Origin of the sequence: Cryptosporangium phraense (assembly GCF_006912135.1) — a bacterium.
In the GTDB taxonomy this organism is placed as follows: Bacteria; Actinomycetota; Actinomycetes; order Mycobacteriales; family Cryptosporangiaceae; genus Cryptosporangium; species Cryptosporangium phraense.
The window spans coordinates 1-57,671 of the sequence record NZ_VIRS01000002.1 but is presented as its reverse complement, the minus strand read 5'-3'; the positions used below and the strand labels follow the sequence as shown (position 1 = coordinate 57,671).

The window sequence follows — 57,671 nt, the reverse complement described above, 5'->3', positions numbered from 1 at the left end:
CGGCTCGCGATCGCCCGGGCGCTGCTGCGCGACCCGGCCGTCCTGCTGCTGGATGAGGCCACCTCGGCGCTCGACCCGCGCACCGAGCGGCTGGTCGCCGAGACGCTCGACCAGGTCGCCGGCGGCCGGACGCTGATCGCGGTGACCCACCGGCTCACGTCGATCGTCGACTACGACCAGATCTACGTGCTGGAGAGCGGTCAGGTCGTCGAGCAGGGCAGGCACGACGACCTGGTGGCGCTCGGCGGCATCTACGCCGACCTCTGGGCCGAGCAGAACGGTCTGCCCCGGCCGGCCGACATCTCCGGCCAGATGGTGGATCCGACGCGCGCGCTGGCTCAGGTCCCGATCTTCGCGGGTCTGGACGCCGCTGGGCTGGGCGTCGCGGCGCAGGCGTTGCGGGAGATCCGGCTGGAGCGCGGCGACACGCTGCCGGCCCGCAGTGGGCAGCTCGCGGTCGTGGTGAGCGGGTCGGGGCGGGTGTTCGCGCCGGACCCGGCCGGGCGTCCGGTGCCGGTCGCGGAGCTCGGGCCCGGCCAGGTGTTCGGGCTGGGTGCGCTGCTCGGCGACGACACGGCCGCGCAACTGGTCGCGGACCGGCGGATGGAGCTCGGGATCCTGTCCGAGCAGGCGCTGTACCACCTGGCCACGCAACTACCGTCGGTCGCGGCGGCGCTCACCGCCCGCCGCACGCCGTCGGCACCGCTCGGCGGCGAGCGCCTGTCGTCGATCCGGATGTTGCCCCCGGAGCTCCGGCGGTTGCCCCCGGCGTCGTGACGGGTCGCCTGCTCAGCGGCAGTAGGAACGGAAGCCGGTGTCGTACCCGTCGGTGTAGCCCTGGGGGTAGGTGTCGGTGCGGTCGCTGCGGCCGAGCTCGGGTGAGGGGCCGCAGTGACGCGTCGCGTCCCGGCGGCCCTGCAGGTAGCCGGTGTCGAAACCGCAGGTGTAGGTGCGCTCGGTACAGGTTTTCGCGCTGTGGGTGGCGGGCTGGGTCGCGGTGGCCGGTGCGGCGAACGCGAGGGCGGCGGCCGCACCGACGAGGGCCACGCCACAGATCTTCGACAGCGTCACGATTCTCCTAGCCCGGCACGTTCGCGAGGTAGTAAACGGCCGCGGCCCGGATCCAGTGACGTCCGGGCGAGCCGTACGGGTCGAGCGTGTGGCGGGTCGGGTCAGGCAGGGCCCGGTAGCCGATGATCCACGCGTCGTGGCCGGTCGAGAGCCGGGCCCGCAGCGTGTTCATCATGTAGTCCCCGGCGTCCTGCCTGCTCAGCGGACCGACCTCCGCGATGTTGGCTTCCAGGGTCTTCTCGCACATCTTCTCGTCCAGCACGAAGAAGAGGTCGTTGACCGCCAGGCGTACCCGCATGAAACGTCACGATACGGCATTTATTGGGGTATTTGTGAGGGCGAGAGCGCGTCTCGTCGGAGCACCTGCAGCAGCTCCTCGTACGGCCCGACCAGGTAGGCCCGGTCCCCGGCGCCGAACCGCGTGCCGCTGCGGGGCGGATGTTCGAGCTTCCCGGCCGCCCGGCTGATCGCGATCACCCGGGTCCGCGCCGAGAGGTCCTGCATCGCCAGCCCGTCGAGCCCGCCCCCGGTCGCCACCGACAGCGCCGCGATCAGGAACGGCTGGTGCTCGACGTAGAACGTCCCCAGGACGTCGAGACCGAGCGCCGCACCGACGAACCACGGCGCGGCCAGCGCCGCGGTCGACCGGACGTGGCCGAAGCCGAAGCTGCGCTCGACGGTCGTGGCGAGCTGCCGGTCGAAGAGCCGAAGCACGACCGGAACCTCGCTCCACCGCTCGCCGAGCTGGTCGCGGACCACCAGACCGGTCTCGATGTTGACCAGGTCGTCGCTGGTCAGCACCGCGACGGCGCTGGCCGAGGGCAGGTTCACGGTCTGCAGCGTCTGCGGCAGCGTCGCGTCGGCGATCACGACCGGGACCTTGAGCGCCCGGGCCTGCGCCAGGTAGCGGTTGTTCTCGTCCCGGTCGACGACCACGACGTCGCGCCCCTCGGCCAGCAGCCCCTCGACCGTCCGGATCCCGACCGCCCCGAGCCCGACGACGATCACGTGCCCGGACCGCTTCCCGACCTCGCCGCGGCCGAGCGCCTCGGCGATCCGCTTGCTGATCAGCAGGTTCGTGAGCAGCGCGAACGAGATCGCGGCGAGCATCGCGCCGGTGATCATGAACCCGACCGCGTAGGCGCGCAGCCAGTCGTCCTGGGCCGCGAACGAGAAGTCGCCATAGCCGATCGTGCCGACGGTCTCGACCGTGAAGTACAGCGCGTCGAGGAGCGACATGCGGCTGCCGTCGGGTTTGCGGTAGCCGATCAGCAGCATGCAGACCGAGAGCGCCATCAGCGTGATCAGCGCGCTGATCGTGAAGCGGAGCGCGGGGTCGGTCTCGCGGATCATCGTGCGGGCGAGCATGAGTGGGTTGGGCCGGTGCGGGCGCTGGCCGGTGGTTCTGCTGGTGTCGGAGGTCTTCAGACCGCGGTCGGCGAAGTCGCTCCGGGTGCCGAGCGCGGTGATCCGGTCGCCGGCGCGGACGGCGTGGTCCCGTCCCGGGCACACGACGAGCTCCGCGTCTTCTTCCCCGGCTTCCGCCGGGACCACGGCGATCGGGGCCAGGTCTCCGTAGAGCTCCCGGAGGGTCCCGTCCGCGGTCGCAGTGACCTCGGCGGCGAGGAACTCTTCGCCGCCGAGGTCGATCGGGTGCGTGCGCCGCTCGAGGCACGCCTCCACCACCGACGGCGCCGCGAGCGCCGCCACGTCGATCACGCTCCCCGCCCCGGTCACGTCCGCCACCGCGCGGCCGACCGCCGCGTTCGACAGCTCCACCGCCAGTCGGACGTCCGGTCGAAGCTGACGTACCAGGAGCGCCGTCTCGAGCGCGTGCAGATCGTCGGGCTCGACGCACACCACCGCGGTCGCGCCGGGTAGGCCGGCGTCGAGGAGGGTGTCGGTGGCGCGGGAACTCCCGCGCACGAGCGGTATGCCCCAGCCGGAGACGGTCCGGGTCAGGCGCGGGTCGGGGTCGTCGTCGACCACGACGACGGGCACCCCGGCCAGGTGCAACTGTTCCACCGTACGGAGGCCGACGCCGTGCAGGCCGCAGACGATGACGTGCCCCGTTCGCTCCCGCCGTGTGCTCGACATGACCGCAGTGTGCCGCGTGCCGGTTCAGTCCGCGTTTTCGACGCGTTACCGGTATACCGCGCGACCCCGTCGACCAGGGGGTGGACCGCACTGGAATGATGCAGCCCGACCCGAGGAGAACGATGGCGCCGGAACACCCGTCCGCTCCCGGCTCGACGCCGGACGGCCTTCCCGACGAGCCGACCGTAGCGGCCGCGTTAGCGAGAGCCGCCGCGGCGGCGAAGCGTGGGGGGCGCAGATCTCAGGGTGGTTCGGGGGATCCGACGGTTCCGCTCCGGACGGTTCCGACGTTCGGTTCGCCTCTGCCGGAGGGAGATTCGCCGCGGGGCGCGCGCGGAGAGCAGCCGCCGGGTGCGCGCGGCGACCAGCCGCCGGAGGCGCCGTCGCCTCCGGGTCCGGAGGGCTCCCTCCGAGGAACGCCGCCACCGCCGCCGGGGGGTGGGCCGCTAGGGGCCGGGCCGCCGGGAGGCCCGCAGCTGGGGGCTCCGCCGCAGCGCGGAGGGTCACCCCTCGGGGCGGGGCCGCTCGGAGCGGGGCCACTCGGCGGAGCGCCGCTCGGAGCGGGGCCGCTCGGCGGAGCGCCGTACGGAGCGAGGCCGCTCGGCGGATCGCCACTCGGCGGGGCGCCGGTCGGGGGATCGCCGCTCGGCGGAGCGCCGTACGGAGCGAGGCCGCTCGGAGGGTCGCCGCTCGGCGGAGCACCGTTGGGGTCTCCATTCGGAGCGCCGCAGTGGGCAACAGCTCCACGGGGGGCTTCGGGTCCGGGCGCGCCACAGCCACCAACCCACAGCGGGACCGCTGAGGGCGCCGGACTGAATGGGCCAGGTCGGCCGAGTGAGCCTCCCCTCGGGACGCCGCCAGCGGGAATGACCGCTCGAATGCCCTCTCCCCTGGACCCACCCCCGCAGCAAACCCCGGCCCGACCAGCAACCACACCGCTGGCCGCGGCGCCGTCGACGCCTGCGCCACCCAACTCGGCGCTGTCCGAATCCGCGCCTCCCACGTCTGGGGCCATCGCATCGGCTCAGGACAGCGCGGGGGCGTCGAGGGTGGGGGCGGCGCCCCCGGCGTTCTCCCAGGCCCCGGTCTCCGGAGCACCTACCGCCCTGTTCGCGCCCGGAGCCCTCCCTCTGGGCGATGGCCCCACCGCGTTGCCGCCGGTTCCGACCGTCTGGCCCGGAACCGATGCCTACTCCGCCCCCGCGCGCCGAGCGGGCATCCCCGAACCTGAGTCTCCATCGCTCCCGGCCGCGCCCCAGCCCGCTCCCGGCCGCGCGGCCGGAACTGCGCCCGGCGCGCCTACGCCGAGCACCCCGGCGACCGCCGGTCGCACGCCGCCCCCCGGAGGCCCCCCAGCGAGCTCCCCGCCCCCGAGCGCCCCGCCCCCGAGTACCCCGCCATCGAGCTTCCGGGCGCCGGACACAGCAGCCTCGCCATCGAGCATCCGGCCGCCGGGAGCCCCGCCTGCAGGAGCGCCCGTGTCCGGCGCCCCGTCGACCATGCGCATCGGGTCCACCCCCGCAATCGCTGGCCCCAGCGAAGCAACGATCCAGCCCGGTTCAGCGGCTCTTCGCCCGCCGACGCCGCCAGCCGCTTCGGCCGGCCCGTCGGCCACCGGTCGGCCTTCCTCCAACGGTGCGGCTCAGGCCAGTCGCACCAGCCCAGCCGTACCCGCTCGGCCAACGCCCAGTGGTCCGGGCACCCCCGATGCCCCCACTCCGGCCACGCCCAGCATTCCCGTCGCCGCTACTGCGGCCACTCCCGACATCTCCGCCGCAAGCGGGCCCAACGCTCCCGGTCTCGGTGCGTCCAGTTCCGCGCTCACCTCAACCCCGGCTACGCCCAGCGGCCCCGGCGCCTCCGGCCCGCCCGCCCCGAGCGGCACTCGCCCAACGGCCCCAGGCACCTCCGGCACGCCGGCGGCCCCCGGCCCGGCCACTCCAGGCAACCCCGCTTCCACCCCACCCAAACCCCCCACCTCCCGAGACCGAACACCTCCCCCCGCCCCGGCCGCCGTCTTCGGCGCACCCACCTCCCCTCCCGAAACCCTCGACTTCCCCACCCCCACCCCCGACAAGTGGTCCCTCGCCACCCCGAAGAAAAACCGCACCAAACTCCTCCTCCTCGGAGCCGGCGGCGGCGCGGTCCTCGCGATCCTGGCCCTGATCTCCGTCCTCGTCCTCCCCTCCCTCACCGGCAACTCAGCCGACGAGAGCCCCGAGAGCACCCAACGCCCCTCCCCGGCCGCCGCCACCCCCAGCGCCCCGCCGACCTCGGCATCCCCCACACCGAAACCACGGCCCAGCGCCTCGGCCGGCGCCGGCGAGTACAAAGCGCCCTACATCCCGCCCGCCCCGAAGAAGACGACCCCGTCCGACGACGACGAGGACGACTGGGACAACCCACCCTGGAACGACGACGACGGCGACTGGGACAACGACGATCCCCCCTGGTGGGAGGACAACTAAGCCACCGACACCGCCGGCGAGGCCAGCAGGCGAGACACCTCCGCGGCCGGCATCGGGCGCGCGAACAGGAACCCCTGAGCGTGCCCGCACCGCAGGTCACGCAACCGCTCGGCCTGCGACTCCCCCTCGACCCCCTCGGCCACCGGACGCAACCCCAGCGTCTCGGCCAGCCCGAGGATCGCCCTGGTCACCGCCTCGTCGGTCGCGTTCCCGTCCAGGTCACGGACGAACGAGCCGTCGATCTTGATCGCGTCGATCGGCAGCGTCCGCAGGTACGTCAGCGACGAGTACCCGGTCCCGAAGTCGTCCAGCGCGATCCGCACTCCGAGGTCGGCCAGCTCACGCAGGCTCCTGGCCGCCATGGCCAGGTCGGCCACCAGCGCGGTCTCGGTCACCTCCAGCATCAACGCCGACGCCGGCACCGACCCCAGCGCGGCCGTGACCTCGGCCGCCAGCCCGGGATCCACCAGGTGCGCCGCGCAGATGTTCACGCTCACCACGAAATCCGGACGACCCGACCGCCACTCGGAAACTTGGCGGCACGCGGCCCGCAGCGCCACCCCGTCCAGCGCCGGGAGGATGCCCGCGGCCTCGGCCGCCTCCAGGAAGGCCCCCGGCCCGAGCAGCCCCCGAACCGGATGACGCCACCGCAGCAGCGCCTCGACCGCGGTGATCCGCTCCGACTCGAGCTCGACGATCGGCTGGTAGTGCACCTCGAACTCGCCGGCCTCGAGCCCGGCCCGCAGCTCCTCCTCCAACTGCAGCCGGCCGAGCGTCGACCGGGAGAGCTCGGGGTCGGCGACCTGGTACCGGTTCTTCCCGCTCTCCTTGGCCTCGTACAGCGCCAGGTCGGCGTCCCGAAGGAGCAGTTCGGCGGTCGACTCGCCGTCGGCGAGCGCGATCCCGACGCTCGCCCGGACCGCGACCGGCGCGCCCTCGCTGAGCGAGACCGGTTCTCCGACCCGTTGCAGGATGAGGCTCGCCACCGCGATCGCGGCGGACGGCTCCGCGGCCCCGGGCAGCACCACCGCGAACTCGTCGCCGCCGAGGCGCGCGACCGTGTCGGTCGCGCGGACCGCGCCTTTCAGGCGCCCGGCCACCGCGACCAGCAACTGGTCCCCGGCCGCGTGACCGCGGGTGTCGTTCACCGCCTTGAACCCGTCCAGATCGACGAGGAGCAGCGCGGGCCCGGAGCCGTCCGACAATGCCGACGCGAGCCGCTCGCCGAAGAGCGCCCGGTTGGCCAGGCCGGTCAGCGGGTCGTGGAACGCCTGATGGGCCAGGCGGGCGCGGTGGGCGTCGATCTCGCGGTTGAGCGATGCGGTCATCCGCAGCGAGACGAACTGCCTCCCGAGCACGGCGACGACGGCGCTCAGCGCGAGCCAGGCCACCAGCATGTCGATCGAGCCGTCCCGGACCTGGTCACCCATCACCACCACGATCATCCCGGCCAACGGCAGGTACGGCAGCGCGTGCGACGCCAGCGTCGTGCTGTCGCGGTCCCGGACCGGGGCACCGAACGGCAGGCGCGCCGTAGCCCCCAGCACCAGCACCCCGAGCTGCAGCAGCCCGTTCCCCCACAGCCAGCCCGACCCCTGCAGGATCGACGCCAACTGCAGCAACATCGCGATCGCGATCAGCCCCAGCCCGACGGCCAGGCCGGTCAGCGCGGTGACCTGCCGACCCGACCCGTTGGCCAGCAGGATCAGCGCCATCGCGGCGACGACGATCAGCACGATGCACAGCACCATCAGCGTGACGCCGTCCGCGCCGCCGCCGTGCGACGCGTACCAGTCCTTCAGCACGAACAGCCACACCAGCGCGAGCATCGAGAACGCGGCGATCAGCCCGTCGAGTACCAGGCGCAGCTTGCCGAGCGTCGTCGGAGGCGCGACCGGCAGCGTCACCATCGCGGCGACGCCGCAGGCCGCGGGCAGCAGCGAGGCCAGCGCGTAGACGACGGTCTGGGTCTTCTCGGGCACCCCGGCGAGGTCGGCGGCCAGGTTCCAGGCGATCGCACCCAGCCAGAGCGCCGCGGCCGCCGCCCCGAGCCGGCGGGCCGTCCGCAGCCGCCCGGTCGCCTCACGGCTGGCCCGGGTGTACCGGACGAGCATCCACCCGACCACACCCACCAGCACGCCCCGGTCGAACGGGTAGAACCCGGAGCCGAAGCGGGCCGCCGCCCACTCGTAGAGCACGACGCCGACCAGCGTCGCCACCCACCAGCGAGCCTTTCCCGGCATGCGTCCCCCCGCGAACGTGCCTCATCCACCCATCGGCGGGCCGGGCTCGTACTGAAGGGTTATCTCGCCGCGGCCGGTGAGGCAGGATGCAAACCAGGCGACAGTGCCGTCGCGGGTACCCCCGCGACGGAAGGCCGATCCATGGACTTCTCCATTGCGTCCCTCGGTCCCTGCCGGATCGACTCGCCGTTCGCGCCTCTGGTCGAGGCGCGTCGAACGACCGAGGCGTACGTCGACGAAGGCGACCGCGTGCTCTTCGACGACACGATCTCGATGGTCGCCGCCCGCGGACTACCGATCGAGCAGTTACCGAGCTTCGAACCCGGCGGCCCGCGCAGCCGCATCTTCTTCGAGCCGGCCAAGACCCGGGTGGCGATCGTGACCTGCGGCGGGCTGTGCCCCGGGCTCAACGACGTGATCCGCGGGCTCGTGCTGGAGCTGACCGAGCACTACGGCGTCCGCCGGATCGTCGGGATCCGCAACGGCTATCAGGGCTTCATCGCGAGGTACGGCCGGGACGTCGTCGACCTGACGCCGGACGCCGTCGCGGGTATCAACGAGCACGGCGGCACGATCCTCGGCACCTCGCGCGGTGAGCAGGACGCCGGGGAGATCGTCGACTGCCTGGAACGGCTCGGCATCTCCGCGCTGTTCGTCGTCGGCGGCGACGGCACCATGCGCGGGGCGATCAACGTCAGCGCGGAGATCGCGGACCGCGGGCTGAAGATCGCGGTCGTCGGCGTCCCCAAGACGATCGACAACGACATCCCGTACATCAACCAGAGCTTCGGGTTCCAGACCGCGTTCGGCCGGGCCGCGGAGTCGATCCGCACCGCGCACGTCGAGGCCCGGACCGTGCCGAACGGCGTCGGGCTGGTCCGACTGATGGGACGGCACTCCGGGTTCATCGCCTGCTACGCGGCGCTGGCCAAGAACGACGCCGACTTCGTGCTGATCCCCGAGGTGCCGTTCACGCTCGAGGGCGACCGGGGCCTCCTCGCTCACCTGCGCAAACGGGTCGTCGAGCGGGGGCATGCGGTCGTCGTGGTGGCGGAGGGCGCCGGGCAGGAGCTCCTGGAGACGAACGGCACCGACGCGTCGGGGAACCGGAGGCTCGGCGACATCGGCGTCCACCTGCGCCACCGCATCAGCCAGGACTTCGACGAGGCCGGGCTCGAGCTGAACCTGAAGTACATCGACCCGAGCTACACGATCCGCAGCGTGCCCGCGAACCCGTACGACAGCGTCTACTGCCTGCGGCTCGCGCACACCGCCGTACACGCGGCGATGGCCGGGCGCACCGAGATGGTGGTCGGCCGCTGGCACGGCCGGTTCGTCCACGTCCCGATGCGGCTGGCGATCAGCAAGCGCAACCAGGTCGACCCGGAAGGCGACCTCTGGACGTCGGTCCTGGAGGCCACCGGCCAGCCCCCGAACCTGCGCTAGGCGACGGAGTCGGCTCGCGACGTTCTGGTCAACAGCGCGAACTCGGCTGCCGGCAGCGGCGGGCCGTAGGTCGCCAGCGGGGCGCCGCAGTCGCGCAGGCGCGCCCAGGACTCGACTCCGGTCACCACCGCGCGCAGCCCCAGGCTCCGGGCCAGGTCGAGCACCGCCCTGGTCAACGCCGGGTCGCCGGCCAGCGACGGGTGCAGGGTCAGGGTCCGGAACGGCAGCGAGCGCAGCCGACGCAGTTCGGTCGGCCCGGCGCCGAAGTCGGCGATGCCGAGCCCGACGCCCAGATCGGCCAGCCCGCGCAGCGGCGGCTCGACCGCGGTCAGGTCGGCGGCCAGCGCGGCCTCCGGCACGGCCAGCTCCAGAGCGTTCGGAGACAGGCCGTCGAGGCAGGTCAGCACCGCGCCGACGACCGCCGGGTCGGCCACGCAGGCCGCCCCCACAGGCACGGTGACGGTCAGCCGCCCGGCGCGCCAGGTGCGGGCGTCGGCGCAGGCCATCGACAACGTCCGGCGGTCCACCGTGGAGAGCAGGCCGACCGCGACCGCCGCGTCGGCGAAGTCGGCCCGGCCGAGCAGGCCTCGGGTGGGGTGCCGCCAGCGGACCACGGCCTCGGCCCCCACGACCCGTTCGGACGCCGGCTCGACGAGCGGGCGGTACCCGACCTCGAACTCGTCCCGGTCGACCGCTTCGCGCAGCTCCTCCTGCAGCCGGAACTTCTCGAGCGCGCGGTCGGCCAGCTCCCGGTCGGCCACCCGGTAGCGGTTCTTGCCCTCGGACTTCGCCCGGTACAGCGCCAGGTCCGCGTCCCGGAGGACGGCGTCGGGCGACGCTCCGCGCCGGGCGGTCGCGACGCCGACGCTCACCCGCACCCCCACGGTCGCCTCGTCCAACGTCACCGGCCCGGCCACCCGCTCGAGAATCCGCTGCGCGACCACTTCCGCGTCCGAGGAACCCGGCAACAGCACCGCGAACTCGTCGCCGCCCATCCGGGCGACCGTGTCGCCGTTCCCGACCGCGGTCCGCATCCGCCGGGCGACGGTCACCAGCAGCTGATCCCCGGCGGCATGACCCCGCGTGTCGTTCACCGCCTTGAACGCGTCCAGGTCCATCAGCAGGACGGACGGCGTGCCGCCGTCGGCCGACGCGGACGCCAGCCGCTCGGCGAACAGCGCCCGGTTCGCCAGCCCGGTCAACGGGTCGCGAAACGCCTGATAGGCCAGCTGAGCCCGCTGACGGGTCAGCTCGGCGGCCAGCCGCGCGTTCCGCCTCAACGACAGGAACTGCCGGGTCAGCACCGACACCGCCAGCACGAACAGCATCCCGACCAGCACCAGGTTGATCTGCCGCACGAGCAGCTGGTGCACCCCGGCGACCAGCGCCAACGCCAGCAGCACCAGATACGGCAGCGCCTGCGAGAGCGTCGACGGGTAGTCCCACGGCGGCCGCCGGACGAACGTCGGCAGCGGCAGCAGCGCGGCCCGTCCGAGCAGCGCGGTGCCGAGCAGCAGCGCTCCCCCGGCCGCGACCTCCGGCGTCGGGCTACCGGCCAGCGCCGCGAACCCGGCCGCCACCGCCCCGACCGCCATCATCGCGATCCCGGCCGCGAACGACCCGAGCGACGACGGCCCGTTCCGGCTCCCGCCGAGGAAGAGCGGTAACGCCGCCGACAGCAGCACCAGCAACGATCCGGACAGCGTGATCAGCGCCAACGCCCCGGGAGCGTCCACATCGACCCGGGGATCCACGCCGAACAGCGCGACCCAGGCCAGCGAGGCCAGCGACAGCCCCACCGCGACCCCGTCCAGCAGCATCCGGGTCGTCGACGCCCTGGTCAGCCGCAACCCCGGGACGACCAGCAGCGTCACGACCGCGCAGGCCAGTGCGCCCTGGGCGAGCACCGCCAGCACGAACATCCGCACTTCGAGCGTCGTCCCGAGCAGTAGCCCGATCTCGTTGCCGCTCAGCGCGAGCGCCCACAGCGCCAGCGCGACCACGCTCAGCAGCCGCCAGCGCCGCTGCGCGCCGGTCAGTTCCCGGGCCCGGCGGAGAAAGTGGAGCATCGCCCAGACCGTCACGCAGAGTAAGCCGACGCTCTCGACGTGCACCGCTCCGGCAGGCAGCATCACGAGCGCGACCTGGAAGGCCACGCTGCACACCACGGCTCCCGAGAGCCAACCCCGTCGCATTTCTGTGTCCGCCCTCCGCGCCGACCCGACCGGAATGGCTAGAAACGCGACTGTAGGCCTCAGTGGACCCGCGAAACACCCCGTTCACGAACGTATGCGGGCACACACTCCCGTTGTCCTCAGCACTTGCTCGATCACTGTGACGCACATCGCAGCTACGCTACGACGCCGGCGACCGCCGAACCCGCCCGCGCATACACCGGGAACTGGTCGATTTCACACCGAATAGTCGCCCAGCCCGAGCCCGCCGACGCGCCCCAGACCGGCACCCACTCCCCCGGCGGGAACCACACCTCGCGCGTGCCGCCCGGCTCCAGCAGCGGGGCCACCAGCAGGTCCGGCCCGAGCAGGTACTGCAACTCGGCGTCACGGCCGGCCCGGTCACCCGGGTAGGCCAGCACCATCGGCCGCATCATCGGCGACCCGTCGGCCGAGGCCGAGGCGGCCACCGAGACCAGGTACGGCTGCAGCGCCTTGCGGAGCCGGCACGCGGCCACCGCCACCGACCGGGCCGGCTCCGGATACGCGGTCGGCTCGCGCCGGCCGACGCCGTGGAACCGCATGATGGGGCTCAGCGCGCCCCACTGCGCCCAGCGCGCGTACAGCTCCGGTTCCACGTCCGCCTCGACGGCGTCCGGCGTCATCGTCTTACGCAGCTCCAACGCCCGGTCGTAGGACGACGGCGTCCAGTACCCGCCGCTGTCGTGGCTGACGACCGCGAAGCCGGAGAGCGACATCGACAGGCAGGCCCGGAGCGACGACACGAGCCCGGCCCAGGTCGACGGCATGTCGCCGGCCCAGTGCGCCGGGGTGCGCTGCGACCCCGCGGTGCCGGCCCGGAAGATCGGCGCGAAGTCGTCCGGGCGAACCCGGCGCCCGACCTCCCACACGGTCTCGGCGTAGATCAGCCCGTACGAATTGTGGCGGTCCCGGCCTCGTCGCCCGTCGTCGAAGACCGCGTCGGGGGGTACTTCCTCCCCGAAGTCGGACAACAGCGCCGACACGCCTTCCGCGCCGAGCACCTCGGCCAGCCGCCCCTGCCACCACTCCCGGGCCTCCGGATCGGTGAAGTCGACCGGCAGCGTGTCGGGGTTGTCGGCCGCGCCCGCCGGCTCTCCGTCCGGCGTCCGGATCAGGTAGCCCTTCGCCGTCGCCTCGTCCGCGAGTGCCGAGCCCTTGGCCAGGTAGGGGTTGATCCAGACGCTCGTCCGGACGCCCCGCGAAGCCAATTCCGACGTCCATCCGGACGGAAACCGAGTGCGGTTCGGCGCCGAGCTCCAGGCCGCGTCGTCCAGCACCGACTCGGCGAGCCACTCGTCGACGTGCATCACATCGACCGGGCAGTCCGCGGCCCGCAGGTCGTCGGCGACCGCGACCATCTCGGCCGCGGTGAAGTACGACGACCGGCTCATCCAGACGCCGAACGCCCAGTCCGGCAGCGGTCCGGGCCGGCCGGTCAGCTCGGAGTAGCGCCGCAGGATCGTCGGGCCGTCGCCGAGCAGCAGGAACAGGTCGATGCCGGGCCCGTCGACCTCGATCCGGGCCGCCTCGACGTGCTCGGCCCCCAGGTCGGCGTCCACGACTCCGCCGGTGTGCACGAACAGCCCCCACCCGGCGTCCGACCACAGCAGCGGGACGTTGAGGTACGCGCTGTCGCGCCCGGCGTTGCGGTCCTGCTCGGTGTTGCGCAGGTAGCGGTGCCGCCCGCGCAGGTTCGGGCCCTGGTAGCTCTCGCCTCCGCCGTAAACCCGGGCACCCGGGGGTAGGTGCACGGTCTCGACCCAGCCGGCCGGGCGGTCGTCGGTCGCCTCCCTCGCGCCCGCCGCGTACGGCACGGTCGAGGCCGCCGGTTCGGCGAACCGTGCGAACGGGCCGAGACGAAAGTCCTGGCCATCGCGCCAGACGGCGGAAACACCGGGGGCGCGGAGCGCCACCCCGGTGCCCTGGGCGGAGATGTCCACCGGCCGATCGTCGAGATCAGGAAGGAGAATGTCGTCGCAGACGGACGGGTCACCGATCCGGAGCCTCAGCACACCCTCGACGGGTGCGGTCGCGCGGACCGAGACCCGGCGGCCGGAGTCGAGCTCGACCGCCAGGTCCCCACCGGTCAGGACCATCCGCCGGTAGGCATCGAGGGTCACGACTGCGGCGGCTCGTCCTTGCCGGCCTCCTCGAGGCGGTCGGCCTCTTCCTTCGTCTTGTGGACGGCGCCGTCGGCGTGGTCCGGCGGGCCGTAGATCGTGTACAGCACGAGCGGGTTCGGCCCGGTGTTGACGAAGTTGTGCTTGCGTCCGGCCGGGACGACGACCAGGTCACCGGCCGCGATCTTGCGGGTCTGGCCGGAGACGCGGGCCTCGCCGACGCCGCTGACGAACGTGAGGATCTGGTCGTTCTCCTCGTGAACTTCCTCGCCGATCTCGCCGCCCGGCGGGATCGTCATGATGACCAGCTGCGTGTGCTCGCCGGTCCAGAGCACACGACGGAAGTCGGGGCTCTTTTCGGCTTCGGTGGCGATCGTGAAGTGCTCCATGCCGCGCTGGTTTCCCCACCGGGGCCCGGCCTACACAGGATCTCCGTCCAGCGGAAACCGGGCTGGACTTCTCATCGTTGGCCGGTGTGACATGCGGAAACCGACGTCGAAGAAGATGGGGACAAAGATGGGTCTACTAGACAGTGCGGTCTGGGAAGGCAAGATCTACCTCGACGGATGGACCGACGGTGGGGCCGCTCCGGAGGCGTCGGTCGAGCCGGCGACCGGCAAGGAGCTCGGGTTACTCGGGCGGGCCTCGGTCGAGGACGTGCGCCGGGCAGCCGCGTCGGCGGCGGCGGCCCAGAAGGAGTGGGCGGCCCGGCCGTACACCGAGCGGGCGGCCGTGCTGCGCCGGGCCGGCGACCTGTTCCAGCAGCACGCCGAGGAGATCTCGGGCTGGCTGGTCCGCGAGGGCGGGGCGATCCCGGGCCGGGCCGGGTTCGAGATCGAGACCGCGGCTCAGGAGTGCTACGAGGCCGCGGCGCTGGCGTCGACGCCGTTCGGCGAGGTGCTCCGCTCGTCGCAGCCCCGGTTCAGCATGGCCCGGCAGCTGCCGGTGGGGGTCGTCGGCGTGATCGCGCCGTTCAACGTGCCGGTCATCCTGGCGATCCGGGCGGTGGCTCCGGCGCTCGCGCTCGGCAACTCGGTGCTGTTCAAGCCCGACCCGCGGACCGCGGTGTGCGGCGGGGTGTCGATCGTCCGGGTGCTGGAGGAGGCCGGGCTGCCGGCCGGTGTGCTGTCGCTGCTGCCGGGTGGCGTCGACGTGGGCGAGGCCGTGATCACCGACCCGCTGACCCGGGTGATCGCGTTCACCGGATCGACCAGGGCCGGGCGCCGGATCGGCGAGCTGGCCGGTAAGCACCTCAAGCGCGCTCACCTGGAGCTGGGCGGCAACTCGGCGATGATCGTGCTGGACGACGTCGATCCGGCCGAGGTCGTGTCGGCGGCGGCCTGGGGGTCGTTCTTCAACCAGGGTCAGGTCTGCATGACGACCGGACGGCACCTGGTCTCCGACCGCATCGCCGACGAGTACATCGCCGCGCTGGCCGAGCGGGCCGACCACCTGCCGGTCGGTGACCCGGCGACCGAGCAGGTCGCGCTGGGCCCGATCATCGACGTCCGGCAGCGCGACAACATCCACGCCCGGGTCACCGCGAGCGTCGAGCAGGGCGCGCGGCTGGCGGCCGGCGGCACGTACGAGGGGCTGTTCTACCGTCCGACCGTGCTGGCCGACATCCCGACGACCGCGCCGGGCTGGGCCGAGGAGATCTTCGGGCCGGTCGCGCCGGTGCGCCGGTTCTCGACCGTGGACGAGGCGATCGCGCTGGCCGCGGATTCGGAGTACGGGCTGTCGCTGGGGATCATGACCCGGGACGTCGCCCGGGCGCTGGAGATCGCGGCCCAGATTCCGTCCGGGGCCGTGCACATCAACGACCAGACCGTGAACGACGAGGCGACGATCCCGTTCGGCGGGGTCGGCGAGTCGGGTACGGGTTCGCGCCACGGTGGGGCGCGGGCGAACCTCGAGGCGTTCACCGAGACCCAGTGGGTCACGCTGCGATCGACGCCGGCGCAGTACCCGTTCTGAGGTCCGATCTCCGGCGCGGGCGCGACACACGCACCCGCGCCGGAGAAAGGCCGTGCGATCCGGTGGAGATAGCTACTCCCGAGTAAGGATTGTGGCAGGGTGGCCGCGTGAAGGTTGAGCGGCGGCTACTGGCCGGTTGGGGCGCCACCGCCCCGACCGCGGCGGACGTGGTGTCCCCGACCTCGATCGACGAGGTCGCGAAGGCCGTCGGGGACGCCCCGAAACGCGGGGTGCTGCCTCGCGGGCTGGGCCGCAGCTACGGCGACGCGGCCCAGAACGCCGGCGGGCTCGTCGTCGACCTCACCCGCTGCACCGCGGTGCGGTCGTTCGACGTGGAACGGGGCCACATCACGGTCGAGGCCGGGCTGAGCCTGCACACGCTGATGCGCCAGGTGCTGCCGTTCGGGTGGTTCGTCCCGGTCACCCCGGGCACCCGGTACGTCACGGTCGGCGGGGCGGTCGCGGCCGACATCCACGGCAAGAACCACCACGTCGAAGGCTCGTTCGCCCAGCACGTGATCAACCTGGATCTGCTGCTCGCGTCGGGCGAGACCGTCTCGGTCGGCCCCGGGGACGACGTCTTCTGGGCCACCGCGGGCGGGATGGGGCTGACCGGCATCGTGGTGGCGGCCACGATCCGGCTGCTCCCGGTCGAGACCAGCCTGATGTCGGTCGACACCGAGCGGGCCGCGAACGTCGACGCGCTGATCGACCGGCTGGCCGCGACCGACGACGCCTACCGCTACTCGGTCGCCTGGATCGACCTGCTGGCCCGCGGGCCCCGGATGGGCCGGGCGGTGATCACCCGCGGCGACCACGCCCGGCGCGACCAGCTCCCGCCGCGGAAGGACCCGTTCGCGTTCGGGCCGCGCCCGCTGGCGTCGGTGCCGCCGGGCGTCGTCCCACCGGGGTTGCTGAACAAGGCGACGGTGGCCGCGTTCAACGAGGTCTGGTACCGCAAGGCGGTCACCCGGCGGGGCCAGCTCCAGTCGATCTCGGCGTTCTTCCACCCGCTCGACCTGGTCGAACGTTGGAACCGCATCTACGGCCGGCCCGGGCTGGTCCAGTACCAGTTCGTGGTCCCGTACGGCGCCGAGGACGTCGTCCGCACCGCGGTCGACCGGCTGAGCGCGGCCGGTTCGCCGGCGTTCCTGGCCGTGTTGAAGCGGTTCGGCGCCGGCAGCCCGGGCCACCTGTCGTTCCCGTCCCCGGGCTGGACGCTCGCGCTCGATCTGCCGGCGAACATGGCCGGGCTCGCGCGCCTGCTCGACGGGCTCGACGAACTGGTCGTGTCGGCCGGTGGCCGGATCTACCTGGCCAAGGACTCCCGGCTGCGGCCGGAACTGATGCCCGCGATGTACCCGCGGCTGGACGAGTGGCGGGCCGTGCGCTCCCGCCTCGACCCGGCCGGCGTCTTCGCGTCCGATCTGTCGAGGAGGCTGGAGCTGTGATCAACGCCCTGGGGTCGCCGCAGTCGTTGCTGCTGCTCGGCGGCACCTCGGAGATCGGGCTGACCCTGGCCCGCAAGCTGGTCGCCGACCGCTGCCGCCGCGTCGTGCTCGCCGGGCGTCCGTCGCCTTCGTTGGACGCGGCCGCCGACGAGCTGCGCGCGCTGGGCGCCGGGGTCGAGGTGGTCCCGTTCGACGCGACCGACCCGTCGGCCCATCCGGACGTCGTCGACAAAGCCTTCGTGGACGACGTCGATCTCGCCGTTCTGGCCTTCGGAGTGCTGGGTGAGCAGACGCTCGCCGAGCGCGATCCGGCGCACGCGGTGGAGATCGCCACCACGAACTACGTCGGCGGGCTCTCGACGCTGGTGCCGGTGTCGCAGGCCATGCAGCGGCAGGGGCACGGGGCGATCGTGGTCCTGTCGTCGGTGGCCGGCGAACGGCCGCGCAAGTCGAACTTCGCCTACGGCTCGTCGAAGGCCGGGTTGGACGCGTTCGCGACCGGGCTCGGCGACGTCCTGCGCGGGACGGGCGTCCACCTGCTGGTCGTGCGGCCCGGGTTCGTCCGGACGAAGATGACCGCCGGCCTGGAGCCCGCACCGCTCTCGACGACGCCGGAGCAGGTCGCCGACGCGATCGTGTCGGGGTTGCGTCGCCACCGGGAGACGATCTGGGTGCCCGGCACGCTGCGGTTCGTGATGAGCGCGCTGCGCCACGTGCCCCGGCCGATCTTCCGCAAACTCCCGATCTGACCCACCCATCGACTTACCATCGCGAAATGGCAACGTTGCCGGCGAAGGAGTTCGCGTGAGCGAGACGGTAGCCGCTTCCGAGGCGGTACCGGCCGCGCCGCCGGCAGTGGTCGCGGCCGGGGCCGGACACTTAGGACTCCCGGCTCGCGGCCGGGCGTTCGCCCAGTCGCTGCGGCCCCGGCAGTGGATCAAGAACGTGCTGGTCTTCGCCGCGCCGCTGGCGGCGGGCCAGCTCTGGCACCTGCCGGTCCTGGTCGACGCGCTGGTGGCGCTCGGGTGCTTCGTGGCCGCGTCGGCCGGTGGGTACCTGATCAACGACGCGCGGGACGTCGAGCGCGACCGGGCGCATCCGAGCAAGCGTCGGCGGCCGATCGCCCGCGGGGACGTGCCGCTGCCGCTGGCCTACGCGGCCGGCGTGGTGCTGCTGGCCGGGTCGGTGGTGGTGCCCGCGCTCACCGGGTACGGCAACCTGGCGATCTGCGTCGGGGTGTACGTGACCTGCACGACGCTGTACTCGAACTGGCTCAAGCACGAGCCGGTCGTGGATCTGGCGCTGGTCGCGTCGGGGTTCCTGCTGCGGTCGATGGCCGGTGGGCTGGCCGCGGACCTGCCGTTGTCGCGGTGGTTCCTGATCGTGGCCGCGTTCGGGAGCCTGTTCATGGTGGCCGGGAAGCGGTACTCGGAGATCGTGACGCTCGGGGACGACCAGGGCACGCGTCCGTCGTTGCGTGAGTACTCGGCGAGTTACCTGCGGTTCGTGTGGAGTACGTCGGCGGGCGTGGTGATCGCGGCGTACTGCCTGTGGGCGTTCGAGGTGGCGGACGAGCGGGCCGGGGTCACGTCGGCGCCGTGGACGTCGCTGTCTATCGCGCCGCTGGTGCTCGGGCTGCTGAAATACGCCCGGGACGTCGATCGTGGACACACCGGTGAGCCGGAGGAAATCGTGTTACGGGACAAGATGCTGCTGGCACTCGGTGGGGTGTGGCTGGTGCTCTTCGGTTTGGGTGTGCTGCATGTCTGATCGGACGGGTGCCGACCGGGAGTCGGCGGGGACGGCCGACGAGTGGGCCGGGCCTCGGGAGGCGCCGTCGTGGGCGGCGTCCGAGCAGGCGCGGTACGCGATGGGGCCGCCGATCAGTCAGCCGTCGGCCGAGCCGTGGTGGGAGAGTCCGACGTCGGGCGAGCCGCCCGCGGGCCCGGCCCCCCACCCGTTCCGGAGCCGTCCGACCCCGGCCGCCCGGGTCCCGGCCGAACCGGAAGCCGCTCCGGAGCAGCCTCCGGCGCCCACGCCCGAGCCTCCGCCGGCCGCAAACGAAGCGGCCCCGGCCCCGGCCCCGGCCCCGGCCCCGGTCGAGGATGCCGCGCCGAGCGCGGTGGCCGTGGCCGCGCCTCCGAAGCCGGAGCAGAAGCCGGACCCGGTACGGGAGACCGAGCACCCGGCCGGACCGCCGGCGCCGGAGGCGGCGCCCCTGGCACGGGACGACGACGCGGTGCGCGGGGCGCGTGGGCCGGAGCACCCGGCGCCCGAGCCGACCGGGGCGGCCGCACCGGATGACCGGGATGCCGTCGGCGGTCCGGCGGTGGCGCCGGTCAGCTCTCGGTTCGTCGACGTGGCCGCGGTCACGCTCATCCTCACCGAGCTGCTCATCCGAGCCTGGGCCGCCTGGGGCGGCTACTTCTCCCTCGACGACTTCACGTTCGCCCGCCTGGCCGCCGAAAAAGGCCTCACCCCCGACCTCCTCTTCACCCCCTACAACTCCCACTTCATGCCCGGCGCCTACCTCCTGGTCTGGGTCGAGACGACGATCGCCCCGCTCGACTACCGGGTGGTCGCCGGCGTCGACCTGGCGCTGATCGCGATCAGCTTCGCGCTGATCTGGCTGCTCATCCGGCGCCTGGCCGGCCCCCGCCTGGCCGCGCTGATCCCGCTGGCGATCGTGCTGTTCAGCCCGATCACCCTGCCCGCCACCCTCTGGTGGGCGGTCTCGATCAACCAGCTCGCGATGCTCATCGCGATCCCGGCCGCGCTCCTCGCCCAGCTCTCCTACGTCCGCACCGGCCGGAAATTCTCCGGCGCGCTCGCGGTCGTCGTCACCGCGCTCGCGCTCCCGTTCTACGAGAAGGCCGCGCTGCTCGTCCCGCTGGTCTTCGTCTTCACGGTGATCCTGCAGCCGCACGCGGACCTCCCCGACCGCCTGAAGTCGGCGCTGCTGCGCCACCGGGCGCAGTGGATCAGCTTCGTGCTCCTCGGCCTGGTCTACGCCGGCATCTACGTCACCCGACCGCTCGACAAGCGCTCGGACTCGGCCGTGGACCTCGGCGGTCTGCTCGGCAACGCGGCCACGAACTCGGTGCCGAGCGGCCTGCTCGGCGGCCCCTGGTCGTGGAAGGCGATCGGCGCGGTCGACGCCAGCGCGAACCCACCGCTGGCGCTCCGGCTCGTCGCCTGCGCGATCATCCTCGCGGTCATCGCGCTGACCGTGTACCGGCGTCCGCTCGCCTACCAGGCCTGGATCCTGCTCGGCGGGATGCTGCTGTTCGACGTCCTGGTGCTCGCGGTCGGGCGTCTGCAGCTGGGGTCGGGTGCGGCGATGGAGTTCCGGTACTTCACCGACCTCGCGCCGGTCGCGGCGATCGCGTTGACGCTGGCGATGTTCGGGCCCCCGGAGTGGGCCACCACCTGGCCCCAGCGGGCCGGCATCGAGTGGCCCCCGGTGCTCGGCGGCACCCGGCTCAACCTCGCGAACCCCAACGCGGTCGTGCTCCCGCTGGTCGTCGCGCTGTTCGTGAGCAGCCTGGTCTCGACCGTGAAGTACAGCAACCGCTGGCACGAGAACCCGGCCAAGGGCTACGTCACCAACGCCGAGAAGTCGATCCTGGCGATGGGACGACCGGTCGACCTCTACAACGGCGCGGTGCCGGAGAAGGTCGCCTGGGGCGTGCTGAACCCGACGAACTTCCCGTCCCGGCTGATGGCCCCGCTCGACCTCCCGATCAACCCCGATCCGGACGTCAGCAAGGACCTGTACGTGCTCGACCAGACCGGGCAGCTCACGCACGCGGTGGTCACGTCGGCGAAGGCTCCGCCCGGCAACGTCAAGAACTGCGGTTACCGGATCAGCGGGAAGCGCGTGCCGGTCTTCCTCGACAAGGTGCTGTTCAACTGGTGGTGGTACGCCGAGCTGCACTACACCGCGAAGCAGACCACCCCGGCCGTCTTCAACTCGGCGAACACCCTGGGCCGCCAGATCACGTTCGAGCAGGGCGAACACGTGCTCTGGGTCAAGGTGAAGGGCCCGGCCGGCTGGATCACGTTCGACAACGTCCCGAAGAGCGCAGGCGTCTGCCTCACCGCCGCGTCGGTCGGAGTGGCCAACCCCGGCGAGCCGGTCTCACCGAGCGGCAACTAGCCGGGGCTCCAGCCACTTCCAGAGGAGTTTCCCGCCCTCGGTGGTGAGGTGGACGCCGTCGGTGCGTAGTTGCACGCCGTCGAGTTGCTCGGTGAAGCCGTTCTTGCACAGGAACGGGTTCGGATCGATGACCGCCACCTTGCCCCCGAACGTCGCCGCGGCCTTCTTCGCCGCGGTGTTCGTGGCGACGACCCGCTGCGGGTCGTTGATCACCGGCGGGTACCGTCCGGCGGCGAACATCGTCGCGGCCGGCAGCCCCGGGTCCGACACCGAGTGGCAGTGGTTGAGCACCACCAGCGCCCGCGGCGAGTACTTCAGGATCTCGCGCAGCACCTGCACGTAGTCCGCGGTCGTGACCCGCATCCACTCGGCCGAAGTATAGGGCACGGTCCGCCCCCCGATCCACCGGTCGTACTGCTCCCACGTCCCCGAGAACAGCACGCCCACCGTCGGCTGGGCCGCCTCGATCTCCATCTCGCGCTGGGCGGCCCAGTCCGTGCAGAGCGGCTCCTCGGGTGAGACCGGCTTGCCCTCGATGGCCGCGGTGTACGGCACCACCCCGCACCCGAACCGGGTCGCGATGCTCAGCGTCACGTCGGGGCCCGGGTCGTCGCGTACCGCGGCGAACAGGCTGAGCGTGTTCGAGTCCCCGACCAGCAGGACCTTGTTGGCCCCCGACCCGCCGGAGGCCGGGTCCTGGGCCACGTTGGCCAGCGACGACACGGAGTCGGCCGACTTCTCCTTCACCCCGGCTACGCCGGGAACCGCCACGCCGACCAGCGCCGCCACCAGCGCCAGCACCGCGATGGGCGCCGCCACCTGCGGCGACGCCAGCGAGTTCGGTGGTGCCCCGATCCGTAGTGGACGTTCGACGATGAGGAAGCTGGCGACGGACACCAGCCCGGTCAACGCGATCCGGACGACGAGCAGCGGGAGGCCGTCGATGCCGGTGCGAGCCGGGTTGAGCAGCAGGTAGATCGGCCAGTGCCAGAGGTAGATCCCGTAGGAGAGCACGCCGACGGCCACCAGCGGCGGCCAGGCCAGCACCGCCCGGGGCGAGTACCGGCCGGTCCCGACCACCGACGCCACCAGCAGCGCGCTGATCAGCGCGACGAGCAGGAACCCGCCCCGGTACATCCGGGGGTCGGCCTGGGCGGTGACCACGAACGCCACCAGCAGCGCGGCGAACGCGAACCAGCCCAGCACGCCCACGATCGCGTTGTCGACCAGCCGGCGCCCCACCGGCGACGCGAACACGCAGGCCAGCGTCGCTCCGACGAGAAGCCCCTGCAGCCGGGCGTCCGTACCGTAGTAGGCGCGGGAACCGTCGGACGTGGAGAGGACCGCGGCCATGACCGCGGCGGACGCGACCGCGCCCACGGCGAGGAGCCAGCCCAGCGCGCGCCGCCCCAGCGGCGTCCGAAAAAGGATCAGCAAGACCAACGGGAGCAGCACGTACCACTGTTCTTCGATCGCCAGTGACCACGTGTGCTGGAACGGGGACGGGTCCTCGAACGCCTGGGCGTAGGACTCGCCCTGGGCGACGAACCACCAGTTCGAGACGTAGAACAGGACGGCGAGCGCGTCACCGCGGGTACCGGACGGCCACTCGACGCCGAGCATCGGGAACAGCACCAGGACCGAGCCGACCATCAGCGCGAGCGCGGGCAGCAGGCGACGCGCGCGGCGGATCCAGAAGTTCCTCAGGTGCAGGGTGCCGGTGCGGTCGTGCTCGACGAGCAGCAGCGACGTGATCAGGTAGCCGGAGAGGACGAAGAAGACGTCGACGCCGAGGAACCCGCCGTCGAAGAGTTCGACGCCCCCGTGATACAGCAGGATCGCGATGACCGAGAGCGCGCGGATCCCGTCGAGGGCCGGGCTGTACGAGCCGCCACCTCTCGGACGGCTGAACAGCTGTCCCTCGGGGATCGAACTTCTGGGGGTGTCGAGCGGCCCGACGGCCGTCGGGGTCGGCGTCTCGTCGGCGATGGCTAAGTCCGTCTGCTGCTCCGCATGCCCGGCCACGGCGGTGATTCTGCCATTACTCGCCGGTAAGGATGGGCAAGAATCCGGGGAAAATTGCGACCCCCAACCGTCGGGCACGTGGCTGGTTTCCAAGGAGCAGACTGTCACCGTGGAATCGACTGAAACGCCGCAACCAGCAGAAACGGACAGACCCGAGTCAACGGATAGTAACGACCCATATCGGTGGCTCGAAGACGTCACCGGGGACGGCCCCCTCGAGTGGGCCCGGCAGCACAACACGCGGACGCTCGCCGACTACGGCGACTCGCCCCGGTTCACCGAGATCCAGACCGAGATCCGCGAGGTCTTGGACGCCGAGACGCGGATCCCGTACGTGACCCGCCGCGGCGAATACCTCTACAACTTCTGGCAGGACGCGGCGAACCCGCGCGGCCTCTGGCGCCGGACGACGCTCGAGCAGTACCGCAACGACAAACCCGACTGGGACGTCCTGATCGACGTCGACGCGCTGGCCCGGGACGAGGACCAGAACTGGGTGTGGCACGGGGCGTCGTTCCTCGCGCCGAGTTACCGGAAGTGCCTGATCTCGCTCTCGGTCGGCGGCTCGGACGCGGACGTGACCCGGGAGTTCGACCCGGTCGCCAAGGCGTTCGTGCCGGACGGGTTCACGCTGCCCGAGGCGAAGAGCAGCGTCGGCTGGATCGACGAGGACACGCTCTACGTCGGCACCGACTTCGGCGTGGGCTCGATGACTGATTCCGGCTACCCGCGACTGGTCAAACGTTGGACCCGAGGAACGCCCCTCGAAGAGGCCGTCACGGTCTTCGAGGGTGAGTCGTCCGACGTGTCCGTGTCGGCGTTCCGGGACCCACTGTCCGGTCTGGACTTCGTCTACCGGAGCATCGACTTCTACCACCGCAAGCGGTACCTGCTGACCGGCGACGACCCGGTGCCGGTGGACGTCCCGGACGACGCCGAGATCAGCGTGCACGCCGGGCACCTCCTGGTCGAGCTGCGCACGTCGTGGGAGGCCTACACCGCGGGGTCGCTGCTGGTCATCGACTTCGAGCGGTTCCGCGCGGGCCACCGCGAGTTCGACGTGCTGTTCGCGCCCGACGACCGGTCGGCGCTGCTGTCGTACTCCTGGACCGAACACGCGCTGCTGCTCAGCTCGCTGGTCGACGTCCGCCCGAGCCTGGACGTGCTGCAGCCAGGCCCGTCCGGCTGGACGCGGACGCCGTCGGCGTCGATCCCGGAGTGGAGCACGGTCCGGGTGGCCTCGACCGACCGCTACCACGGCGACGAGTACCTGCTCGCGGTCGACGGCTTCCTGACCCCGCCGTCGCTGCACCGGTACGTGGCCGGGAGCCCGGAGTCGGGCGAGGTGCTCAAGCGGTCGCCGGCCCGGTTCGATGCGGCGGGCATGTCGGTGGCGCAGCACTTCGCTGTGTCGGCCGATGGCACCCGAATTCCGTATTTCGTCGTCGGGCCGGTTCGCGATGAGCCCCTGCCAACGCTGCTCACCGGGTACGGCGGGTTCGAGATCCCGATGGTGCCCGGGTACGACGGCGGGCTGGGCCGGGCCTGGCTGGCCCGCGGAGGCGTGTACGTGGTGGCGAACATCCGGGGCGGCGGCGAGTACGGCCCGCGCTGGCACCAGGCCGCGCTGAAGGAGAAGCGTCCGCGGGCCTACGAGGACTTCGCCGCGGTCGCCGAGGACCTGGCGTCCCGCGGGATCACGACGGCCGGGCAGCTCGGCGTCACCGGCGGGAGCAACGGCGGGCTGCTGACCGGCAACATGTACACCCAGTACCCGCAGCTGTTCGGCGCGGTCGTCATCCAGGTGCCGCTGCTGGACATGCGCCGCTACCACACGCTGCTGGCCGGAGCCTCGTGGATGGCCGAGTACGGCGATCCGGACGACCCGGCGCAGTGGGAGTTCATCCAGACGTTCTCCCCGTACCACCTGCTCGCGCGGGAGCGGCCGTATCCGCCGCTGCTGGTCACGACGTCGACCCGGGACGACCGGGTGCATCCCGGGCACGCGCGGAAGTTCGTGGCCCGGTTGGAGCAGCTCGGGTATCCCGTCGACTACTACGAGAACATCGAGGGCGGCCACGGCGGAGCGAGCAACAACGAGCAGCGGGCGTTCATGCGGGCGCTGTCGTTCGCTTTTCTCTGGGACCGGTTGGGGTGACGTTCCCCGGGGCGCGCTCTGGCGCGCCCCGGGGATGGTCAGGCGAGCTGCGGCGCGACCTGCTCGGCGACCAGGGCCAGGTGGTCCAGGTCGCTGAGGTCGAGGAACTGCAGGTAGGCCCGCTCGGCGCCGACCTCGGCGTACTGGCGCAGCTTCGCTGCGACCTCGTCCGGCGTCCCGCAGGCGCCGTTCTGCTTGAGCTCCTCGACGTCCCGGCCGACGGCCGCGGCCCGGCGGGCGACCTCGGCGTCGTCCTTACCGCAGACGACGATCTGCGCGGCCGAGAACACCAGCTCCTTCGGGTCGCGACCGGCCTGCTCGCAGGCCTCCCGGACGACGTCGAACTGGGCCTTGACCGCCTCGACCGAGTCGAACGGGACGTTGAACTCGTCGGCGTACTTCACGGTGAGCGCCGGCGTCCGCTTCTTGCCCTTACCGCCGATGACGATCGGCGGGCGCGAGCTCTGGGCCGGCTTCGGCAGGGCCGGCGAGTCGACGATCTGGTAGTGCTTGCCGTCGAACGAGTAGGTCTCGCCCTCGGGCGTGCCCCACAGGCCGGTGATGATCTCGAGCTGCTCCTCGAGCCGGTCGAAACGCTCGCCGACCGGCGGGAACGGGAGCGCGTAGGCCTTGTGCTCGGCCTCGAACCAGCCGGCGCCGAGGCCGAAGTCGACCCGGCCGCCGCTCATCCGGTCGACCTGCGCGACCGCGACCGCCAGCGGACCCGGGTAGCGGAACGTCGCCGAGGTCACGAGCGTGCCCAGCCGGATCCGGGAGGTCTCCCGGGCGATCGCGCCGAGCGTGATCCAGGTGTCGGTGGGGCCGGGCAGCCCGTCGACGCCACCCATCGCCAGATAGTGGTCGGAACGGAAGAAGGCCTCGTAGCCGAGGTCCTCGGCGGTCTTGGCGACCGCGAGGAGCGTCTCGTAGTCGGCACCCTGCTGGGGCTCAGTGAATACGCGCAACTTCATGCTCGCCATACTCACACGGGGGGTTTGGACCCTCCCCGGCGCACCAGGTAGGTGTCCATGATCCAGCCCTTGGCCTCGCGCAGCCGGGCGCGCTTCTCGGTGACGTGGGGCAGGATCTCGTCGAGCGGGCCGGCGATCAGGACCTCGTCGGCGGTGCCCAGGTAGGCGCCCCAGTAGAGGTCGGCGCCCTGGCCGCGGAACCGTTCGCAGGCCAGGTGCGCGTCGAGCATCACGACGACGTCGGTGTCTTCGTCGTGGTGGCCGGCCGCGACCCGGCGGCCGGTGGTGATCTGGACGGCCCCCGCGGTGCGGGTGAGCGTGATCCGGTGGCGGGCGGCGAGCAGTTGCACGCTGCTGATGCCCGGGAGGACGTCGTACTTGAGCGGCACCTGGCCCCGGGCGACGATCGTGTCGAGCATCGTGATCGTGCCGTCGTAGAGCGCCGGGTCGCCCCAGACCAGGAGCCCCGCGGTCCCCTTCTCGCCGACCTCGGTGCGCAGCGCGTGCTCGACCGCCATCGACCGGGCGTCCCGCCAGGCCTCGACGGCGCCTTCGTAGTTGGCCGCGGTGCGGTCGCGGGGTGGGTCGGCGATCAGCGCGATGCGGTAGGTGTCCAGGTAGCGCTCCAGGATCGCCTGCCGGGCGGCGGTCAGCTCGGCGGTCGTCTCACCCTTGTCGAGGACCAGGAACACTTCGACGCTGCGGAGCGCCTTGACCGCTTCGACGGTGAGCAGCCCCGGATCGCCCGCCCCGACGCCGATGACCCGAATGTGTCGCACGCCGAGAAGGCTACGGCGTGAGCGCGGCCACACAGGCGGCGACGGCGGGGTCAGCGGAGTGCGCAATCGCCGCACAGGCCGCCGTGCGGGACGCGGTAGAAGAGGCAGCAGCTCCGCCGCTGTAAATCGGGCCCGGCCAGGGTGCCTCGCAAGGGGCCGCGTTCGAGCAGGTCGCGGGCGCTGTCCCAGCCCCGGGCGGTGTTCAGTACCCGTACGGTGCCGACCAGCGCTGAGGCCGCATTGCCCCACAGGAGTGCGGTGGGCAGCCGAACGCGCTGCTGGGTGGCGTCCACCAGCGGGAGCAGGTGCTGATCGACGACCGTGCGGAAGACGCCGTCGGCGGTGGCTTCGACCGGCTCGAGGCCGAGCGTGAGCGAGCCGTTCGCGGACCGCCACCACAGCCGGTCGGGGGCCAGATCGGGCACGACCCCGGCGATCGACAAGGGTCCGAGCGTCAGCGACCAGAGGCGCGCCGCGAACCCCTGGAACAGGATCGACGCCCCGATCCGTGGCTCGGGAGCCCCGATCGCGGCCGTGACCTCGTCGATCAGCCGGTCGAGGGCGTCGGAGTCGGGGTCGTGAAGATCGCTGACCGGCCGGCCGGCGCCGGACCCGAGCGCGAAGTAGCCCCCGAGCTTCCCGGCCTCCCGGAGCGCCCCGACCACGTCCACGCCCCGACGCTACCTGCTCGACACGCCGTGAGGTCGCTAGTCAGTCGTCCGACTGACTAGCCAGCTACCTTGTCAGTGAGATGACTGACTCAGCGAACAAGCGGGCCAAGCTGGTCGGCGGCGCGGCCGAGATGCTCTATCGGCAAGGCGTCGAGGCCACCACGCTCGCGCACGTCGCCGAGGCGTCCGGCGTGCCGGTCGGCAACATCTACTACTACTTCAAGACCAAGGACGACCTGGTCCGGGCCGTGATCGCGGCCCAGCTGGACCAGGTCGGCGAGATGCTCACCGCGCTCGACGGCCGCTCCACTCACCCGGCCCAGCGCCTCACCGGTCTGCTGCGCCGCTGGGACGACATGAGCGACGTCGTCGCCCGCTTCGGCTGCCCGCTCGGCAGCCTGGTCTCCGAGCTCGGCCGTCGCGACGACGGCCTGGACGCGGAAGCGACCGGCCCGATCGCGCGCATCCTCGACTGGGCCGAGCAGCAGTTCGCCGCGCTCGACTCGCCCCAGCCGCGCGCCGACGCGGTGGCGCTGTTCGCCGGTATACAAGGCGGCGCGGTACTCGCCAACGCGCTGCGCGACCCCGACGTGATGAGGGCCCAGGTCCGCCGGCTCGAGCGAACCCTCAGCGAGCCGCGTTCTTGAGGAACTGATCGCGGGTCTGCGTCGGATCACCGCTGAAGTAGCCCGACCGCACGTGCCGGCGAATGCCCTCGTCGTCGGTGGCCCGCGCGGCCGAGTGCCACAGATAGGCGTCGTGCAGGATGACGTCGCCGGGGTCGGCGTAGACGCCGATCTCGCCCGGGACCTTCTCGAAGCCGAGCGGCATCGGGAACGGCGGCGGTTCGTCGGTGTACCCGCCGGCCGGCTTCGCGTCCGCCGGCACCTCGACGTTGTTGACGTTCCGGTAGGGCGCGGGCGTCGCCCACCGATGACTCCCGGGGACGACGCGCAGGAAGCCGTTGGCCGGGCTGGTGCCGTCGAGGTGGAACGTGAACGCGGTGGACGGCCAGATGTCGAGGCTCGGCGACGCCTGCCAGTCGGAGTGCCAGCCGATCCGGGTGTAGCCGGACTCCTTGCCCGGGCGGGCGTCCTGGTAGACGATGCCCTGCTTGCCCGGGCCGGCCAGCCAGGCGTCCGCCCCGATCAGCCGGTGGATGATCGCGACCAGGGCCGGGTCGGTGGCGGCGGCCAGCACCGCGGGCGAGACCTCCTGCACCTGCTGGACGTAGTTGACGAAGCGCTCGATCTTGCTGGCGTCGTCGAGGTACTGGGCGGCGCCGTACCGCTCGGGTAACTCACCGGACAGCACCCGACGCTGGGCGTCGGCGCACTCGATCTCCATCGCGGCCATCAACTCGTCGGAGAAGAGACCGCGCAGGAGCACGAACCCGGCCTGCCGGTAGGAGGCCTCGATCGCGTCGAGCCCGTCGCCGGGAGTGAACACCGATTCGTCCATGCGCCCCACGGTAGGCGCTGGTCATTTCTCAAACGTTAAGCGCCTGTGCGAACGATCAAAGAACGCTGAGAAACTGAGCATTCGCTGCGCGCGTTACGCAGTTTTCTCACAATCTTCTCCCGATCGGCCGACCGAGCCTATGAGCGTCCTATGGGCTTGGCAGGAATTGCCTTTGGCGACGACTGGATCGCGTCATTCCGTGGAACCGTTGCCCCCGTGAACAAGAACTCCAACGCCGTTCGCGGCGCGCTCGTCGTCGTCGCCGCCCTGGCTCTGGCCGTGCTGTTCTACCAGTTCGCGCACGACATCCGGATGTCGCTCTTCATCTTCCTGGTGTCTTTGTTCGCGGGCAGCATGTTCACGATGATCAGCATCGTGACCCGGGAGAACTGACCTGTTCGCCTGCTCCCCGGACGGAATGGGATGATGACCACCCTGAGTACTTCCGTCCGTCCGAGGAGCGCCATGGCCGAACACGAGGCCGCGGCCCCCGAGGCCCGTCTGCTGATCGTCGACGACGAACCGAACATCGTCGAACTGCTCGACACCAGCCTCAGCTACGCCGGCTTCGAGGTCCGCACCGCGACGAGCGGGCGAGCGGCCGTGGCCGCGACCAGCGAGTTCACCCCGGACCTGATCGTCCTGGACGTGATGCTGCCGGACATGGACGGCTTCGAGGTGCTGCGCCTGCTGCGCGGCTCGGGCACCCGCATCCCGGTCCTGTTCCTCACCGCCCGCGACGGCACCGACGACAAGATCAGCGGCCTGACGCTCGGCGCCGACGATTACGTCACGAAACCGTTCAGCCTCGGTGAGGTGCTCGCCCGGGTCCGCGCGGTGCTGCGCCGGGTCGCCGAGGTCCCGACCGCGTCCACCGTGCCCGAACGGATCTCCGACGCCTCGGCGCGCTCGGCGTTCGCCGACATCGAGGTCGACCGCGAGACCCACGAGGTGTGGAAAGCCGGCAAGCAGGTCACGCTCTCCCCCACCGAATTCCGGCTGCTCCAGTATTTCCTCGACAACCCCGGAAAGGCGTTGTCGAAGGCCACGATTCTCGACCACGTCTGGCATTACGATTTCGGGCGCGACTCCAACATCGTCGAGTCGTACGTGTCGTATTTGCGGAAAAAGGTCGACACCACCGAGCCCCGCTTGATCCACACGATCCGGGGCGTCGGTTACGCGCTGAGGGTCCCTCGCTCTTGAGTCGGCCCAGGCGCCTGCTCGGCGCGCTCAAGGCCGCGCCCGATCTGCTGCCGCTCGGCGTCAAGCTGGTGGCCGCGCTGGTCGTGCTGCTGTCGATCGCGCTGCTCGTCACCGGGGTGACCGGCACGGTCGCGCTCCGCGGTTACCTGATCGAGCGCCTCGACCACCAGATCCGGGGCATGGCCGGCCGGTACTCGCGCGATCTCCCCGAGACGTCCAGCAACAGCTCGACCAGCAACGACTCGACCAGCTCCTACGTCCGCTACCAGCCGCCGACCGGCCGGCCGGTCGTCCGGTTGAGCCGGCCCGCCGGCAGCGACCAGTCCGCCCCCGACCTGCCGACGCTCGACGCGTCGACGGTCGGCCGCCTCGACGAGACCACGTTCACCGTCGGTTCGGTGAGCGGCGGACGTCAGTGGCGGGTGCTCGTCCGCGAGCTCGACGACGGCCGGGGGACGTTGGTCATCGCGATCAGCTTCGACAACATCGACGCGACCGTCACCCGGCTCGTCGGCATCGACGCCGGCACCGGCGTGGTGACGCTGCTGGCGCTGGTCGGGCTGGGCTGGGCGATGGTCCGCTCCAGCCTGCGCCGGCTCCGCGAGGTCGAGACCGTCGCCGAGGCGATCGCCGGCGGCGACCTGAGCCAGCGCGTCCCGCCCGGCGGGGCCCGCACCGAGGTGGGACGCCTGGCGACCGCGCTGAACTCGATGCTCGAACAGATCGAGACCGCGTTCGCGGCCCGGGAGGCGTCCGAGGCCAGTGCCCGGGCGTCCGAGGAGCGGATGCGCCGGTTCGTCGCGGACGCCAGCCACGAACTGCGCACTCCCCTGACGTCGATCCGGGGCTTCTCCGAGCTCTACCGCCAGGGCGCGGTACCCGACGACCGGGAGGCGGTCGACCGGGTGATGCAGAAGATCGAGGCCGAGGCGCTCCGGATGGGGCTGCTCGTCGACGACCTCATGCTGCTGGCCCGGCTCGACCAGCAGCGTCCGATCGAGGCCCGGCCGGTCGACGTGCTGCGGCTGGCCATCGAGGCGGTCGAAGGCGCGCGGATCGTCGCGCCCACCCACCCGATCACGCTGCGCGTCGACAGCGAGGTACCGCTCACCGTCATCGGCGACGGGCCACGGCTGCGCCAGGTGCTCGACAACCTGATCTCCAACGCGACGATCCACACCCCGGACGGGACGCCGGTCGAGGTCCGGCTCGGCGTCGATCGGCGCGATGCCGTGGTCGCGGTGTCCGACCAGGGGCCGGGGCTCACTCCCGAGCAGGCCGAACGGGTCTTCGAGCGGTTCTACCGCACGGACCCGGCCCGGAGCCGGGCCCACGGCGGCTCGGGCCTCGGCCTGTCGATCGTCGCCGCGCTGGTCGCCGCGCACGGCGGCACGGTCCGGGTCGAGACGGCACCGGGCGAGGGCGCCACGTTCCGCGTCCGCGTGCCGCTGGAGCACCCCGGGCAACGGGTCAGCCCGGAGCAGACCCCGGCCGGGACGGACGCGGGACACCCCACGGCGGCGCGCTAAGTTCGTCGCATGCGGGAGGACGACCTGCGCCTGCTGCGCGCCCACGAGCCGGTGCTGCGGTTCACCCGCGGCGAGTACTTCTTTCCGGTCTCGGTCGAGAACTACGTCGCCCGGGCGAGCCTCTGGCGCACCGAACCGGGCGCCGATCCGGCCGAGGAGATCGCCACCGGCGGGCTGTCGATCGACAAGCTGGCCGAGGTCGCCGGGGCCGAGCAGGGGCTGCGGCTGTCGTTGTCGGGCATCGCCGACACCGCGCCGGGCCTCGCCGCCGCCCACATCCCGCTCCGCGAGCGGCCGGCGCACCTGGCCCGGGCCAGCCGGTTGGCGTCGGTCGGGCTCGCGGCCCGGCTGATCGACACCGGCAACCGGGCGTCGCTGCTGTTCCGGGGCAGCGTCCCGGGTGGCAGCGCGGCCCGCTCGTTCCTGCTCCAGCGCGACCACCTGCGTCCGGATCAACCCACCTACTACGGCCGGGTGCTGCGCGACGACCCGTGGATCGTCTGCCAGTACTGGTTCTTCTACAGCTTCAACAACTGGCGGTCGGCGTTCGGCGGCGTCAACGAGCACGAGGCCGACTGGGAGCAGGTCACGATCTACCTCGATGCCACCGACGAGTCCCCTCGCTGGGTGGTCTATGCAGCCCACGACGAAACCGGCGACGACCTGCGGCGACGCTGGGACGACCCGGATCTCACGGTGATCGACGGTCGTCACCCGGTCGTCTTCGTCGGCGCGGGGTCGCACTCCGGTGCCTACCTGCCCGGGGACTACCTGATCACGGTGCGTCCGCCGAAGCTGGGTGGGGTGGTGGCCGCGCTCCGGTGGTCGGCTCAGCTCGTCGCGCCCTGGTCGGCGAAGGACCGCCAGACCGTCGGGATCCCGTACGTCGACTACGCCCGCGGCGACGGCCGGGCCATCGGGCCCGGGGAACCCGAGGCCTGGAACCCGGTGGTGATCGACGAGCAGACCGGCTGGGTCCGGGACTACCGAGGTCTGTGGGGACGGGACACCCGCGACCGCCTCGGCGGTGAACGCGGTCCGGCCGGCCCCCGCTACGCCCGGGACGGGAGCGTGCGGCCGTCGTGGGGCGATCCGGTCGACTGGGCCGGGCTGGCCAAGGTCGCGCCGAACCCGACCGCGGCTCGGGCCCTGGTCGAGATCCGGGCCCGGCGCAACGCCGACCGGCTGGCCGAGCTCGACCAGGAGATCGGTGACCTGCGCAGCGACCTGGCCATCGCCGCAGCCGGGCTGCCGGCCGAGGCACCGGAGGTGACCGCGTTGACCGGGCAGGAGCGGAAGCTGCTCGGGCTGCAGATGGAGCGGACCCGGCTCGCCGACGAGCAGTCCCGGATCGACCCGAACCGGCCGCTCGCCGTGCAGAACCCGCACGCGCACCTGCGTCACCGGCGGATGCCGATGGAGCCGATCGGGCGATTCAGTTCGTGGTGGGCGGTGCTCAGCACGCCGCTGATCCTGGGGGCGGTGGCCGCGCTGCTCTGGCCGTTCGGCCACGCCGGCCCGGGGATCGCGATCGTCGGTCTGCTGTTGCTGCTGGCGATCGAAGGGCTGGCCCGGGGCAAGTTCCTGGCCGTGATGCTGCGGTTGCTGCTCGGCGCGATGGCGATCGTCGTGCTGGTCGTGCTCTGGATCGACGGCCGCTACGTCGTGACGTTCGCGTTCCTGGCCGCGGCCGTGCTCGTCCTGCTGGTGAACCTCCGGGAGTCCACTAGGCGTTGAGCCACGGGACCGTCACGACGAACGACGTGTCGGAGCGGTAGGCGGTGGAGCCGTCTTCCGGGTCGATGCCGAGTTCGTCGCCGCGGACGTGCAGCAGCCGGTCGGGGTAGTTGTGCGAGCGGAACGCGACCGAACCCGCGACCGCGCCGGCCCGGGCGCAGAACGTCGTGTCCTCCAGGAAGATCGCCGAGCCGTCGTTGGCGTCGACCCGGACGCGGAACTGGAAGTGGCGCAGGTAGCGGCCGGTGCTGTCGCGGAACGAGTAGCAGGTCCGGTCGGCCAGGCCGGGGACGAGCGTGAACGTCGCCTGCAGCTTGGCCGGGTCGGAGTTCGACGGGCCGACCTGGGTGACGACGGCCTTCCCTCCGATCGCCCGGATGTACGCGCCGGGGCGGGTGGCCGCGCGTACCGAGTGCCGTCCGAGGAGCGACGGCAGTGGTGGGGCCGGTCGCGGGCTCGCGGCTGCGCGCGGCCGCGCGCTCGGGTTCGCGCTCGGGTTCGCGCTCGCCGTCGGGCTTCCGGTCGCGGAGGCCGTCGCCGTCGGCGACGGTACTGACGCAGATACGGACGCGGACGCCGACGCGCGCTCGCTGCCGACCGTGAGCGTGGACGGCTTCGGGTCGTCACCGCCGCGGGCGTAGGAGAGCAGGCTCGCGGCCAGCGCCGCCCCGGCGACCGCGGCCGCCACGATCCGCACCCCGGCCATCGCCCGCCGCCGGGTCTCCGGCCGACGGGTCCAGCCTCCGCCTCCCCCGGGCTTCGGACCGACCCGGACGAGCTCCGCGCCCGGCGACGTCACCCGATCCACTAACCAGGCCGGCGGCGGCACCAGCGGGAACCCGCGCAGCAGCCGATCGGCCGGGATCAGGTCCGACGTCCGGTCCTGGCAGACCGCGCAGTCCCGGGCGTGCCGCGCGATCAGCCGACGGCACCGGTCCGACGGCCGCCCGTCCCAGCGGGCCAGCACGCCGGCCAGCCCGAGACAGCGCGGGGTCACGCCCAGCGCCCGCACCACGGTCCGGGCGTCCTCGAACCGGGCCTCGATCTGCTGCACGGCCGCCGTCGCCGCGACCGGCGAGACGCCCAGCCCGGCCGCGAGCTCGCGCCGGGCGACCTTCCGGCCGACCTCCAGCCACCACAGCGACAGCACCTCGCGCTCGTCCTCGGCGATCCACCGGGTCGCCTCGACGGCTTCCCGCCGTTGGTCGGAAAGCTCGGGCTGAGCGAGTGCCTGGTCGATGAACCCCGCCCGCCCGTCCGGCGCGCGGCCGGCCGACCGCGCCGCCCGGGCCGCGGCGACGACGAGCCGGGAGCGGTAATCCGCCGGCTCGCCGGACGGCTCGACCTCGGCGACGGCCCGGCGCAGCGTCTCCACGGTCAGTGGTATCGAGTCGACGGCCCGTCCGACGAGGTTGAACAGGAGCGGCAGGTGCGGTTCGAGACGGTCGCCCGCAGCGCCCGCGGGGGCGCCCGCGGTACCCCGGAGGGCAGCTGCGGAGCCCGGGAGGGCGGAGAAGTCGGACGATCCGGTCGGATGCAAGGCTCAGCCCCGTTCGTAGCAGCGACCTCACTAGCAACGGAAGGCACTTCCTAGCTAACTGAAGTCACCGGAGCGTCGCAGCAGAATCCGGAAACTGTCCGATCTAGACCGCGGACGCGCGGAGCAACTCCGCGGTGGCGCTCCCGGCCGGGATCGTGAGCGACCGGCTCGACCTCGCCCACCTCGTCGACGACGACGAACGCGCCGTCGCACAGGTGCGCGCACGGTCATCGACGGTCAGCGACGCCCGGCCCAGCGCGGTGCTGCGCCCCACCAGCGGGAGGTCTGGCCGCTCGGTGCTGGGCCGGTCGGCCATTGCGCGCGCGGCGGCGCGGCCGAGACCCCGGGTCGGGTTGGTGACGAGGACGGTTCCGGTAGTGGTCGTGGCTCGAGAAGCGGCCGGTGCCGATCGGCTGGGCAGTGGTCCGGTTTTCGGAGGACCGCCAGACCCAGGACGAGAACCGGTTGTGGCCTTCGGCGCGATGAAGGAGTGAAACGGCTTCATCGAACGAGAGGGGTTCACTGGATGAAAGGCACGCTGAACATGGTCGGGTACGGCCTGGCCGCGATCGGGCCGGGCATCGCGATCGGCCTCATCTTCGCCGCCTACATCACGGGCGTGGCGCGCCAGCCGCAGGCGCGTCAGACGCTCCAGGGCATCGCGATCCTGGGCTTCGCGCTGGCCGAGGCACTGGCGATCATCGGCATCGGCTTGGCGTTCGCGCTACCGAGCTGATCGGCTCGGGCGACGCGTGTCCGGAGGGCTGGTCGCCGCGGCTATTCGCCGAACGCGGCGATCAGCGTGGCGCTGCTTCCGAGTTGGGAATTGGAACGCGGGCGGCCGACGCCACGCGGCCGCAGTCCCGTGCGGCGCCTGACGCGGTCGGCTTGTCCAGGAATGGCGCCGACGGGCCGGAACTGGAGCTCATGCCCGGCGGCGATCAACAGCCCCCGGCCGCCGCCCTCCCGCCCGCCTGCGCCCTTCTGCACCTGTCTGCACCTGGCCGCGCCCCGCGGCCCTGCGGCCCCGCGGCCCTGCGCCCCTGCGCCCCTGCGCCCCGCGCCCCGCGCCCCGCGCCCCGCGCCCCGCGCCCCGCGCCCCGCGCCCCGCGCCCCGCGCCCACCAGGCGAATCATGGGGCGCAACCCGCGCGTGACCGCCCCCGCCCGCGGCCGTAGCGCTCTCGGCGCACCCTCTCACGCCCGCCCCCGGCGTGCTGCTGGGCCCGAACCCACTTCGAGCCGACCGCGCCGACGCCCCACGTGATCACTGTCTGAACCGAGGCTCGGGCTACGGGTCGAACGGTCCGAGCCCACGTGCCGCCATTCCCGGAACACCGGCGCACCGATGGCAGCCACCTTCGCCGCCACGGCGTTGCGGTGGCTGATGCGGTCGGCGCGGGATCCGTAAGCCGTCGCGCCGCCGATCCCGAAACAGCCCATAGGCGCCCCGCTAACGTTCCGATCCAGACCCCATCAACGACCGACTGAACGAACCGACAACCGCATCCACCTCCCTGGCCTCAGGAGTCTGCGCCGCCGCCTCGAGCCCCGGTTCCAACGCCAGCGGATGAGCCAGCCCGGCAACCACAACGAGTCTGGCCCCCGGCAAAGCCTCGCGCAGCGCCACCGCGTCGGCCCGGAAGTCGTCGTGATCGTGCTCGCCGCTGACGATCAGAACCGGAACCTCGGGAAATTCGCCCGCCCGGGCCACGAAGTCGAGACGCCCAGCCAGCCGGCGCGACTCCTCAGACCACTCGTACTCGATGCCGAACGACCGCTCGACCAGCGCCACCACCGACGTCGCCCGGATCGCCGCGTTGATCGCCACCAGCGCGCGCACCGGCCGCTCGAGCTCGGCGAACGTCAGCAGGGCCACGGCGCCGCCGGCCGAGCCGCCGATGAGCGTCAGCGGCTCGTCGACCAGCGCGCTCGCGGGCAGCTGCTTGCGCAGCGCCTCGAGCACCGCCGGGAGTTCGGCCGCGGCCTGGGTGATCGCGGCCCCGTGCAGGTTGAGCAGCGTGTCGTCGCGCACCAGCGCCATGATCTCGTCCAGCCCACCGGGCGGCATGCGGGCGCCGGTGAACGGCAGGCCCAGGTACACCCGCCAGGCCGGGACGCCGGTCAGCGGCAGCGCGGCGGCCATCGCGACCTCGGTGCGCGGTGCGTCGAGCAGGTGCCACACCACCACGAGCGGCGCCGGCCCACCTCCCGACGGCGGTACGGCGATGAACGGCACCCCGGCCGCGACCCCACGAATCGACTCAGTCATACCGCGAACGCTAGGACCCCCCTACGACAGGATTGACCTCAACCGGACTTCACCTGTGAGGCTGACCGGCATGACCGACCTCAGCGCCTACCTGACCCGCATCGGGCACACCGGCCCGGTCGCCCCCGACCTGCCGACGCTCCGCGCCCTCACCTACGCCCACGCCACCGCGATCCCGTTCGAGAACCTGGACCCGTTCTCCGGCGTCCCCGTGCTGCTCGGCCCGGCCGACCTCCGGGCCAAACTGATCGACGACCGGCGCGGCGGCTACTGCTTCGAACACAACCGGCTGCTGAAGGCCGCGCTGGACGAGATCGGTTTCTCCACCACCGGCCTGCAGGCCCGGGTCGTCTGGGGCGGCCCCGACGACGCGGTGACCGCCCGCGGCCACAAGCTCCTGCACGTCGACCTCGACGGCACGGACTACATCACCGACGTCGGCTTCGGCGCCACGACCCTCACGGCTCCGCTGCGCGTCGCCTCCGGCGTCGAGCAGGAGACCCCGCACGGCCTCTTCCGCCTGGTCCACGATCCGGACGCGACGGGAAGCGGACGAGGGGCCTGGCGTCAGCAGATCCGGCTGGGCGACGAGTGGCGCTCGACGTACCGGTTCGACCTCACGCCCGCGTTCCCGGTGGACGACGAGGCGCCGAACTGGTTCCTCTCGACCGCGCCGACGTCCCATTTCGTCACCGGTCTGACCGCCGCCCGGCCGACCCGCGACGGACGCCGGCTGGCGCTCAACGGGCGCACGTTCACCGCCTACGCCGCCGACGGCACCGCCGATCGGCGAGAGCTCGAGTCCCTCGCCGACCTGCGGAAAGTCCTCACCGACGAGCTGCTGATCGAGCTCCCGCCGGGCATCGACGACGCACTCGCCACGCTCTTCTAGACGCGCAGGGCGGCCAGCGCCGACTCGACGTCCTCGCGCGACCGCTCGCCCCGCCGGTAGGCGTCGACCTGGTCTTCGGCGGCGGCCAGCGCACGCAGGCGGTCGGTCTCCGACGGCAGTCCGGTGTCGAGCCGCTCCTGGCGGGTCTCGAAGTGCAGACGCCAGCCGTCGATCTCCAGCTGGGTCGCGGTGGCGAACAGCGTGTCGGGCGCGGCCGGGTCACCGGCCTCGGACGCCCTGGCCTCCTCCTTGTCGAGCGAGGCGAGGCCGCGGTCCAGGCGGTCGCGATAGTCCGCCCAGGCGCCGTCGTCCACGGCATCGCTGTGCGCGTGGGCGCGGCCGAGGTGGCCGCGGAGGGCATCCAGCGTCGCGCGCAGGTGGGGATGGGTCTCGGCGGCCCGGTGGACCGCGGTGTCGACTTCGGCCTGCCGGCCGTTCTGCTCGTTCACCGGCGTAGGGTACGACGACGACGGTGAACGGCAGGTGGCTCACTGGTAGCCGCGAATCTCCTTGAACGCGCTGTTCAGGGTTCCGTTGCGCGCGTCGAACGTCCGGCCGCCGCTCAGCTTGGCCAGGTTCTCCATCTGGTCGGTGGCCGACTCCCCGAACAGCACCGGGTAGATCGGGATCGCCCGCTGGCTCGCCGGCCGGCCTCCGTAGTCGTCGACGAAGTCGTCGTACTTCTGGCCCGACGTGTTCTCGCCGTCGGTCATCAGCACGATCGACGTCACCGCGTCGCCCTGGCCGGGGGTCGCCGCGATGAGCCGGTAGGCGTCGTCGAGAGCCTTGTAGATCGCGGTGCCGCCGTCGGCCTTCAGGCCGGCGACCGCGGTCCGGATCCGGGCCAGGGCCGCGTCGGTGTCCGACGGCGGGACGGTGATCGAGATCGGGGGCTGGGTCGAGCTGTTGAACGCCAGCAGAGTCACCTCCTCGCGGGACCGGAACCGGGCGAACCGCCCGGTCACCGACGTGTCCGCGCCGGTCAGGCCGGTGAGCGCAGACTTCAGGCCCGTGATCCGGTCGCCATCCATCGACCCCGAGGTGTCGAGCACGTACACGGTCCGGGACGGGCGGCGCAGCGTGTTCTGGAAGCTGATCAGCAGGTCGTCGACGACCTCGCGTTTGGCCGGGAACGGCAGTTCGATCAGCGTCTGGTTGCCCATCGAGGGCGGCAGCGCCACGGTCGGGTCGATCGGCCGCCGCCGGGTGTCGCTGAGGATCCGCTGCTGCATGTCCTTGCTGCGCAGCGCGCCGCTGACCGTGTCGTAGGCGATCTTCGCGGCCGGCGACGCGGACTTGAGCAGCGTGAACGGGTAGTCGGCGGTGACCACGCCGTCGCTGGGGTAGACGATCGACAGCGGCTCGGGCAGCTTGCCTCCGGCGTTGAGCGAGAGCAGCACCGACTCGTAGTTGAACAGGCCGTCGATGGCCCCGCCCGGCGCGTTGCCGGTGGTCCGCCGCAGGTAGGCCTCCGACAGCCACCCGGACGAGCCGGCGGTGAGCGCCTGGCCGGCGAAGAAGCTGCGCAGCCGGGGCGCGACCCGGTCGATGTCCTTCGTGGACAGCGCGTCACCGGCGCCGGAAAGAGCGGCGGCCACGCCGATCAACGTCGAGAAACCGGTGTTGGAGGCGGAGGGGTCGGTCATACCGAAACTGAATTTCCGGGCCGAGGCCGCCTCGGCGATCTGGGCCCAGCTGACCGGCTTGCCGGTCCAGCCCAGCCGCTGCACGGCCGACTGGCGCAGGCCGAGCACGACCGGTGAGGTCATGATCTTCTGCTGGGTGCCGATCCGGCTGCGCGCCTCCGGCAGCAGGGTCAGGTACCGGTTCGAGGAGAACCACACCGCGTCGTACTTCTTCGACGCCGAGCCGTTCGCGACCGACTCGGCGCCGTCCAGCGTGCCGGTGTAGTCGAGCTCCACGGTGACGCCGGTCTGCTCCTTGATCTTCTCGAGCACCGGCTTCATGTCGGAGAGCTCGCTGCCGGCCAGCACGCGTAACGTCACCGCGGCTCCGGACGACGTCGTCGCGCTCGGGTCGTAGCCGGGCTTCCCGTCGGGCCCGGTGCAGGCGGCGACCAGGAGCAGAGCCACCGCGGCGAGGAGCAGCCTCATCGTCTTCCCCGTTAGTTGTACTGCGCTGAGATGGCGTTGAGCAGGTGCTCGAGCGTCTCGTAGGTCGGCGGATCGATGACGTCGACGATGTCCTCGTGGGCCACCGGCTTCGCGGCCGCCCCGAGCTTGTTCAGCACGGACGTGAACTGGCTCGAGTTGTTGGTGCGGAACCCGTGCTCGGCGGCCAGCTCGCTCAGCGCCGGGTCGTCGGTGAGCAGCTTGCCGACCTGGTCACCGGGGGGCTTCAGCGGCACCAGCGTGTGCTTGGAGACCACGGTTGGCGACGGGTAGAGCAGCCTCATGTCCGGGTTGATCGAGCCGTCCTTGCGCTGCAGGCGGTCCACGAACTGGGCCTCGTAGATCATCACCATCGGCGTGTTGCCGACCCCGCCGGTGAGGTAGTTCTCGAACGGCCCCTCGGACGAGTTCTCGGTGTAGCCCTGGGCCAGGAACACCTTGGTCAGCAGCGGCAGCACCTTCTTCTCGGCCGCCGCGCCCTGCACCACCGCGTCGCCGTTCGCGACGAACGAGACGATCGACGCGTACATCGCCGCGGAGTTCGACGTCCGCGGGTCGGTGGTGGTGATCAGCACCGACTTCCGGGCCGCGAACGTGCTGCCGGGCAGCGTGTCCCACCGCTGGCCCTTGGCCACCAGCGCGAGATACTTCTCCATGTCGAGGACCTGGTAGGAGCCCTCCTGGTGCACCACACCGACCTTCGTCAACAGGTCGCTGATCCGGGCGAACGTGGCGATCGCCATCGGCGAGGAGAACGGGGTGTAGGCGCGGGGCGCCTTGACCTTCCGCCGGATCGCCTCACCGGTCGGTGCGCTGGACGGGAACGCGAAGTCGTACGCGCTCAGGTCGAGGCCGGCGATCTCCCGCGAGCCGGCCGGCTCGACCTGCACCGACAGGCAGTGGGAGGCGAACGCCTGCTGTACCCGGGGGTCGGAGAAGTACGGCACCTTCTCCGACCCCACCACACCGCGGACCGTGGTGACGGTCTCGCAACGGCCGCCGATGGCGGCCTTGTCGCCCTTGTCCCGCCCCACCAGAGCAATGATTCCGACGCCGACGACCAGCACGACGGCCAGCCCGATGCCGATCCAACGCTTCACCCCGACCCCTTAATGGCGCCTACCGCTCACGGTAGCCAGCCGGGGCAAGCGTCGAGCGGTCACCCGGCCGCGACCGGCACCGAGGCCCCCTCGCGTAGGTAGACCGGGATCTGGTCGAGCGGGGCGTCGGCCTCGACGACGCTGCCGCCCTCGTAGGTGCGGCCGCTCCACACGTGGGTCCACCGGGTCCCGGCCGGCAGGTAGACCGAGCGGCTCCGCGCGCCGGCCGCCAGCACCGGAGCCACCAGCACGTCGGGGCCGAAGAGGAACTGGTCCTCGACGTCCCACGCGGCCGCGTCGGACGGGTAGTCGACGAACAGCGGACGCATCGCCGGGAGCCCGTCGGACGCCGCCCGATCGAGCTGCTCGTGCAGGTAGGGCCGGAGCCGTTCGCGCATGAACATCGCCGACTTGATGATCTCGTAGGCCTCGTCGCCGAACGCCCACACCTCGTTCGGCCCGCCGGTCATCTCCCAGCCGGTGGCCATCCGCGGCTCGCGATTGCCGTGCAGCCGGAACAGCGGGCAGAACACCCCGTACTGGAACCATCGCACGACCAGCTCACGGAACTCCTCGTCGCGGGCGTCGCCGCCGTGGAAGCCGCCGATGTCGGTGGTCCACCAGGGGATGCCCGCGATCGCGATGCTCAGCCCGGCCCGGACCTGCTGGCGCAGCGACTCCCAGGTCGCCGGGATGTCCCCCGACCACACCGCGGCCGAGTACTTCTGCTGCCCGGCCCAGGCCGAGCGGCAGAGCAGCACCGTGTCCGGGTCGTCGGTCGACTGCATGCCCTCGTAGAACATCCGCGCGGTGTCCCGCGGGTAGATGTTGATGGTCTCGGCGCCCGGCCCGGCGTGCAGCACCAGGTTGCCCGGGTGGGCCGGCCGGATCTCCGGCTCGCAGGCGTCCAGCCACCAGACCCGGACGCCCTTGTCGTAGTAGTTGCGCTTGACGACGTCCCAGACGAACGCCCGGGTGGCCGGGTTGGACGGGTCGGAGAACGTGATCGCCGACTCCGCGGGCATGCCCTTGTCACGGGTCGTCCCGAAGAACTCGACGCCCTGGTCGGCCCCGAGCAGCATCCCGTTGTCGCGCATCGTCTCGAAGTTCTCCGAGAGCGGCGAGATCGTGGGCCAGATCGAGACCATCAGCTTGACGCCGAGCTCGTCCAGCTCCTTCATCATCGCGTCGACGTCCGGGTACTCGGCCGGGTCGAACCTGTAGTCGCCCATCGCCGTCCAGTGGAAGAAGTCGGCGACGATGACGCTCAGCGGCAGCCCCCGGCGCCGGTGCTCGCGGGCGACCTCGAGCAGTTCCTCCTGGTCGCGGTAGCGCAGCTTGCACTGCCAGAACCCGCTCGCCCACTCCGGCAGCCGAGGTGCGTGCCCAGTGGCGTCCGCATAGTGCGACAGGATCTCGGCCGGAGAGCCGACCGTGAAGAAGTAGTCGATGGCGCGGGCCTGGGTCGCGGTCCAGCGGGTGCAGTTGTCGGCGAACTCCACGCGGCCGACCGCGGGGTTGTTCCAGAGGAACCCGTAACCGCGGTTGCTGAGCACGAACGGGATGTTGACCTCGGCGTTGCGCTGGATCAGGTCGAGGGCGAGCCCCTTGTGGTCCAGCCGGCCGTGCGTTCGCTGACCCATCCCGTACAGGCGCTCCCCCGGATAGGCCTTGAACTGCTGGTGCACCTCCCCCGCTCCGGAGCGGTTGCCGTAGAAGACCCGGGCCCCGGGCCACCAGAAGTGCTCCCGGTCCTCGCTCAGTAACTCCTCGCCGGTCGACGTCCGGCTGAACCGGACGATCGGGAACGGGAACCCGTCGTCCTCGGGAATGTCGACGGTGACGGTGACCTCGCCGTTCACCAGCCGGCCGCCCTCGATCCGGACGTCTGCCCGGGCGGGCGGCGGCACGTCGAGCGCCCCGACGTCGTGGGCGGGAATCGCCTCCCGAGCGGCCCGGACGCGGACGCTGTCGACGCCCCACGGCTCGATCCGCAGCACCTCGCGCTGGAACCGGACCTCGAGGGCGTCACCGTCACGGCTGAAAAAGCTCATGGCTGCTCCTAGTTCGAGCCGGAGTTACTTGATCGCGCCGGTGGTGGTTCCGGCCGCGACGTACCGCTGGGCCACCATCAGCAGCACCAGGGCGGGTAGGGAGGCGAGCACGGCCGTGGCCATGACCGAGCTCCAGTCGGGCACGTACGAGCCGAGGTAGGTGTAGATCCCCAACGTCACCGGGCGGACGTCCTCGGTGGTCGTCAGGGTGAGGGCGAAGAGGAAGTCGCCCCAGGCGAACAGGAACGTGAACAGGGCCGAGCTGACCAGCGCGTTCCGGCACATCGGCAGCACCACCGAGACGAACGTGCGGATCGGTCCGGCCCCGTCGACCCACGCGGCCTCGATCACCGACGTGGGCAGGCTGCCCATGAACGCCCGGAGGATCAGGATCGCGAACGGGATGCCCGCGGTGGAGTCGGCCAGGATCAGGCCGCCGACCGAGTTGAGCAGGCCCAGGTCGTTGTAGGCGCTGTAGAGCGCGTTCGCCACCACGATCCCCGGCACCATCTGGCTGACCAGGATGGCCAGCAGCACCGCGTTCGCGAACCGGATCTTGAAGTGCGCCAGCGCGTACGCGGCCGGTGCGGCGATGAGCAGGCTGAACACCACGGTGCCGACCGCGACGATCAGGCTGGTCAGCAGATGGCCGCCCTGGTCGTGCAGCGCCTGCCGGTAGCCGTGCAGGCTGAGGTGGAGCGGGATCCACGGCGTCTGCTCGGCCGAGCTGCTGGTCTGCAACGACACGTTGGCCATCCAGTACACCGGGAAGAGCAGCACCGCGAGGATGAGCACCCCGACGGCGGTGTGCCACCAGCCGCCACGATGGAGGTTCACGCCGTCCTCCGGTTCGCCCGCAGGTACAGGAACGCGAAGACCATCGAGACGACGATCAGGATGTTGCCCAGCGCCGCACCCTGTCCGAAGTCGAACTCGGCGAACGACAGGTGGTACGACTGGGTCGCGATGGTCTGGGTCGAGTTGGCCGGGCCGCCCCGGGTCAGGCCGAGGATCAGGTCGACGACCTTGATCGTGTAGACCAGTCCGAGCAGCAGCACGACGTTGACCACCGGGCGCAGCAACGGCCAGGTGATGTACCGGAACGCCTTCCAGCCCCGGGCGCCGTCCAGCGCGGCCGCCTCGTAGAGGTCGGGCGGGATGTCCTGCAGACCGCCGTGGAGGATCGTCGCGTTGAACGGGATCCCGATCCAGATGTTGACGACGATCACCGCGATCAGCGCCAGCGAGGTGCTGCTCAGCCAGCCGGGCCGCGCGTCGACCCCGGGCAGGCTCTCCAGCACCCGGTTGAGCGCGCCGTTGTCCTGATCGAGGATCCAGCGCCAGATCGCGCTGGACACGATGATCGGCACCAGCCAGGGCAGCAGCAACAGCGAGCGGAGCACGCCGCTGAGCGGGAACCGCCGCCGGAAGTAGAGCGCGACCGCGAGGCCGAGGACGAACTGCCCGGCGATCGACCCGACCGTGAACAGTGCGGTGTTCAGGACGGCCCGGTCGAAGACCGACGAGCCGATCACGGCCGAGTAGTTGGCCAGCCCGACCCAGGGCGCCTCGCCGGTGTAGAACGTCTTGGTCGTGTACTCCTGGAACCCCATCACGACGTTCTTGACGACCGGGTAGCCGAAGAAGAGCACCAGGTAGGCGACGGCCGGAACGAGGAACAGGAACTCCAACGCGCGCTGACCCCGCCGTCCCGGACTGCTGATCCGGGACGGCAGGCGTGCGTCAGCCATTCTGCGCCTGTTGCAGCGCCTTCTCCGGCGTGGCCGATCCGGTCAGCGCCGACTGCACCGCGGTGTAGATCTTGGTCGCGGCCTTCGGCCAGTCCGCGCCGAGCTCGCCGGTGCGCGCCCTGGCGTTCTTCACCAGCTCACTGAAGGCGGCCATCGACGGGTTCTCGGCGACGAACGAGCCCTGCAGCGCGGTCTTGGTCGGGATCGTCTGGCGCTGCGTGGCCAGCGCGAGCTGGTTCTCATCGGTGTTGAGGCACTGGACGATCTTCGCCGCGTTCTTCTGCCGGTCCTTGTTGCCGGTGTTGGGCACCGTCCAGGTCTCGCCGCCGAGCGGGGCGATCGCGGTGCCGCCGGCCTTCGGCGTCGGGATCGGCACGACGCCGTACTTCAGCGACGGGTTCTTCGCGAGCACCGGGAACTGCCACGGCCCGTTGATCTCCATCGCCGCGTTGCCGGCGCTGAACTGGTCGTTGGCGTCGGCCTGGGTCCAGCCGACCACCGACTTGGACGCCGATCCGTCCTTCACCAGGTCGACCCAGAACTGCAGCGCGGCCGCGGTCTCCGGCGTGGCGATGTTCTTCTCGTCGCCACCGTTCGACCACATGAACGGCAGGAACTGCCAGGTGCCCTCGTAGTTCGCGGGCGCCGAGAACGCGATGCCGTACTGCTTGCCCTTGGTGAGCTTCTTCGCCGCGGCTTTCAACTCGTCCCAGGTCTTCGGCGGCTGCACGCCGGCCTTCGTCAGGATGTCCTTGTTGTAGAACAGCGCGATCGTGTTGGTGACCGGCTGCAGACCGTAGAGCTTCCCCTGGTAGGTCGACGCTTTGGCGACGCCGTCCACGTAGCCGTCGGCGGTCAGGCCGTAGTCGGAGAGCGGCGAGAGCGCGCCGGTCGCGGCGATCTGCTGGAGGTCCGGGTTGTCGAGCATCAGGACGTCCGGGAGGGTGCGCGACGAGCTCTGCTGGAGCACCTTCTGGATCAGCGTGTCGCCCGGGACGGCCTCGCGCTGGATCGTCAGCCCCGCGGTCTTGGCACAGGCGTCGAGGACCTTGGTGTAGACGCCCTTGTCGGGTTCGTTGTTGTAGTAGTCGAGCACTCTGATGGTCTTCGGATCACCACCGGAAGAGCCCCCGCTGCTGCCGCCGCAACCGGCGAGAGCTAACGGGAGGGCGACCGCGACGGCGGCCGCCAGCGAAGCCCGGCGGAACATCGATCCTCGTCGATCCATGCGCTGTCCTTTCATCAGACGCCGTGTCGTCGATACGTATCGATGACGCGCGCGCGTACGTCAGGGGGTTGGTGTCACGGGATGGGCATCACGCTCTCGCGCCGCGTCAGCCGCGGTTCGAGCAGATCGACGACCGGCGGCGGGCCGGTCGGGGTGGGGTCGAGCAGCCAGAACAGGGTCTGCATGGCGCGCCGGGAGACGTCGCGGGCCTCGCCGGACACGTTGGTGACCGGCGGCTCGCAGTTCTCGGCCCAGGCGTCCATGCAGACGCCGATCACCGACAGGTCCCGGCCCGGCGCCACCCCGCGGGCGTTCAACGCCTGCAAGACCGGCTGCACCGCGTTGGCGTTCGGCACCACCAGACCGAGGCGCTCGCCGGGTATGCGGTCGGCCAGGACCTGATCGACGGCCCGGTTCGCTCCGGCTCGGCCGCGTTCGACCGGCTCGGTGACCCGGCACGGCAGCCGTCGATCGGCCGCGACCGCGACGGCCGGGCCGAGGAACCGGTCGACGTAGTTCAGGTCCCGCTGCACGACCTCGGTGGGGTGCTGCAGGATGACGACGCGGTCGTGCCCGGTGTCGGCGAGTTCGCCGATGGCCAGCCGGGCGGCCTGGGCGAAGTCCATGTCGACGCAGTGCAGGCCCTGCGGCTCGGCCGGCACTCCGATCAGGATCACCGGCGTGCGCAGCGTGGCCGCGACCGGCACCCGCTCGTCCTCGGTCTGGATGTCCATCATGAGAATGCCGTCGCACAGCGAGCGGCCGGCCAGCCGGCGCAGCCCGGCCGAGCCCTCGTCGGCGGTGACGAGCAGCACCTCGTAGTCCTGGGCCCGGGCGCTGAACGCGATGCTCTCGATGAACGGCAGCAGCCCGGCCCCGTCGGCGCTGGGCCCGAACGGCACGACGAGCCCGACGACGTTGGTCCGCTGGCTCGCCAGCGCTCGGGCCCCGGCGTTGGGCTGGTAGGTGAGCCGCTCGATGGCGTCGTGGACCCGGCGGCGGGTCTCCTCGGAGATCGGCCGCTTGCCGCTCATCACGTACGAGACCGTGCTCTGCGAGACGCCGGCCAGGCGGGCGACGTCCTTGCTAGTGAAAGCAGTCACGGCACCCCCGTCGATACGAATCGTCGATACGGTTCGACGCAGGACGTTAAACCCGTTAGCGAGTCGAGGCAAGGCCGAGCGAGGACCTTTGTGAATCGGCGAACGGTGTATCGAAGGGCGCTTTCGGGCACCGGGTGCTCATGCCGTCTCTGACGAATTCGCTCCCGCCGGTGCCGCACACGGAGGTCGCGCGGTGGGAGCTGGCCAGCCCCCGGGACGTCCGCGGGCTGCGGGCCTCCCTGCACGAGGCGATCACCGGACGCCCGTTCCCGCCGGACGCGACGCTGGAGGAGATCCCGGAGCAGATGGTGCTGGTGGCCTCGGAGCTCGCGACCAACGCGATCAAGCACGGCCTGCCGCCCAGCCTCGTCCGGCTACTGCGCGCAGGCGGCTTCCTGATCCTCGACGTGGCCGATCACGACCTGAGCACGCCACCGGAGTACGCGGTCGGGCGCGAGCCGGGCGAGGGTGGGTTGGGGTTGCATCTCGCGCGGAAGCTGGCCTTCGACATCGGCTGGTACCTCAACGACGAGGAGAAGACGAAGCACGTGTGGGCGCAGTTCGGAGTTTGAGGTAGCGGTCGGTGCCGGTCAGCATCATCCAGTAGTCGACCGCGGCGGTGTCCGGCTCGACCGAGAGCCGCGCCTCCTCGTCCGGAGCGAGGTTCAGGCGGACCAGCGGGCTGCTGTTGCGCTCGATGACCGCGCGGACATCGTGGGCGCCCGGCGCGAGCTCGATCGTCAGCGTGTCCCCGCGTCGGACGACACCGGCCCGCTGCCCGTCGATCTCGATCCAGTACGACGAGAACGCGTCCCGCCGTCGGGTGGAGTCGCGGGTGACGACCAGCCAGCGTCGCTCCCGACCCGAGCGCAGCCGCGGCGCGAGCCGGACCGTCGCCCTCCCAGATCGGGCCGTCCAGGCCCAGCCCGCCGAGGACGAACACGGCCGCCGGGGGACGCGACTTCATGCCCGATCAGTGTCCACGCCTCGCGACCGCCAACCGCCCGGTTCATAGTTGCCGGAGCGGCTGTACGAACGAACAGGGAGCAACCGTGGTGGACGAACCGGAGCTGGTGCTGCAACCGATGGTGCACGTCACGGACGTGGGCGCCACGGTCGCGATGTTCGAGGCGCTGGGCGGTGAGGTGGTGCAGGGCAGCCGGGACGGCGACTGGGTCCAGATCCGCATCGGGGGCGCCCAGATCGGCCTGCTCGCGCACCCCCCGAATCCGGCTCAGGGCGAGGGCGACGTGGAGCTGAACTTCGAGTCGATGACCCGTCTCGAGGCCGTGGAAGACCTCGCCCGGACCCGAGGTGTCGAGGTCGCGCGAGCTACGTCCGACGAAGGATTCGGCCGGCAGCTCCAACTACGCACGCCGGACGGGCTACTGGTCAAGGTCAACGAGATCGATCCCGACCGGATCGGCTGAAAGACAGGTCTCCGACCTGCTCAGGCCGTGTTCATAAGAAGGATCTTCCGGCCGGACTGAACCGCGGTCCCGTGCTGGTTACGGACCTGGGTGTCGAACGTGACGACGCCCTGCGACGGGTCGTTGCGACGCAGCCGCGCGGAAGCGACGCTGAACTCGCAGTGGATCGTGTCACCGAACGCGATCGGCGCATGGAAACGCCACTCCTCGATGCCCAGGAACGCGATCGCGTTACGCCCGAGGAGCTCGGTGCCGAACATCAGCCCGTGGGCGTACGACAGACCCAGGAGCCCGTGCGCGATCGGCTCGCCGAAGTCCGAGGCTCGGGCGAAGTCGTAGTCCGTGTGCATCGGGGAGCGATCCCCCGTCAATGCGGCGAACTGCACCACGTCCGCCTCGGTGATCGTGCGGGCCGGGGTGCGGAACTTCCGGCCGACCGCGAGGTCGGCCCAGCGGAGATCGCTCTCCATGGTGATCGTCCTTCCGGTAGCCCGCGATGCGGACTACGACGTGTGACGGAGCGACGCGGGACCGACGGACTCGCGGAAGACCGGGTCGGCGGTGAACTCCGTGTGGGTGATGGCGGTGGGGTCGGCGAGCAGGCCGTACACGGCCGCCCAGGCCGCCTGGCCCACCTGTCGTTCGTGCATGTGCGCGGTTGTCAGGCGTGGGGTCACCCACCGGGCGAGCGGAGTGTCGTCGAATCCGACGACGGAGACGTCGGCCGGCACCCGGAGACCCAGCCCGGTCAGGGCCTGGAGGATCGCCGCCGCCTGGACGTCGTTCGCGGCCAGCAGACCGGTGCACCCGGCGGCCACCGCCGACCGCACGGCCCCCTCGATGTCCGCCTCTTCCTGATCGATGCGCAGGCTCCGCCCGCCCACCTCGGCCGCCCTCGACTCGATCAACCGCCACCGGTTCTGCATCTGCTCGGAGTCCGCGCTGGCCCCGATGAACGCCAAGGCGACGTGCCCCTGATCGAGCAGCGAGTCGACCAGCGCCGCGGTGGCGGTCGTGACCTCGGTGCAGACGCTCGCCGCTCCGGTCAGGCGCCGGTTCACGGTCACGACCGGCTTGCCCACTCCGAGCACGCCGGCCAGCGCCGTGGCACTCGCCCGGGGGCTGCAGAGGATCAACGCGTCCGACCGTAGCTGCGTCTGGTGGGCCAGCGTCGGCTCGGTGTGGGTGGCGTCGAGCGAATCGGCGACCAGTACGTAGAACCCGCTTTCCCGGGCGGCCAGGACGACCTCCTGGGCGATCGTCGTGAAGTACTGGTTGCCGAGATCGGGGACGACGAGCCCGACGGTGCCGGTGCGTCCGGTGGACAGGCTCTGGGCCGAGGTGTTCAGCGTGTACCCGAGCCGGTTCGCCGCCTCGATCACCTTCCGCCGGGTCGCCTCGGAGACCGGCTTGGTCGCACCGGCGATCACTCGCGACACCGAAGCGATGGAGACACCGGCGGCCTCCGCTACGTCCCGCACGGTGGGGCGTCGGATCGCTGGGCCATCGGTCATCGTGGGAGACATTATTCGCTCAGAACATCACCCCGCCACCGTTGGCGTGCAGCACCTGGCCGTGGAGCAGGGCCGACGCCTCGGCGGCGAGGAAGACCACGATCGGGGCGACCTCCTCCGGGGTGGCGACGTTGCCGGTGACCGCGCCCGAGGTGCGCTCCGCGACCCACTGCGGATCGTCCGCGAGGTCGGCGATGAGGGGGGTGATCACCGGCCCGGGCGCGATGGCGTTCACCCGCACACCCGGACCGACTTCGCGGGCCAGAGCGCGCGTCAACCCCACCACGCCGGCCTTGGCGGCGGTGTAGGAGACGAAGTTCCGGGCTCCCTTGAACGCCAGCTGCGACGAGACGTTGACGATGCGTCCGCGTCCATCCGCGCCGCGGACGAAGCGGCGACACATGAGCATCGGGGCGGTCAGGTCGGCCTCGAGCGTGCGGTTCCAGTGCTCGACGCTCATCTCGGCGAAGGCCGACTCCTCCATCATGCCGGCGTTGTTCACGAGCACGGTGCAGCCGCCGAACCGGGCCTCCACCTGGTCGAACAGTGCGTCGACCTGGTCGGGGTCGGTCAGGTCGGCGGCGACGGTGAGCACCTCGGTGGCCGCCAGCGACGCGGCCAGCTCGGAGGCCCGCTCGTGGTCGTCGAGATGGGCGAGCGCGAGCCGGGCTCCGGCGGCGGCGAGCTCGCGGGCCATCGCCTGCCCCAGACCGCCGGTGGCCCCGGTCAGCAGGACGACCTCGCCGTCGAGGCGGAACGCGCTCATGCGACGCTCGCCTCCGCGACGGACGCCGGTGCGGCCGGGACGGTCCGGGTGCGCGCGGCGAGCAGAGAGACGACGGAGAGCGAACAGCAGAGCACGAGGAACAGCGCGCACAGCCAGGGCGCGCCGCCGGCCGCCGACACCAGCGCCGCGGCGATCAGCGGCGCGGGACCACCGATGATGGTGCCGGCGAGCTCACGGCAGGTCGCGACCCCGGAGAACCGCACCTCGGGCGGGAACAGGTCGACCAGGAACGACCCCTGGGCGCCCGCCATCAACCCGAACGACACCGAGTACGTCGCCACCAGGGCGACCACGACGAGTACGGGCACCCGGGTCCCCAGCAGCAGGAACAAGGGGAAGGACAGCAGCAGGCAGTAGCTCGCGCCGAGGAGGAAGATCCGCCGGGCCCCGAACCGGTCCGTGAGCAGCCCGCCCCACACCCCGAGGCCGGCGCCGACGAGGGACGCGGTCAGCGACGCGGAGAGGGCGAGGGTCTGGGACATGCCGAGGTCGTCGCGGATGTACGTCAGCGCAAAGGTCGTCGTGATGTAGGACATCGCCTGGTGCCCGACCATCGCACCGAAGCCCAGCAACACGGCCCGGCGGTGGTCCCTGAGCAGGGCCCACATCGGCACCCGGACCTCTTTCGCCTGTTCGGCCCGCCGCTTGGCCTCGGCGAACTCCGGCGTCTCCTCGATCCGACGACGGATGAACCACGCGATCACGAGGATGACGGCGCTGATCCAGAACGGGACGCGCCAGCCCCAGGTGAGGAGGATGTCGCCGGGCAGCAGCGCCACCACGAGGAACGCGACGACGCCCAGCGCCGAACCGATAGCGGTCGCCGCGTTGGGCACCGCGGTGCCGAAGCCCTGCCGGGAGGGCCGGATCGTCTCCGAGATCATCGTCATCGTGCCGGCGAGTTCCGCGCCCGCCCCCGCGCCCTGCAGCAGCCGGAGCAGCACCAGCAGCAGGGGCGCCCACAGCCCGATCTGCTCGTAGGTGGGCAGACAGCCCATCAGGATCGTCGAGCCGCCCATCAGCACCAGCGTGAACACCAGCGCGGGCTTGCGGCCCAGCCGGTCGCCGAAGTTGGCGATCAGCAGCCCACCGACCGGGCGGGCGAAGAAGCCGATCGCGAACGTGGCGAACGAGGCCATCGTCGCGGCGGCCGGAGAGAGGCCGCTGGAGAAGAACAGCGGACCGATGACCAGCGCCGATGCGGCACCGTAGAGCCCGAAGTCGTACCACTCGACGACGGAGCCGACGGTGCCGGCGAGCAATACCCGCCGTTCTTGTTCTCTCGAGTGAGGGTTCATCAGAGACGTCCTTGTCCGTGAGGGGTCAGTACGAAGCGTCGAAGAGGGCGGGATCCATCGGCCGGCAGTCGTCGGCAATCCGGAACGCGAACCCGACGTGCGGGGCGATGTCGCGCGCGACGTCGATGCCGGGGGCGACCTCGACGAGCGTGAGGCCGTCGGCGTCGAGGGAGAACACACAGCGCTCGGTGACGAACAGGATCGTCTGGCCGCGCCGCTGCGACAGCGGGCCGCTGAACGAGATCTGCTCGACGGCCTCGACGAACCGTTGCGAGCGCCCTTCAGTGACCACGGACAGCCGCTGCGCCGCCCGGTCCCACGCGACCTCCAGGCCACCCGCGGTCAGCGTGCCGCTGAACACGACCTTGCGAGCGCCCTGGCTGATGTTGACGAAACCGCCCACGCCGACGATGCGTCCGCCGAACCGGCTGATGTTGACGTCGCCGCGGGCGGACACCTCGGCGAAGGACAGGAACGCGATGTCCAGCCCGCCGCCGTCGTAGAAGTCGAATTGGTAGGGCTGGTCGAGCATCGCGTCGTAGTTCACCGCGGCGCCCGCGTCGAGCCCGCTGGCCGGCAGCCCGCCGTTGAGCCCCTGCTCGTTCGTCAGCGTGACGGCGTCCAGGACGCCCTGCTCGGCCGCGGCGAGGGAGACGCCGGTGGAGATCCCCGAACCCAGGTTGCACACCGCGCCGGGCGTCAGCTCGCGGGCGGCCCGGCGCGCGATCAGACCCCGGGTGCCGGCGGGAAGCGGGGGCAGCGACCCGATCTCGACGCGCTCCGCACCGGCAAACGCCGGGCTCACCGGCGTCGTGTAGGTGGTGGGCTGGTCCGGCACCACGACGATGTCATCGACCAGGAAGTACGGGATCTTCACGGTCTTGGGCGGGATCGTCCCGGCCGGGACGACCCGGGCGACCTGCACGACGACCCGGCCCCCGTTGTTGCGGGTGGCCTGGGCCATCGACAGCATCTCGCCGAAGTACGCCTCGCCCTCCATCGACACGTTGCCGCGCTCGTCGGCCGTCGTCCCGCGCAGGAACGCGGCGTCCGGCCGTACGGAGCGGTAGAGGATGTAGTCCTCGCCGTCGAGGTCGACGGCCTCCGACGGAGGCCGATCGGAGGGTGCGCCCTGGCTGCCGCCTCCCAGGCGGGGGTCGACGTAGGTGCCGACGCCGACGCTCGTGATCAGGCCGGGCCGGCGGGCCGCGGAGTCGCGCATCAGCTGCGACAGCGAGCCCTGCGGGACCGTGAACAGCTCCAGGTCGCCGCGCGCGGCGGCCTCGCCGATGCCGGGGGCGTCGACGACCGTGCCGCACACGACCCGCTTGAGCAGTCCCTTGTGCCGCAGCCGGTGCGCGCCCCTGCTCTTCTTGTCACCCAGCCCGACCGGGTGGATCGTGGTCAGGTCGCGCGGCTCGGCGGTGGTGAGGTAACGCTCCTCGAGTGCCTCGAGAAGGGCCTCGGGGACGGCGTGCCCGCCACCGGAGCCGCCGATGACCACGGTCGCGTCCGACGCCAGCGTGGCGACCGCCTCGGCGGCGGTGAGCGTCTGCATCTCTGTCCTCTCGATCATCGGGCGTGGGTGAAGACGGGCGGACGCTTCTCGAGGAAGGCACGTGCGCCCTCCCGGGCGTCGGCGGAGGCGTAGACCTTCGCGATCTCCTCGATCTCGACGCGGTGACCGCGCTCGCGCCCGTGCACCAGCCCTTCGTTCAGGCAGCGTTTGGACGCGGCCACGCCGTGCCGGGGCAGCGCGGCGATCTCCTCGGCCAATTCGTGGGCGACGCGGTCGGCCTCCCCGGGCCCGACGATCTGCGTCACCAGGCCCCAGTCGAGTGCGGTGGCGGCGTCGATCGAGCGGCCGGTGAGCAGCAGGTGGGCGGCTCGGCCCGCTCCGATCACCGCCGGCAGGCGCTGGGTGCCGCCGCCGGAGGCGAACACGCCGATCCGCACCTCCGGAAGGCCCAGGGTGCTTCCCTCCTCCGCGATCCGGAGATCGGCGGTCAGCGCCAGCTCCAGACCGCCGCCCAGCACGTGGCCGCGCAGAGCGGCGACGACCGGTTGCGGCAGGGCTTCGAGCGCGGCGTAGGCCGCGTGCTCGTGCTCCGAGACCGCCCGGCCGGCCTCCTCGTCCGACGGGAACGACGTGATGTCGGATCCCACCGAGAACGCGCGGTCGGACGCCGAGCGCAGCACGACCGCGCGCACGTCCTCCCGGCTGAGCAGCTGCTCGGCGATCTCGCGCAGCGTCTCCCGCATCGCCCAGGTCAGCGGGTTCAGCGGAGGGTTCGACAGCGTGATCGTCGCGACGGGGCCGGTCACGTCCAGCTGTACGGCCTGGGTCAGCATCGCCCCTCCTCACAGGTAACCGGTTACCTGGCGGACAGTAAGCGCGGTGGCGGCCGTTGGGCAAGCCCTGATTTCTCCTGTTGACCGATGTCGCGGCTCTCGATAACGTCGCGAGGTAACCGGTTACCTGGCGATACGGAGGCGGGCGAAGTGGCCTACATACGGACACTGCACACCGACGGCTCCGTCGGGCGGCGCGAACTCGACCAGGCACCCGCGTGGCAGCGGCCGTCCACGCCCCTCCGGTCACGCACCGTGTACGCCGCGGCGCACGTCGTCCCCCGGATCGCCGGTGACAACACGCCGGGCGCGCCGGCCGACATCGACTGGGACGCGACCCTGGGCTTCCGCCGTCACCTGTGGTCGTGGGGGCTCGGGGTGGCCGACGCGATGGACACCGCCCAGCGCAACATGGGGCTGGATCGCCGGGCGACCCGCGACCTCGTCACCCGGAGCGCCGCCGAGGCCCGGTCGGTCGGCGGCGATCTGGTCGTCGGGGTGAACACCGACCACGTCGACGAGCCGGTCGTCGACCTGGACGCGGTGATCGACGCCTACGTCGAGCAGCTGCACCACGCCGAGGACCACGGCGCGGGCGTCGTGCTCATGGCGAGCAGGCACCTGGCCCGGGCGGCCACCGGACCGGCCGACTACGAGCGCGTCTACGGCGAGGTGCTCGATCGGGCCGGGGCGCCGCTCGTGCTCCACTGGCTCGGCGATGCCTTCGACCCGGAGCTGGCCGGCTACTTCGGGTCGGACGAGGAAACGGTCCTGCGAATCATCGAGAAGAACGCCGATCGGGTTCGCGGTATCAAGATGAGCCTGCTCGACGCCGACCGCGAGATCGCCCTGCGCGCCCGGCTCCCCCGTGGCGCCACAATGTTCACCGGCGACGACTTTCACTACGTCGACCTGATCGAGGGCGACGGCGAGCACCATTCCGACGCCCTGCTGGGCGCGTTCGCCGCCGTCGGTCCCCAGGCCGCGGCGGCGGTCGCCGCCCTCGACGCGGGACGCCCCGAGGAGTACCGGTCGATCCTCGGGCCCACGGAGACGCTCGCCCGGCACGTGTTCGCCACCCCGACGTACCACTACAAGGCCGGGGTCGCGTTCCTGTCCTGGCTGAACGGTCACCAGCCGGCCTACGCGATGGTCGGCGGGCTGCAGGCCGCGCGGAGCCTGCCCCACCTGTCGACGCTGATCGAGCTGGCCGACGAGGCCGGTGCGCTCGAGGACCCGGATCTGGCGGCTCGCCGGTGGAACGCGTACCTGGCCGTGCACGGTGTCGTCTCGTGAGTCGCCTGTCGCTCAACACCGCGACGATCAACCGGGCCGACCTGGCCACCGCGCTGGACGTCACGGTCAAGGCGGGCATCCCGGCGGTGGGGCTGTGGCGGAAGCCGGTCCAGGACGTCGGCCTGGCCGAGGCCGCGGCCCGGGTCGCCGACTCCGGCCTGCGTGTCTCCTCGCTGTGCCGCGGTGGTTTCTTCACTGCTGTTGCCGGCCCGGTGCGCCAAGCCGCGCTGGACGACAACCGCCGCGCGATCGAGGAGACCGCGACCCTGGCGGCCGCGGGCGCACCGGGCTCCGCCGCCGTCCTGGTGCTGGTCCCCGGCGGCCTGCCGCCCGGCGACCGTGACCTGCCCGGTGCCCGCGAGCGCGTCGCCGAGGCCGTTGCCGAGCTCGCGCCCGTCGCCGAAGCCGCCGGGGTGACGCTCGCGTTGGAGCCGATGCACCCGATCTACGCCGCCGACCGCGGAGTGATCTCCACGCTCGGCCAGGCCTTGGACATCGCCGAGGCGGTCACCGGCGTGGGCGTCGTCATCGACACGTTCCACGTCTGGTGGGATCCTGACCTGCCCCGGCAGATCGCCCGCGCCGGGCGGGCCGGCCGGATCGCCGGGTTCCAGGTCGGAGACTGGATCACGCCGTTTCCTGCGGACGCGCTGCTCGCGCGCGGCTTGATGGGTGAGGGGCACATCGATTTCCCGGCCATCGTCGAGCAGCTGGACGAGGCCGGGTATCGCGGTGACATCGAGGTCGAGATCTTCCGCCGCGAGATCTGGGACGCCGACCCGCGCGTCGTCGCCGAGCGCGTCGTCGACGCCTTCCGCGTCGCTGTTGAGGGCTGACCGGAAACGGGCTCTTTTCGAGGGACTCGTAGCCGGAAGTGGGGAGCCGCTACCGGTCCTCGCGGGTCGGGCGGCCGGTTCGGGTCGCGCCCGGTCACGTCGAGGCCGTCAACTTTGTCTTGTTCGACGTGATCATCGCTGCTCAGGCGCGCTCGTTGCCGGTGTTTGCCGGTCGTCTCACGTAGGCCGTCGAGGCCGAAGCCGGGGGCTGTGCCCGACCGCCGACCGGACTCAGATCGCGCGGGCGCGGACGCAGGGGCGAGCGCGAACGCCGAACGCAGGCACGGACGCCGAGCGCGGGC

47 protein-coding genes (1 of these 47 running past the window's edge) are annotated in these 57,671 nt (G+C 71.7%); 19 read left to right on the top strand and 28 right to left on the bottom strand.

What is annotated here, in order from left to right; translation table 11 throughout:
- Window positions 1–777 carry the 3' portion of an ABC transporter transmembrane domain-containing protein gene (locus tag FL583_RS02550; protein WP_240746554.1) on the top strand. Its footprint begins 2,085 nt before the window's first position, so the window shows 777 of its 2,862 coding nt (coding positions 2,086–2,862); its start codon lies off the left edge, out of view; it ends in the stop codon at window positions 775–777.
- Between the two features lie 12 nt (window positions 778–789).
- On the opposite strand, the gene FL583_RS02545 is transcribed toward FL583_RS02550, so the two are convergent.
- From FL583_RS02545 to FL583_RS02530, 4 genes are all read right to left on the bottom strand, one after another.
- Window positions 790–1,071, bottom strand: a complete 282-nt coding sequence (locus tag FL583_RS02545; protein ID WP_142702820.1) for a hypothetical protein — start codon at window positions 1,069–1,071, stop codon at window positions 790–792.
- Window positions 1,072–1,078: 7 nt separating this feature from the next.
- The gene (locus tag FL583_RS02540; RefSeq protein WP_142702819.1) at window positions 1,079–1,369 is read right to left on the bottom strand and encodes a hypothetical protein; all 291 of its coding nucleotides are present in this window, start codon (window positions 1,367–1,369) and stop codon (window positions 1,079–1,081) included.
- Between the two features lie 20 nt (window positions 1,370–1,389).
- A complete protein-coding gene (locus FL583_RS02535) occupies window positions 1,390–3,168 on the bottom strand; it encodes an NAD-binding protein (RefSeq protein ID WP_142702818.1) in 1,779 nt (592 codons plus the stop codon).
- A 2,464-nt stretch (window positions 3,169–5,632) separates the two neighbouring features.
- Window positions 5,633–7,879: a putative bifunctional diguanylate cyclase/phosphodiesterase gene (locus FL583_RS02530; protein ID WP_142702817.1), complete on the bottom strand. Its 2,247-nt coding sequence runs from the start codon at window positions 7,877–7,879 to the stop codon at window positions 5,633–5,635.
- Between the two features lie 141 nt (window positions 7,880–8,020).
- On the opposite strand from FL583_RS02530, the gene FL583_RS02525 reads away from it, so the two are divergent.
- On the top strand, window positions 8,021–9,325 hold the full coding sequence (locus FL583_RS02525) for an ATP-dependent 6-phosphofructokinase (protein ID WP_142702816.1): 1,305 nt from the start codon (window positions 8,021–8,023) through the stop codon (window positions 9,323–9,325).
- Here FL583_RS02525 and FL583_RS02520 read toward each other — a convergent pair.
- The 3 genes from FL583_RS02520 to FL583_RS02510 form a co-directional block, all read right to left on the bottom strand.
- On the bottom strand, window positions 9,322–11,481 hold the full coding sequence (locus tag FL583_RS02520; RefSeq protein ID WP_170323449.1) for a putative bifunctional diguanylate cyclase/phosphodiesterase: 2,160 nt from the start codon (window positions 11,479–11,481) through the stop codon (window positions 9,322–9,324). The genes FL583_RS02525 and FL583_RS02520 overlap by 4 nt on opposite strands.
- Window positions 11,482–11,675: 194 nt before the next feature.
- Complete coding sequence (locus tag FL583_RS02515; protein WP_142702814.1) at window positions 11,676–13,661, bottom strand: glycoside hydrolase family 31 protein; 1,986 nt, start codon at window positions 13,659–13,661, stop codon at window positions 11,676–11,678.
- Window positions 13,658–14,050 (bottom strand): cupin domain-containing protein, encoded by a 393-nt coding sequence (locus tag FL583_RS02510; protein ID WP_142702813.1) that lies wholly within the window; start codon window positions 14,048–14,050, stop codon window positions 13,658–13,660. The genes FL583_RS02515 and FL583_RS02510 overlap by 4 nt, the downstream gene beginning before the upstream one ends.
- Window positions 14,051–14,177: 127 nt before the next feature.
- Here FL583_RS02510 and FL583_RS02505 point away from each other — a divergent pair, with 127 nt between their 5' ends.
- The 5 genes from FL583_RS02505 to FL583_RS02485 all read left to right on the top strand — a co-directional run bounded on the left by FL583_RS02505 (window position 14,178) and on the right by FL583_RS02485 (window position 21,248).
- On the top strand, window positions 14,178–15,638 hold the full coding sequence (locus FL583_RS02505) for a benzaldehyde dehydrogenase (RefSeq protein ID WP_142702812.1): 1,461 nt from the start codon (window positions 14,178–14,180) through the stop codon (window positions 15,636–15,638).
- Between the two features lie 107 nt (window positions 15,639–15,745).
- Window positions 15,746–17,089 (top strand): decaprenylphosphoryl-beta-D-ribose oxidase, encoded by a 1,344-nt coding sequence (locus FL583_RS02500; RefSeq protein WP_205751797.1) that lies wholly within the window; start codon window positions 15,746–15,748, stop codon window positions 17,087–17,089.
- Entirely contained in the window at window positions 17,086–17,838 is a 753-nt protein-coding gene (locus FL583_RS02495; protein WP_142702810.1) for a decaprenylphospho-beta-D-erythro-pentofuranosid-2-ulose 2-reductase, read from the top strand. The genes FL583_RS02500 and FL583_RS02495 overlap by 4 nt, the downstream gene beginning before the upstream one ends.
- Window positions 17,839–17,893: 55 nt before the next feature.
- Entirely contained in the window at window positions 17,894–18,859 is a 966-nt protein-coding gene (locus FL583_RS02490; protein WP_240746553.1) for a decaprenyl-phosphate phosphoribosyltransferase, read from the top strand.
- A complete protein-coding gene (locus FL583_RS02485) occupies window positions 18,852–21,248 on the top strand; it encodes a COX15/CtaA family protein (RefSeq protein WP_142702809.1) in 2,397 nt (798 codons plus the stop codon). The genes FL583_RS02490 and FL583_RS02485 overlap by 8 nt, the downstream gene beginning before the upstream one ends.
- Here the strand turns inward: FL583_RS02485 and FL583_RS02480 are convergent.
- Window positions 21,231–23,273: an acyltransferase family protein gene (locus tag FL583_RS02480; protein WP_170323448.1), complete on the bottom strand. Its 2,043-nt coding sequence runs from the start codon at window positions 23,271–23,273 to the stop codon at window positions 21,231–21,233. The two genes, FL583_RS02485 and FL583_RS02480, sit on opposite strands and share 18 nt — an antisense overlap.
- Before the next feature lie 109 nt (window positions 23,274–23,382).
- On the opposite strand from FL583_RS02480, the gene FL583_RS02475 reads away from it, so the two are divergent.
- Window positions 23,383–25,431: a prolyl oligopeptidase family serine peptidase gene (locus FL583_RS02475; RefSeq protein WP_240746552.1), complete on the top strand. Its 2,049-nt coding sequence runs from the start codon at window positions 23,383–23,385 to the stop codon at window positions 25,429–25,431.
- Window positions 25,432–25,469: 38 nt separating this feature from the next.
- Here the strand turns inward: FL583_RS02475 and FL583_RS02470 are convergent, their stop codons facing one another.
- The 3 genes from FL583_RS02470 to FL583_RS02460 are packed head-to-tail and all read right to left on the bottom strand — an operon-like array spanning window position 25,470 to window position 27,852.
- The gene (locus FL583_RS02470) at window positions 25,470–26,402 is read right to left on the bottom strand and encodes an LLM class F420-dependent oxidoreductase (protein ID WP_170323447.1); all 933 of its coding nucleotides are present in this window, start codon (window positions 26,400–26,402) and stop codon (window positions 25,470–25,472) included.
- 11 nt (window positions 26,403–26,413) lie between these two features.
- Window positions 26,414–27,181 (bottom strand): precorrin-6A synthase (deacetylating), encoded by a 768-nt coding sequence (gene cobF, locus FL583_RS02465; protein ID WP_142702805.1) that lies wholly within the window; start codon window positions 27,179–27,181, stop codon window positions 26,414–26,416.
- A 50-nt stretch (window positions 27,182–27,231) separates the two neighbouring features.
- Complete coding sequence (locus tag FL583_RS02460; protein ID WP_142702804.1) at window positions 27,232–27,852, bottom strand: (2Fe-2S)-binding protein; 621 nt, start codon at window positions 27,850–27,852, stop codon at window positions 27,232–27,234.
- A gap of 80 nt (window positions 27,853–27,932) precedes the next feature.
- On the opposite strand from FL583_RS02460, the gene FL583_RS02455 reads away from it, so the two are divergent.
- Entirely contained in the window at window positions 27,933–28,499 is a 567-nt protein-coding gene (locus FL583_RS02455; RefSeq protein ID WP_142702803.1) for a TetR/AcrR family transcriptional regulator, read from the top strand.
- Here FL583_RS02455 and FL583_RS02450 read toward each other — a convergent pair.
- On the bottom strand, window positions 28,480–29,313 hold the full coding sequence (locus FL583_RS02450) for a phytanoyl-CoA dioxygenase family protein (protein WP_142702802.1): 834 nt from the start codon (window positions 29,311–29,313) through the stop codon (window positions 28,480–28,482). The genes FL583_RS02455 and FL583_RS02450 overlap by 20 nt on opposite strands.
- 216 nt (window positions 29,314–29,529) lie before the next feature.
- Here FL583_RS02450 and FL583_RS39895 point away from each other — a divergent pair, with 216 nt between their 5' ends.
- The 4 genes from FL583_RS39895 to FL583_RS02435 all read left to right on the top strand — a co-directional run bounded on the left by FL583_RS39895 (window position 29,530) and on the right by FL583_RS02435 (window position 33,785).
- Window positions 29,530–29,706 carry a hypothetical protein gene (locus FL583_RS39895; protein WP_170323446.1) on the top strand — a complete coding sequence of 59 codons (177 nt, stop codon included), beginning with the start codon at window positions 29,530–29,532 and terminating at the stop codon, window positions 29,704–29,706.
- A gap of 72 nt (window positions 29,707–29,778) precedes the next feature.
- Window positions 29,779–30,519 (top strand): response regulator transcription factor, encoded by a 741-nt coding sequence (locus FL583_RS02445; protein ID WP_142702801.1) that lies wholly within the window; start codon window positions 29,779–29,781, stop codon window positions 30,517–30,519.
- Complete coding sequence (locus tag FL583_RS02440; protein WP_205751796.1) at window positions 30,516–32,048, top strand: sensor histidine kinase; 1,533 nt, start codon at window positions 30,516–30,518, stop codon at window positions 32,046–32,048. The genes FL583_RS02445 and FL583_RS02440 overlap by 4 nt, the downstream gene beginning before the upstream one ends.
- 9 nt (window positions 32,049–32,057) lie before the next feature.
- Window positions 32,058–33,785, top strand: a complete 1,728-nt coding sequence (locus FL583_RS02435; RefSeq protein ID WP_142702800.1) for a hypothetical protein — start codon at window positions 32,058–32,060, stop codon at window positions 33,783–33,785.
- On the opposite strand, the gene FL583_RS02430 is transcribed toward FL583_RS02435, so the two are convergent.
- Window positions 33,775–35,325, bottom strand: a complete 1,551-nt coding sequence (locus FL583_RS02430) for an AbfB domain-containing protein (RefSeq protein WP_142702799.1) — start codon at window positions 35,323–35,325, stop codon at window positions 33,775–33,777. The two genes, FL583_RS02435 and FL583_RS02430, sit on opposite strands and share 11 nt — an antisense overlap.
- A 526-nt stretch (window positions 35,326–35,851) precedes the next feature.
- Between FL583_RS02430 and FL583_RS02420 the strand changes: the two genes are divergently transcribed.
- Window positions 35,852–36,061 (top strand): F0F1 ATP synthase subunit C, encoded by a 210-nt coding sequence (locus FL583_RS02420; RefSeq protein ID WP_142702797.1) that lies wholly within the window; start codon window positions 35,852–35,854, stop codon window positions 36,059–36,061.
- Between the two features lie 716 nt (window positions 36,062–36,777).
- On the opposite strand, the gene FL583_RS02410 is transcribed toward FL583_RS02420, so the two are convergent.
- Window positions 36,778–37,596 (bottom strand): alpha/beta hydrolase, encoded by an 819-nt coding sequence (locus tag FL583_RS02410; RefSeq protein ID WP_142702796.1) that lies wholly within the window; start codon window positions 37,594–37,596, stop codon window positions 36,778–36,780.
- Window positions 37,597–37,666: 70 nt separating this feature from the next.
- Here FL583_RS02410 and FL583_RS02405 point away from each other — a divergent pair, with 70 nt between their 5' ends.
- Complete coding sequence (locus FL583_RS02405) at window positions 37,667–38,488, top strand: arylamine N-acetyltransferase family protein (protein ID WP_142702795.1); 822 nt, start codon at window positions 37,667–37,669, stop codon at window positions 38,486–38,488.
- Here FL583_RS02405 and FL583_RS02400 read toward each other — a convergent pair.
- From FL583_RS02400 to FL583_RS02365, 8 genes are all read right to left on the bottom strand, one after another.
- Entirely contained in the window at window positions 38,485–38,937 is a 453-nt protein-coding gene (locus FL583_RS02400) for a hypothetical protein (RefSeq protein WP_142702794.1), read from the bottom strand. The two genes, FL583_RS02405 and FL583_RS02400, sit on opposite strands and share 4 nt — an antisense overlap.
- Window positions 38,938–38,976: 39 nt before the next feature.
- A complete protein-coding gene (locus tag FL583_RS02395; RefSeq protein ID WP_142702793.1) occupies window positions 38,977–40,602 on the bottom strand; it encodes a substrate-binding domain-containing protein in 1,626 nt (541 codons plus the stop codon).
- A gap of 11 nt (window positions 40,603–40,613) precedes the next feature.
- Window positions 40,614–41,720, bottom strand: a complete 1,107-nt coding sequence (locus tag FL583_RS02390) for a hypothetical protein (RefSeq protein WP_142702792.1) — start codon at window positions 41,718–41,720, stop codon at window positions 40,614–40,616.
- Window positions 41,721–41,779: 59 nt separating this feature from the next.
- A complete protein-coding gene (locus FL583_RS02385; protein ID WP_142702791.1) occupies window positions 41,780–43,774 on the bottom strand; it encodes a glycoside hydrolase family 31 protein in 1,995 nt (664 codons plus the stop codon).
- Window positions 43,775–43,798: 24 nt separating this feature from the next.
- Window positions 43,799–44,611 carry a carbohydrate ABC transporter permease gene (locus FL583_RS02380; protein WP_240746551.1) on the bottom strand — a complete coding sequence of 271 codons (813 nt, stop codon included), beginning with the start codon at window positions 44,609–44,611 and terminating at the stop codon, window positions 43,799–43,801.
- Window positions 44,608–45,525 (bottom strand): carbohydrate ABC transporter permease, encoded by a 918-nt coding sequence (locus tag FL583_RS02375; protein ID WP_142702790.1) that lies wholly within the window; start codon window positions 45,523–45,525, stop codon window positions 44,608–44,610. The genes FL583_RS02380 and FL583_RS02375 overlap by 4 nt, the downstream gene beginning before the upstream one ends.
- Window positions 45,518–46,753, bottom strand: a complete 1,236-nt coding sequence (locus FL583_RS02370) for a sugar ABC transporter substrate-binding protein (protein ID WP_142702789.1) — start codon at window positions 46,751–46,753, stop codon at window positions 45,518–45,520. The genes FL583_RS02375 and FL583_RS02370 overlap by 8 nt, the downstream gene beginning before the upstream one ends.
- 74 nt (window positions 46,754–46,827) lie before the next feature.
- A complete protein-coding gene (locus tag FL583_RS02365) occupies window positions 46,828–47,856 on the bottom strand; it encodes a LacI family DNA-binding transcriptional regulator (RefSeq protein WP_142702788.1) in 1,029 nt (342 codons plus the stop codon).
- Between the two features lie 170 nt (window positions 47,857–48,026).
- Here FL583_RS02365 and FL583_RS02360 point away from each other — a divergent pair, with 170 nt between their 5' ends.
- Together FL583_RS02360 and FL583_RS02355 are read left to right on the top strand one after the other, a co-directional pair.
- Window positions 48,027–48,428, top strand: a complete 402-nt coding sequence (locus FL583_RS02360; protein WP_205751795.1) for an ATP-binding protein — start codon at window positions 48,027–48,029, stop codon at window positions 48,426–48,428.
- A 480-nt stretch (window positions 48,429–48,908) separates the two neighbouring features.
- Window positions 48,909–49,286, top strand: coding sequence for a VOC family protein (locus FL583_RS02355; protein WP_142702786.1), 378 nt, complete (start codon window positions 48,909–48,911; stop codon window positions 49,284–49,286).
- Between the two features lie 20 nt (window positions 49,287–49,306).
- Here the strand turns inward: FL583_RS02355 and FL583_RS02350 are convergent, their stop codons facing one another.
- The 6 genes from FL583_RS02350 to FL583_RS02325 are packed head-to-tail and all read right to left on the bottom strand — an operon-like array spanning window position 49,307 to window position 55,237.
- Complete coding sequence (locus tag FL583_RS02350) at window positions 49,307–49,756, bottom strand: MaoC/PaaZ C-terminal domain-containing protein (RefSeq protein ID WP_142702785.1); 450 nt, start codon at window positions 49,754–49,756, stop codon at window positions 49,307–49,309.
- A gap of 33 nt (window positions 49,757–49,789) precedes the next feature.
- On the bottom strand, window positions 49,790–50,800 hold the full coding sequence (locus FL583_RS02345) for a LacI family DNA-binding transcriptional regulator (RefSeq protein ID WP_170323445.1): 1,011 nt from the start codon (window positions 50,798–50,800) through the stop codon (window positions 49,790–49,792).
- A 19-nt stretch (window positions 50,801–50,819) separates the two neighbouring features.
- Entirely contained in the window at window positions 50,820–51,566 is a 747-nt protein-coding gene (locus FL583_RS02340) for an SDR family NAD(P)-dependent oxidoreductase (RefSeq protein ID WP_142702783.1), read from the bottom strand.
- Window positions 51,563–52,885: an MFS transporter gene (locus tag FL583_RS02335; protein WP_142702782.1), complete on the bottom strand. Its 1,323-nt coding sequence runs from the start codon at window positions 52,883–52,885 to the stop codon at window positions 51,563–51,565. Before FL583_RS02335 ends, FL583_RS02340 begins: the two co-directional genes overlap by 4 nt.
- A 25-nt stretch (window positions 52,886–52,910) precedes the next feature.
- A complete protein-coding gene (locus tag FL583_RS02330; RefSeq protein ID WP_205751794.1) occupies window positions 52,911–54,461 on the bottom strand; it encodes an acyl CoA:acetate/3-ketoacid CoA transferase in 1,551 nt (516 codons plus the stop codon).
- Window positions 54,458–55,237 carry an enoyl-CoA hydratase/isomerase family protein gene (locus tag FL583_RS02325; protein ID WP_142702781.1) on the bottom strand — a complete coding sequence of 260 codons (780 nt, stop codon included), beginning with the start codon at window positions 55,235–55,237 and terminating at the stop codon, window positions 54,458–54,460. Before FL583_RS02325 ends, FL583_RS02330 begins: the two co-directional genes overlap by 4 nt.
- Before the next feature lie 150 nt (window positions 55,238–55,387).
- On the opposite strand from FL583_RS02325, the gene FL583_RS02320 reads away from it, so the two are divergent.
- Window positions 55,388–56,533, top strand: coding sequence for a dihydrodipicolinate synthase family protein (locus FL583_RS02320; RefSeq protein ID WP_205751793.1), 1,146 nt, complete (start codon window positions 55,388–55,390; stop codon window positions 56,531–56,533).
- Window positions 56,530–57,369: a sugar phosphate isomerase/epimerase family protein gene (locus FL583_RS02315; RefSeq protein WP_142702779.1), complete on the top strand. Its 840-nt coding sequence runs from the start codon at window positions 56,530–56,532 to the stop codon at window positions 57,367–57,369. The genes FL583_RS02320 and FL583_RS02315 overlap by 4 nt, the downstream gene beginning before the upstream one ends.
- Window positions 57,370–57,671 lie beyond the last annotated feature (302 nt).

Coding starts and splice junctions, on each gene's coding strand:
- FL583_RS02345 (WP_170323445.1), bottom strand. CDS start 50,800: ATGACCGATGGCCCAGCGATCCGACGCCCCACCGTGCGGGACGTAGCG.
- FL583_RS02330 (WP_205751794.1), bottom strand. CDS start 54,461: ATGATCGAGAGGACAGAGATGCAGACGCTCACCGCCGCCGAGGCGGTC.
- FL583_RS02485 (WP_142702809.1), top strand. CDS start 18,852: ATGTCTGATCGGACGGGTGCCGACCGGGAGTCGGCGGGGACGGCCGAC.
- FL583_RS02375 (WP_142702790.1), bottom strand. CDS start 45,525: ATGGCTGACGCACGCCTGCCGTCCCGGATCAGCAGTCCGGGACGGCGG.
- FL583_RS02445 (WP_142702801.1), top strand. CDS start 29,779: ATGGCCGAACACGAGGCCGCGGCCCCCGAGGCCCGTCTGCTGATCGTC.
- FL583_RS02470 (WP_170323447.1), bottom strand. CDS start 26,402: ATGAAGTTGCGCGTATTCACTGAGCCCCAGCAGGGTGCCGACTACGAG.
- FL583_RS02540 (WP_142702819.1), bottom strand. CDS start 1,369: ATGCGGGTACGCCTGGCGGTCAACGACCTCTTCTTCGTGCTGGACGAG.
- FL583_RS02525 (WP_142702816.1), top strand. CDS start 8,021: ATGGACTTCTCCATTGCGTCCCTCGGTCCCTGCCGGATCGACTCGCCG.
- FL583_RS02335 (WP_142702782.1), bottom strand. CDS start 52,885: ATGAACCCTCACTCGAGAGAACAAGAACGGCGGGTATTGCTCGCCGGC.
- FL583_RS02395 (WP_142702793.1), bottom strand. CDS start 40,602: ATGAGGCTGCTCCTCGCCGCGGTGGCTCTGCTCCTGGTCGCCGCCTGC.
- FL583_RS02385 (WP_142702791.1), bottom strand. CDS start 43,774: ATGAGCTTTTTCAGCCGTGACGGTGACGCCCTCGAGGTCCGGTTCCAG.
- FL583_RS02450 (WP_142702802.1), bottom strand. CDS start 29,313: ATGGACGAATCGGTGTTCACTCCCGGCGACGGGCTCGACGCGATCGAG.
- FL583_RS02350 (WP_142702785.1), bottom strand. CDS start 49,756: ATGGAGAGCGATCTCCGCTGGGCCGACCTCGCGGTCGGCCGGAAGTTC.
- FL583_RS02435 (WP_142702800.1), top strand. CDS start 32,058: ATGCGGGAGGACGACCTGCGCCTGCTGCGCGCCCACGAGCCGGTGCTG.
- FL583_RS02455 (WP_142702803.1), top strand. CDS start 27,933: ATGACTGACTCAGCGAACAAGCGGGCCAAGCTGGTCGGCGGCGCGGCC.
- FL583_RS02510 (WP_142702813.1), bottom strand. CDS start 14,050: ATGGAGCACTTCACGATCGCCACCGAAGCCGAAAAGAGCCCCGACTTC.
- FL583_RS02410 (WP_142702796.1), bottom strand. CDS start 37,596: ATGACTGAGTCGATTCGTGGGGTCGCGGCCGGGGTGCCGTTCATCGCC.
- FL583_RS02325 (WP_142702781.1), bottom strand. CDS start 55,237: ATGCTGACCCAGGCCGTACAGCTGGACGTGACCGGCCCCGTCGCGACG.
- FL583_RS02535 (WP_142702818.1), bottom strand. CDS start 3,168: ATGTCGAGCACACGGCGGGAGCGAACGGGGCACGTCATCGTCTGCGGC.
- FL583_RS02420 (WP_142702797.1), top strand. CDS start 35,852: ATGAAAGGCACGCTGAACATGGTCGGGTACGGCCTGGCCGCGATCGGG.
- FL583_RS02340 (WP_142702783.1), bottom strand. CDS start 51,566: ATGAGCGCGTTCCGCCTCGACGGCGAGGTCGTCCTGCTGACCGGGGCC.
- FL583_RS02530 (WP_142702817.1), bottom strand. CDS start 7,879: ATGCCGGGAAAGGCTCGCTGGTGGGTGGCGACGCTGGTCGGCGTCGTG.
- FL583_RS02505 (WP_142702812.1), top strand. CDS start 14,178: ATGGGTCTACTAGACAGTGCGGTCTGGGAAGGCAAGATCTACCTCGAC.
- FL583_RS02405 (WP_142702795.1), top strand. CDS start 37,667: ATGACCGACCTCAGCGCCTACCTGACCCGCATCGGGCACACCGGCCCG.
- FL583_RS02370 (WP_142702789.1), bottom strand. CDS start 46,753: ATGGATCGACGAGGATCGATGTTCCGCCGGGCTTCGCTGGCGGCCGCC.